The following is a 57,482-nucleotide window of genomic DNA, read 5'->3' as shown; positions in this document are numbered from 1 at the left end:
CCGGGGGCGGTGCGGTCGCCGTTGACCTTGTTCTTCGGGATGCCTGGGCCGGTGCCGCCGACCACGAAGCTGATGACGGCCTCGCTGACGGCCAGGGCGTGGCCGGCGGCGGAGCTCGCCCCGGCCTTGCGGGCGATGCCGCCCATGTCCCGGCCGTCGGGGAACAGCGCCTTCGCCGCGTCGCGGCCAGCGGTGGTCATCCCCCAGATGTCCCGGCCGTCCTCGCCGGTGCCGGGAGGGACGCCGGAGCTCCCGAGACGACACCGGGTTCTTGGAAACACGGCTCGGGATCGGAGTGGGCTCGTGCCCACAAGGGCTCGGGTTTGCGCCAGGGACGGTGGAGGCGTCCTGGTCTCTCACGAGCCGCTGCGCTGCCGGTCGAGAGTCCCGCCGGTGCGGGCTTGTCGGGCCGGCCATGCGAAAGGGCCGGTGGTGCAGTCCACCGGCCCTCTGTGATGCCAGGTCAGTCCGTTGTCACCCGGCCTGCGCCAGTCCGCGCACGTCATGCCAGTCACGTTCGATTGCCGCCACCTGTTGATCCCTCCACGTGGACGGGGGCAACGCACGGTGGTTGCGGAGTTCTCGTACGAGCAGCATGGCCCGGTTCAAAGTGAAGGCGGCGCGGACGGACGGGGGTCCGGCCGCCACAAGTTCCTCAATCTGTGGACGGGCTTCCGGGGTGGCTGCCAGGACGATCCAGAGCACCGCCAGGTCGTGTCCTGGGAGGTAGTGTCCCGCGTGCTCCCAGTCGATCACTGTGACCCGTCCGTCGGGCCTGACTACAAAGTTGGTCGGCAGGGGGTCTCCGTGGCCTGGTACGAGGACGGTGCCGGCCCGGTGGGACAGGTCGGTCAGGGCCTGGTGTTCCTGCGGGGTGGTCAGGCCCTGGCGGTGGTCTCGGTCCAGGCGTGCGAGGTAGTCGAGGGTGCGGGTGAACGCCCCTGTGGGGGGAATCCATCGGCCGAGGTCGGTCATGGCCGTCAGCATGGCGGTGACGTGTGCGGGGTCCAGTGCTTGCGGTGGGAACCGGTCGCGACCCGGGGCGGGCGAATGGCCTCGGACGTGCTCGATGACCAGCACGTGGTGCCGGTCGTCCACGGCGATGAGGTCGGGGACTGGCACTGGCGGGGGTGTCTCGGCGAAGGTCTGGTAGGCCTCGATCTCCGCGCTGAACTTCTCGGCCCAAAGTGGTTCTCGGGTGGTCAGCAGCTTCGCGACGGCCGGTCCGTCCTCGCAGTCCCCCGCGATGAGCAGGGACTTGTCGGTTCGGGAAAGGAATGCCGTGGGGCGGAAGTCCGGTCGTAGCCGGATGATCGGTGCGGCGGCGCCGGTGAGTTCGTCGGGCACGGAGCTCCTTGCTGTTCCAGGCGCGGAGCCGCCGGGTGTGCTGGGCTGGTTCCACGCGCAGCGGGGCGGTTTCCCCGGTGCGCTCTGAGAACGCCCGGGCCGTGCCGCCTGGTGCCCGTGCCTGCTGCTGGATCGGGCAGTGCGCCGGTGCTCTGAAGAGGGAGCGCTTCCGACGCTTCCCTGCTGCGAGGACGTCGGCGCGCGGCGCGGTGGTGGAGCCGTTGGGGTTGGCGGCCCCGCGTCGGTACGCGGTCCGACCCGGCCGGGACGGCTGTCCGTCGCCCTGGTCGTTCCGGTCGTCCGAGGTACTTGCCCTCAAGGAAAGAACCGCCTTCTTTCCTTGAGGGCAAGAAGGCGGGCTCCTTGCGGGACCCGCTTGAGATACCGGCGGTGCGCATGCACACCGGTGCATGTCGCCCGGCCGAAGGCGCTCAGACACCCCGCGCGGGATGACGGCGCGGTGCGGGGCCGAGGCCGGCGGCCCGCAGGACGCGGCGCACGGAAGCTGCGCTGACCGTGTGTCCGAGGCGGCGTAGCTCGCCGTGGACGCGCCGGAATCCCCACCGAGGGTTCTCGATGCCGAAACCGAGACGGGTCGGGCGAAGCTCACCGGCAAGCAGGTCGACCGGCCCGCCACGCTCGGGCGCCGTCCTTTGCCACGCCGACAAGGGTCACCAGCGTGTCGTGGGGGAAGGCATACTGCGGTTCTCAGCCGGCGTCGAGCGTGGCGTCGGGGGTCTGTCCGGCGGCGGTCTGTTCGATGCGGGTAGCGAGCATCGTCGCCATCTTCTGGAGTTTCGGCACATCCGAGGGGCCTTCGGCCAGGACTCCGGCGACGGTAGTGCCCACCCGCATGAGGATGAGATTCCCCGGGCTGTCACCGAAGGTGCCACTGTAGGCGGAGGTCTGGTTGCCGATGGCCGGCACCGGGAGTGGGGAAGCGTTCTTCCCGGCCTTCTTCTCGGTCGTCGCCAGGTACGAGCCGGCCTCGGCGGGGGTGGCGAAGGTGGTGATCTTGAAGGAGGCCTTGGCGGTGCCGGCCTCGAAGTCGGCGGTGCTGTCGAGCTTGCAGCCGGGGCACTCCTCGTCGCCACTGTCCTCGGTGGTGACCTCGGTCTTGCGGGCCCTCCAACCGGGCATGGCCGCCGGGTTCGGAAGAGCCCGCTTCACCGCAGCCTTGTCGGCGAGCACGGTCTGGAAGTCCGCCCACTTGTGCGGTATGCCTCCGGCGACCGCGTCCGTGACCGCGCTGGAGCCGCAAGCCGTCAGTACGACCCCCATCAGGACCGACCCGGCACCGATCCCCAGCCGCCTGACGGCGCCGGTGTACGCGGTCATGTGAAACTCCCCGTTCGAAACGATCGCTTGCCGACTGCGCCTCCTCAGGGGTGACAGCCAGGCAGACCTCCAAGATCATCCGATGATACGTCAGGCAGGGTGGCCGCCACTCCCAGGCCAGGAGCGGCGGCCAGGCCGGAACCGACGCAGCGGGCGCGGAAACCGACGGGCCGGACGGACAGCGCCGCCCGGGTCGAGGGTTTCGTCAGGCCGCAGCCCCTGCCCCGCCGTCCCGCCGAACCCGGCCGCTCACGAATGACCTGGTGGAGCCTCAGCTGGTCTCGGTGTCGGCGGCCGGCAACCGGTCCAAGAATGACAAGAGCCCGGACCTGCGGCGGCCCCCGCTCCGGTCGTACTGGTGCACCTACTCCCGGGCGTGGGTCGAGGCGAAGAGCCACTACCGGCTCGACACCACCGCACCGGAGAAGCAGTCCCTGTCCGACATGCTCGACACCTGCGACCAGTGACCCAGCCCCGGCTGCTGAACGCCCCCAGGCGCACGTGACCGCCGGGCCCGGCGGGGTGATGACCGAGGAGGTCGGCTGCGTCACCGGCGAGCCGGCCGTCGTCACCACCGCCTTCCCCGGCGGGCAGGCCTGGCTCGCGGTCCAGTACCGCGGCGCCGACGAGTGGTACGCGCTCACCGGCACCCCCGCTCCCCTGCCCGGCGGCCAGAGCCTCGCCGAGTACCACCAGCGTGTCCTGGACGTCGTGCGCTCCGGCGGCGAGGCCACCGCACCCGACCGACCCCGGGTGCCCGGCCCCAAGGCCGGGCAGGCGGCGGGCGCTCTGGGTGGGGAAGAGCGAAAGGGAGGTCAGCGGCCCGCTGTTCGACGAAGGGGTGGACTACAGCACAGCACGACAGTCATTGCGAGGAACTCCCTCCCGACGGGAACTCAGGTCCGCTTGCTGAGCCGACCTCGACGCCCACGCAGTGCACCGCCGCCGAGAGAAGAGCCACATGGCTGTCAGCAAGCGTCGCCGGTTTGAAATCCTCCGCCGAGACAGCCACACGTGCCGGAACTGCGGCGCCACAGCCCCTGACGTGAAGTTGACCGTCGACCACGTCACGCCCACTGCTCTCGGCGGAAGCGACGGGCCGGACAACCTCATCACCGCCTGTGATCCCTGCAACAGCGGCAAGTCCTCCGTCCCCGCCGACGCGGCCGTTGTTGCCGATGTGGCGCAGGACGCCCTGCGCCGGGCGGCAGCGCTCAAGCAGGCTGCCAGCGAACGAAGCGCAGGAGGCGCCCAGGCTTGCCTACAGAAATGCGTTCCAGCAGGCGTGGAATACCTGGACGTATGAGAGCGGCGGCCGGCGGACAGCGACTCCGCTGGACGAGAACTGGCGCACCATTATCGAGCGGTTTCGGATTGCCGGCCTTCCCATATCCGTGTGGCCCGACGTCGTCGAGAAAGCGATGACGAACCAAACGGTCAACTCGAAAACGTCTTCAAGTACATGTGCGGCATTGCGTGGCGCATGGTCGACGGCGGATAGCGGGCGCTGATGCTCCGCTGGACGGGCAGCAGCCGACCGACGCGGCCCGGGCCATGCAGCACCGGTGAGACCGGTTGAGCGCAGTGTGCGTTCGGTGCGCAGCGAGACGGCGCTGACGCGGAGCGCCTCGTCGTGGCGGCCCGCTCGTCCTCCACCGACGCTCGGTGGGCACATTCGGTTTCGCGAAGGGTGGAGTTGCGCCGGATGATCTGCTGCTTCGCGGCGGTGTCCTCCTCGATCGCGGCCGGTGCCCCCGTTGACCGGCTCGCCACATGCCGACGGTCGGGCTCATCATCTGAGGTGCCCAGCCGTCACGGTCGCGCGCGAACGAAGCCTCCGCCGCGCCCGGCTCCCACACGTACGCGAGCCATGCCGGGTGGCAGGAGCACCACCAGCACCGGCACCAGAGCGAATCCGATAGTCGGCACCGCCACCAGGCCGAGCCGCACGCCGCGCAGCTCTCCGCTCCGGCCTCGGCCGAAGCCTCGCACGCCTCACCGTCGCCGTCTGCCCCGGCCTCCCACGCTCCGGAATCCGCGACCGCGCGTTCCGGCAGCGAGTCCCAGGGCTCCCACTCGGCGCGGCCCTCCGCTTCGGCTCCGCCCCCGGCGTCCCACACGTCCGCGCCGTCGTCCCCGTCCGCACAGGCCACGCACGCCCCCGCCCCCGCGGCCACACCCATCACCCCGGCTGCGCAGACCGGTTCGAGCTCGGACGCCGTGCAGCAGGTCCTCAGTCTGATCAAGCGGTCAGTCTGACCCAGGACATGCTGAACGAGACGCCGCCGGACGACGGCCACCGCAAGAACATCCTCAGCAGCGAGTTCACCCACATCGGCATCGCCGTCCACCGGGATGCCAGTGGAGCCGTCTGGCTCACCCAGGACTTCTCCAACTGACCCGTCCGTCAAGGACGTAGGACGAGGCCCCTGAACCCCATCCCGGGCGGGTCGGCCGCTCCGTCCCGCGGGACGGAGCGGCCGGAGGATCAGGAACAGAGGTCGAGCGCGCCCATCGGGTGGCCGACCCGGATCGCCCGGGCGGCCTCGTGCGGGCAGGCGGCGCGGCCCCGTGCGCGCGGGCCGGTGTCTGTACCGCGCCGGGTGCGCCCGCGGCGACGACGCGGGCGCCGAGTCGTCAGGCGGGCTGGACGGTGACTGTGCAGAGGCGCTTGGTGGCCCGGGTCAGGGCTACGTACAAGTCCCTTTCCCCACCGGGGCGGGCCGTGACGATTTCCTCGGGGTTCATGACGACGACCCCGTCGAATTCCAGGCCGCGTGCTTCGGACGCCGGCACGATGCGTGCGTGGTGGGCGATGCCCTGGGCCGTCAGCTCGCTCACCCTGGTGTCCGCGCAGATCACTCCCAGAAGCTCGCCCGGGTGCGCGGTGCTCTGGGCACGGAGTTCCTGAGCGACGGCGGTGACCAACCCGTCCGGAGGTGTGGTCACGGTGCGAGGGCTCTCACCGCTTCGCAGTGACCGTGTGGGCTTCTGGTCCGGAGCGATCCGCGTGAGCAGGTCCCGGACGCTCTCCAGGATCTCCTGCGTGGTGCGGTAGCTGACGGTCAGGTTGTGCAGTTTGAACCGCGGTCCGACGTGGGGGCTCAGTGCTTCCTTCCAGTCGCGAGCTGTCGCGACCGGGCCTGCCTGGGCGAAGTCACCCACCAGCGTCATCGCCCTTGACGGACAGCGGCGGACGATCATCCGCCACTGCATGGCGGTCAGTTCCTGCGCCTCGTCAACGACGACGTGCCCGTACGTCCGCTCGGGGGGGCCGTCGACCAGGCTCGCCGCCTCGTCCAGCAACGGCGCATCGGCATCGGTCCACGGGTCGTCCGGACCGCGCAGCAGAAGGGACCGCTCCTGCGCGGTCAGGCGGGGCAGGCGCTCGGCGAGAGCGCCGGCGTCCGTCAGGAGCGCCTTCACGAGGTCACCGGGTACCAGCCGCGGCCACAACACCTCGACCGCCCGGTCGACGCCGGCGTCGTCGAGGAGATCGGCTCGGATGGCGTCCAGGTCCAGCTCGTGGGCCGGACCCGAGTCGGCCGCACCTTCGGCACGGCGCTGGGCGGCTCCCGTGAACCGGTCGAGGTCGATGCCCGTCATCCTTTCGGCATCGGCGTCGATCTGCTCCAGGAGGTCGCCCATGTCTCGTTGCATCGCGTCGGTGACGGCGTCGACCAAGAGCTCTTTGAACACCTGGCGCGCGGGGTTGTGCCCCGGTGCGGCTGTCACGGCGGCGTCGCGTGCCGTGGCGACTTCCTCGCCGGACAGGTGAACCAGTTCCTGTCCGACCCGCACGGTGAAGTCACCGGCGGGGGCTTGGTGGACGCGCAGCAGGCCGGCCAGAGCGTCGGCGAGGTCGGAGCTGCCCTTGAGACGCGCCGTATCGAACGGGTCCACCGTGTCCGTGGACACTGCGGCCAGTTCCCGGCACGTCGCCAGAACGACGTCGTTCTCTCCGAGCGAGGGAAGGACCTGGGAGATGTAGTCGAGGAACCGGGCGTTCGGGCCCACCACCAGGACACCCTCCTCCGCGGCGCGCGGGAACGCGTACAGGACATAGGCCGCCCGGTGCAGGGCGACCACCGTCTTGCCGGTGCCGGGCCCGCCCTGCACCACGGTCACCCCGCGGTGGGCGGAGCGGACGATCTCGTCCTGCTCGGCCTGCAGCGTCGCGACGGCCGCGTGCATCCTGCCCGTACGCCGTGCCGACAGAGCCTCGGTCAACGGGCCGTCCCCCACGACGTCCTCGTCGGTCGGGGCGCTCCCGTCCAGCAGTTCGTCGCTCACCGAGACGACCGTGCGCTCCTTGAGGCGCAGGTGCCGGCGCCGCCGCAGGTCCATCGGGTGGACCGGTGTCGCCTCGTAGAAGGGCCGCGCCGCGTTCGCGCGCCAGTCCACGAGCAGAGGCAGGTCATCCTCCTCCGCATGCAGTCCGATCCGCCCGATGCGCAGGGCCGTGCCGTCCGTCCAGTCGATGCGCCCGAAGACCAGCCCCTTTTCGGCGCCCTCCAGCCGGCCGATTTCCTTGGCCAGACGCTCGGCGGCGATTTCTCTCTCGTATGCCTCATCGGCGCTGTCCGCCGGAGCCTTCAGCACACTCGCTCGGTGTACTCGCGCCTCGGAAAGCCGCTCGGTGAGCAACTCATACAAGGAGGACACATAATCCCGCTCCGATTCAACCGCACGCACGGCGGGATCATTCATTTTCGACAACAGGGGCTCCTTCGATTCGAGCCACACCATACGGTCAAAGTTCCCTAAAGATAAGTCTTGACTTACTTGGTGAAGCCATGCCCCTGCGGCTGAATCCATGACGGCCGACCGTATGGCGTTTCATGCATTCCGTCGTTCCGCATATTGCTAATTGCGCTCCCGATGCCCGCCCGCCTGCCTTAATGGGCGATGTTTTGCCGCGCTCGGGGAAAGGGGGAAGATCCGGCGAGGCGACCGGCGCCATCGAGCTCACTGCCAGGGGACATCTGGTCGCTTCGTCCGGCGACCCGACCGAGGAGACGAGCACGGAACGGGTCAAGCCCTCGACCGGTCCACCACTGCCCGACCCGTGCCGACGGCCCCGTCTCAGGACCGCTGCACCACGCCGCCGTCGGCCGCGGCCGACCCGGAGAACGCATCGGTGAACTCTCACCCCGTTCGCCGCCGCGACGCTCCCAGGAAGTCCAGGACGTGGTCGATCGTGGCCGTGTCCAGGCACCAGCGCAGGGAATCGGCTGTAGCCTCGGGAGCGCTCAGCCGGACGATCGCGTCGCCGAGCGCGGTGTGCACCACGGGCGCCTCGAACGGGCGCCGGGCAAGGTCCCGGAGCAGGCCGAGCGCGGGGCGGTGGCCGAACATCCCCAGTGCCGTGACCGCCCGGACGATGTCGATGACGCTCGGCGACGGAACGACGACGCCCGCCCCGGCCCGGCAGGCGGGCGCAGCAGCGGCACGGCGGCCGGGGAGGTCGCGGCCGGCATCGAGGCCGCAGGCGGCCGGGCCATGGCCGTGCAGGCCGACGTGCGCGAGGCAGTGGCGGTCGAGGGGCGGGTTGCACCCGTACGGGCCGGGCACCGCTCGCCGGGACGGTCACGTTCGTCGAGGGTTGGCACTACACGAGGCACATGTCGGACACCGGTCATCGAAGGAAGGCGCATGCCATGAAGTTCGCAATCATCGGCGGAACCGGGCTGATCGGGTCACGGGTCGTGGAGAACCTGAACGCTGCCGGGCACCAGGCCGTACCGCACTCCCTGTCCACAGGCGTGGACATCATTACGGGCCACGGGCTGGAGACGGCCGTGGCGGGCGTCGACGTCGTCGTCAACCTGACGAATTCCCCGACCTTCGACGACGCCTCGCTCGCCTTCTTCCGGACCTCGATGGACAACCTTCTCGCCGCGAGCCAGAAGGGCGGGGTCGGGCACTTCGTCATCCTCTCGATCGTCGGCGTCGACCAGGTGCCCGATCTGGACTACTACCGGGCGAAGGTGCTTCAGGAGGAGATCCTCAAGGCCGGACCGATCCCGTATTCCATCGTCCGCGCCACGCAGTTCATGGAGTTCATGGACGCGACCCTGTCCATGACCGCCGACGGCGACACCATCCGCCTGCCGCGCACGCCGATCCAGCCGATCGCCGCCGCGGATGTCTCCGGCGTGGTCGCCGAAGTCGCCGCAGGCAGCCCTCTGAACGGCATCGTCAACATCGCGGGTCCCGATGTCTACCCCCTCGACGAACTCGGCCGGCTCACCCTGACCGCCAAGGGCGACGGGCGCCGTGTCGTCACCGATGACACCGCCGGCATGTTCGCCGCCGCCCACGGCGACGTCCTCACCGCCCCGAACGGTGCCCGCATCGCCCCCACCCACTACACCGACTGGCTCTCCTGAGCCAGCCCCCTCCAGCGCAGCCGCCAAGCCGGGGGCGGACCGGTCGGATCGCCCCCCGGGCGGGGCCCGGGAGATGGCCGGGGGCGGGTCCTGGGAGGACCGGGCGGGCCGGTACCGTCGCCCCGGTGATCGAGGCGGCACTGCGCGCCCGGATTCCGTACGTGGACGTGGCGGCGGAGATCGAGGCCAACCTGGACACCTTCGACCGGTTCGCCGACCGCGCACGGGGCCGCGGGCACCGTGGTGGTCCCCGCGATGGCCTTCTACGGCGGCCTCGGCGACCTGCTGGCCACCGCCGCGATGGGCGACTGGACGGCGGCCGACGAGGTGCACATCGCCTACGGGCCGAGCAGCTGGCACCCCACCCCGGGCACCCGGCTGTCGGGCACCGTTTCGCGGGAGCGGCGCGGTGACCGCCGACTGCGCCACACCGGCGGCCGGCTGACGTACCACCAGGACGAGCTGCCCGCCCTGCAGTGGGCCTTCCCCGAGCCGCTGGGCATCCGCCCGGTCATCGGCGAGTTCGCCATGGCGGACATCGTGACCGTGCCGAGCCACCTGGCCGTCACCGACCTGCACAGCTACCAGGCGCTCTCCGGCCACCTGGTCGTGGACCTGGCTGACTGAGGCCGAGCGCGGACGCTGCTCCGTCGAGTGCTCCGGCCGGGAGCGCCCCACCGCCGAGGGGCAGCAGGATGGTCGACGCGGCCCCGGAGGTGCTCGCCCGTTTCCTCGGTATCGGCCCGGGCCTGCCGGCGGACGACTCCGGTAGACCGCGTCACCTCGTGTCCCGGCCGACGGCGAGGCGTCACCGGGCTTGGGATCACACGTACGATTCCTGTCCTGGGCAAGCAGAAGACCTTCGGACACCCGGACCATCCGATCGCGGCGCAGCGGGCGTAGGTGGCGGTGCAGGCCGAGCGGTATGCGTATCTGGCCGCCCTCGCTGTCGGCCTCGACGCCGTCAGGACGCGAGGAGCCGCTTCTGCCGGTTTCAGCGACGACGGGCTACGAGGCGCGGCGGGGCGGTCCGTGGGCGTTGCCGAGCGGCCAGATCGTCTGCTGGGTCAGCGGTCGGGGCCAGTCCGGCCACGGCGCGGGCGGTTTCTGGGCGGCTGGGGCGGGCGCGGTTTGCAGGCTTCGGCGAGCTCGGTCGGGTCGGGCAGGCCGGTGTTGGGGAAGGGGGCGTCGAACGGCGGGGTGTCGCCGCCCGTGGCGATCGCGTGCTGGTAGGCGGCGGCGAGGAGGAGGGGGCGTGCCCGTGGACCACGGTCCACGGGCCGCTGCCGTCAGGCCCGCTACTCGCCCCCTCCTGCCCCATTGGCGGGCGCGGCGTTGGTGGCGGCCACCGCACGGTGCAGGGACCGCGCGATCTTCACGGCGTCGCCGACGGCCCAGACGTGGATGAAGAACATGCGGGGCGAGTCGACCAAGCCGTGATTGTGCAGTTCGACGATCCCGATCCCGTCGCGTTGGAGTACGCCCAGCACGTGCTGCGCCTCCCCGGCCAGCACGGCGACATCCCCGCTGAGCGCGGCGCGGCCTCCCCCCACCGGCTGGAAGCTGAAGGCCGTGGTCGCCCCGGAGCCGGGCGGCAGGACATAGCTGCCGTCGGTGATCGTCTCGCGGCGCAGGAAGGCGGACTTGTAGACACTGCCGTAGACGGTGCCTGTGGTGCCCAGGGCGGCGTCGATGCCCGCCGTGTCCAGCTCCAGCTTCTTCGGGTGAGTCGTCGAGGACTCGGCGGGCGGCGTGCCCGTGTGGGCGAGCGCGGCGCGCAGGCCGCGGGCCAGGGCCAGGGCGTTCGGACCGTGTCCGTGCGTATGGATCCACACGAGACGGGGAGTGTGAGCGGGCAGGTGGTTGTGAATGGCCACCTGCTCGATGCCGTGTGACTGCAGCGCGCCGATCACCGGGGGCAGTTCCGCCTCGGTGACGGCCAGTTCTCCCATGGTCAGGGTGGTGTTGTCGGCATAGCGGATGAAGGACACGTGCGAGCCGACGGCGAGTTCCGGCGACACGATGACGCCGTGGGAGACGACATGCAGGTCGGTGCGCGGGAAGGCCGTCCGGTAGATCAGCCTGCCCAGCATGCTGCCCTTGCGGCCCAGCTCCGCCGCGACGTGAGTCCAGTCCCCCGCAGTGCTCTCGGCCGGACGCACCAGCGCGCCGGCCTCCCTGCCGTCAGCGCCCGCCTCACCTCCGTGGGCGTGATCCGCGCCGTCGTACGCCCTTTCGTGTAAGGCGTCCTGCCCGGCACCGACGGCCCGTCCCGGCAGTGCCGCGAATGCCGATCCCAGCACGGCCGTGGTCAGGACGCGGCGTCGTGACGCCCCTGCGCCTGTTCCGGTCGGTCCCGGCCCCGCTTCAGTAGCCACGTGTTCGCCTCCCAACGTGCCGCGTCGTGGAATCAAAGCACCGTTCGTCGTGCGGACAACGATTCGACACACGCGGACCGACCGATCCGCCCCGGATGGGGTGTGTCCAGGCCGTCGTTGTCACGTTGCCCCGAGGGCAGACAGCAGCGCGGCCACCAGCTCCCGCCGGTCGGCTCGGGCAGCGCCAGCGGACCCAAGTCCCGTGCGGCGCGGGCCTCCACGCACCCACGCCCACACACAGCCCAGGACCGGCGGGCGGGGCCACGTCTCGCGGACCCTACATGGCGCCCTCCTGAACGAGATCCCCGGATTCCAGGTGATCTGGATCACCGGCCGGGGCGGCGGCACGCAACGCCGCCTCGACCCGGCGGTTGCTGGTCATGGTCGACGTGACGGCGGTCATGGTGAGGAGGAGGCCGGCAGCGGTGTAGAGCGGGGTGCGTACGTCGTAGGTGGTGGCCAGCCAGCCGCCGAGGAAGGCGCCGAACGGGGCGGCGCACATGGCGAGCATGCGGGAGGTGGAGGCGACCCGGCCCATCAGGTGGGCGGGGACGATCGCCTGCCGGAGGGAGGGGCCGAGCACCATCGTGGCGCCCATGCCCGCTCCGCAGACGGCGAGCGCGAGGCCGGCGACGTACGGGTTCGGGGCGGCGGCAAGGCCCAGGATGGCGAGTCCCTCGACTGCGGCCGTGCAGGTCAGTGCGGTGCCGGTGCCGAGTCGTCGGCCGAGGAAGGAGGCGATGCCCGCGCCGAGCAGACCGCCGGTGGCCTCCGCCGTGAGGAGCAGGCCGAAGCCGAAGGTGTCGATGGCGAGACGATCGTGCGTGAAGAGGGCGAGGACGGTCTCCACGGCGAGGAAGGCGATGTTCCCGACCGCCGGGCGCAGCGCGAGCCCGAGCAGCAACTGATCCTGGAATACGTACGAGGCGCCGGTCCGCGCCTGCCGCAGCAGCGACTCACGGACCTCCGGTACGGGCCGGGGCATGGCGGGCAGCGACCGTACGAGCAGTGCGGAAAGCGCGAACGACACCGCGTCGGCGAGCAGCGGAAACGCCCGCCCGAGCGCGAGCAGGGCACTGCCCGCGGGCGGCCCCGCGAAGCCGGACGCGGCGGTCTGGGTGCCGCGCAGGCGGGAGTTGGCGCGCTCCAGGAGCGCGGGGTCGCGGCCGAGCAGATCCGGCAGATAGGCCGTGGCGGCCGTGTCGAAGAAGAGTCCGCCGAGGCCGAGCAGGAAGGCGACGGCCGCGAGCAGTGGAATGCTCAGCACGTCGAGCGCGGCCGCTGCCGCCGGTATCGCGAGCAGCACCGCACGCGCCGTGTCCGTGACCCACATCGTGCGCCGACGGTCCCAGCGGTCCACCAGCGCGCCGCCGAGCACCCCGAAGAGCAGCCACGGCAGCGTTCCGGCGGCCGTGACGACGGCGAGCGCCATCGGATCCCGCGTCAACGTCAACGCGAGCAGCGGCAGCGCGGCATGCGACACCCCGTCACCGAGCGAGGACACCGTCTGAGCGGTCCACAGCCGTCCGAACCCGGTCGGCGACTTCCGAACGTCCGACGTCACTTGGCGCCCCCTTCGGCCTGCTCGCGCGCTGCCGGGTGGAACAGTGCGAAGACGAGCGACGCGTCCGGCAGCGACGGATCGGACAGCTCCCGGTACTCGTCCGCCAGTGCCTGCAGCCGCGCCCCCAGCTCCGCGAACTGCTCCTCGGTGAGCCGCAGATGCGCCATGCGTACGTGCCGCTCGCCATCCACCGGCGACGCCTCCAGGTCCGCCACCGCGTGCCGCATCAGCACATCCGGCCCGCCCTCGCCCGGATCCGGCAGCACGATCGCCCGCGCGGCCATCGCGTAGTACCGCTCGTTGACCCCCCGGACCTTCCGCGTTCGTACCACCTTCACCAGGCCGGCCCGTTCGAGCAGCCGTACATGGTAGCTGGAACTCCCCTTCGCAAGGCCCACCCGCTCGGCGATCTGCGTGATCGTCGCGGGCTCGAAGCGGAGCACGGCCATGATCCGGTGACGCGTGAGATTGGAGACGGCGCGTAGCTGCTCGTCAGTGGTGACGTGGAACGTCTCGGGAAGATCATCGGTAGGCATGCCCCTAATGGTCAACACTTCTTGACTATTAGGCAAGGGGTTTTCGTTCGGGCTTGCGGAATCGGCCGTCCAACACGTGAGGCCTTCGCTCCTGCGCCCCCTTCTCGACCTCGTTCAACCCACACCCGGGCGGCTTCGCTCCGGCCGTCGCGGAAGCTGCAGCGAATTGGAGCTCCAGGGGGAGGCTGTGCTCGCCCTGCCCGCCCGCCGCCCGCTCGGGCCGCGCAGCGCGAAGGCCACGCTAGGGGCGCGCTCCAGCCGGCTCATGACCTGGTGCAATGCAACGGGGTCGCCGCGCTCGGGCTCGACTGGCGCTGATCCGGCCAAGCCCGGCACCCGGCAAGGGGAATGAGGGTGAGCGGCCTGCGCGGGCCGGATCGGGCGGCCGCGGCGCACGGGCCGACGGGTGGTCACCAGGGGATCGGGCGGCCGTGGCGGAAGAAGCCACTGGTAGGGCCGGAGTTCGATCTCATCCGGTCACGGCGTCTGCTTCGCCACGCCCGATCGCCGGGCCTTCGGTCTCGCCGAACCTTGTCGGTGCGGTGAACGTCGGGTCGTTGCCGGTCAAGGCGCAGCTGGCCGCCCAGAGACGTGCCGCGGTCGTGGTGTCGGTCAGGTGGTTCCAGAGGGGTTCGATTCTGGGCGTACCGCGCAGTCCGAACACCCGCGGACTCAGCATCCGGCCGCCGCGCACGCTCGGGTCGAGCGCGGCTCGGACGGCGGGCCATGCGGCAGCGTCCTTGCCCTGGACGACCAGGCCGAGCGGTAGGCGGCTCAGCCGCTCGCCGGTGGTCCGGACGTGGACCGGCGGGCGCCAAGGGGTGAGGGAGTCGAGCGCGCCACCGGGATGGACGAGCACGCTCAGCGTCGTGCTGCCGGCGGCGCGAAGGCGGCGGTCGAGTTCGAGGGCGAAGAGCATCTGGGCCAGCTTGGAGCGCGCATAGGCGCGCTTGGGCCGGTAGTCGTGCGCGCTCTGGAGGTCGTCGAGGTCCAGGCGTTCGGACTTGGCCGCGAAGCTGCCGGTGGTGACGATCCGGCTCCCCGGGGTCGCCGTGAGCAGAGGGGCCAGGTGGTGGGTTAGCGCGAAGTGCCCCAGGTGGTTGGTCGCGAACATCAGCTCGTGGCCGTCCCTGGTCTCACGGCGCGGCGGATGGTCGAGTGCCACCCCGGCGTTGTGGACGACCGCGTCGAGGCGGCCCAGCCCGAGCGCGTCCACGGACGCCTCGAGCGAAGCGAGATCGGCCAGGTCCAGGGGCACGTGCTTCACCTTGGCACCGGGCACGCGCGAGCCGATGGAGCCGATCGCGGCCTCGGCCTTCGCCCTGTCTCGGCTACCGAGAACGACCGTGGCCCCGGTGCCGGCCAGCTGCTCGGCGACGAAGTACCCGATGCCCGCGTTGCCGCCGGTGACCAGGAAGCTCTTTCCCCGAGCATGAGGCAGTCGGTGAACGTCCCATTGCGGGGCCTGGGGTACGGAGGGCATGGCGGGCTCCCGGAAACTCGGAGTGGTCTGAAGGAGAGCGGGCCCGCACGTTCACGGCCGGCCACACCCAGTCCTTACGGTCCCGGGGGCCACTCACATCCCACCGACAGGTCGCTGTCCCCACTGACAGCCGACCGACATCGCGCGGGCCCAGCGCGGCAACAGCCGTAGCCTCTCCCGCCGATCAAGAACAAGTGACAGAAACCCACTGGCCGTCGAGATCATTTGTCAAGCGGTCAAGATCGCTGTCACGGGACAGCAACAGGGGGGCAGAGCCCGATGTGGGGGCCTGAACTGTCCCCCACGGTTACACCCCTGAAGAGCCAAACTGCAAAACCGCAGGTCAGGGCACTTGTGGATACGCACTCGCAGCACCATTGATACGCACAGTCAGCCGCACAACTGTTACTTACAGTAACAGTCGACGCGCTGATGACGGTTGTTCCTGGGAGTAACATTGGCCTGCGAAGATCTGCGCATCACTGTTACTCAGCTGGGTGTGGCTCTCGCGCCGTGAGATCGTTGGTCAGGCGCTGACGTAGTAGTTGCGCGCCCTATCTGCGCATCATCCGAGCCCGTACAAACAGGCTGATGCATGTGATGCCCGCAATCAGGCACACCAGGATTCCGACGACGAGCAGAAATATCTGGGTGCCGCTGAGGCCGGGGACGTCGTGTACGAGAGCGATGTCGTGGGGGTCGGTGATCTCCTTGTCCGGGTGGCCCACGATGAAGAGGATCATGGCGATGACCGCGGCCAGGAATGCCGCGCCTGCGGCCAGCAGCCGGCCGCCCGCCTTCTGCCACCACTCATCTCCGGTGAGCCGGGGCGCGTGCGGGCACCGGCTGAGCACCGCGAGGCCCAACGCGCCGTGCCGTTCGGCCAGTCCGTCCACCCGGACCCGTCTGCCGTCGGCCAAGCGAAGCACGCACCGGTACCCGATGCCCAGTTGCCGGCCGAGCCCGCTGTCCCGCTCGGCGGTCCGAATGGTGATCGCGGTGACCTGGTCCCAGGCGAAGGCCGTCGGCCTCCGCCGGGAGCCGTGGACCAGGCCGCGCTCGCGCACCTCGAAGTACTCCGCCGATCCACCACGCACTGCCCGGAGAGCCTGGGTCACCGCGAGGTAGACCCCGGCCAAGCCAAGGCCGATGAGCACGCCTACCGCCTTGTTGGCACCGGCCGACGCGTGATCGCCGTTGGCGGTCGCTCCCCAGAGGCCCAACCAGCCGACCGGGAGGCCGATACCCAGCGCCCAGAAGGCATTCACCCATCGCTTGCCGTTGGCCACCGGATGCCTGCTGACAACGGGGCCGAGTTCGTCGAACGCGCGCGCCTTGTCGATCACCGGGCAAGTCTAGGCCCGTCTTGCGCCCACCTCAAGGTCCGCTGACCAAAGCCGAATTGATGGCATGTCAATCACCTTCTCGTGTTCGTGGCACGCGGTGCGGCTCTTCTTGAGTGACCGTGATCATGCGGCGAGCGTGAGGGCGTCGCGGTAGCGGAGGCAGTGGACGCGTAGGTGTTCGCGTTGCAGGTGGTAGCGCCAGTAGCCGTCGAAGTGGCCGTTGCTGACGAGGGCTCGGAGTTTGAGGACGGCCTCGGCGCCGGCCAGGCTCCAGCGGGCGCCGGAGATGTCCATGCGGTCCTTGACCAGGTGCCGGCAGGCTCCCTCGATCACGCCAGTCGCGATCGGCCAGCCGGCGGCGAGGGCGAGGCCGTAGGCCAGGTAGGGCTCCTTCGCGGTGAGGTAGTCCGCGGCCCGGTCGACGCCTTTGCGGTGCTGGTCGTCCAGTTGCTCGGGGTCGGCGCGGTCCCGCAGGTCGGCGGCGACCTTCAACGTCTGTCCCTCCAGGATGCGGTGCGCGAGGTCGCCGACCCTGGCCTCGGCGGCGGGGTCGACCTGCGGGAAGAAGCACCAGGCCGCGCGCCGGAGGTATTCCAGGACGTGGACGAAGTCGCAGACGATGCGCACGTTGTCGGCTCCGCGCCGGTCGGCTTCCTCGTGGATCAGGTCGAATTGGGCGCGGGCGCCGTCGACCAGCACGATCCACTCCCGGCGGCGGTCGGGGTCCCGGCGATGGGCCTCGACGAAGACCTGGGCGATGACCTGGGCGATGACCTGGGCGCTGGTGTCGGCGACGGAGGCGGTCGGCCTCGTGACCGTTCTGATCAGCCAGCGACGCGGTTACCGTCTCCCGCGTGATGACCAGGCGCGACAGCGCGTCCTTCGCTGCCGCCAGCCGATCCGTGAGCGCCGCGAGCTCCGCCCGCGTGAGCTGCTCAGTACCGGCGCAGCAGCGGCCAGAGCGCAGCCCACGCCCGGTCCGGTCCGGTGCAGAGCACCACGGCCGCGTGCTGCTCCTGGTTTGCCGTGCTGTGCCCGTTGTCGACCCGCGCGACCGCGTGGCAGTCCGTGAAGTGTTCCTCCAACTCGGCGTGACCCGCTGGGTGGACGAGCAGCACCGGCCCCGTGGCGGTGGCCGGTGGCGGGCCCCAGGCGTACAGGCCCATGTGGCCGGAGTACGGGGCGGGCAGGCCAAGGGCGAGCCCGTACTGCGCGAGGGCCCCGGCTTCGCCGTAGTTCGAGGTCAGCAGGACGGCGGTGGCCCGCTGCTCGGCAGGGACGACTGCCCAGCCGGTGGCGGTGGCGCGCGCGAGCTCGGGCCAGCCGACTTCTTCGCCGAGGTCGGGGTCGACGGTCATCGGCACGGCCAGCGCCGATGCGGGCAGCACCGGCAGGGCGGCCAGCGCGCTGGTGAGCAAGGCTGCAAGCAGTCCGGCGGCCAGCTTGGCGCGGTGCTCGTGGGCCCAGCGGGCGCACGGCTCGCAGCCGGCCGCGGTGATCGCGTACAGCAGCGGGATCGGGTAGTACGCCTTGCCGTCGCCCGCCAGCACCAGCAGGCAGAGCACCACCCAGGCCACCGCGACCGGTCGGGCCCAGCGCAGCTCCGGCCGGCGCAGGAGCCGGCTCAGCCCGGTCAGCCAGAGGGGCGCCAGCAGCGGGGAGAGCTGGAGCAACTGCATCGGGAGGACGAGCAGCCGCCCGCCCGCTCCGCCGGCGGCGCTGATCCCCTGGGCGACCGTCAGCTCCGGCCAGCCGTGTGCGGCCTGCCACCACAGGACGGGCAGCGCGAACGGGAATGCGGCGAGCAGCGCGGTCAGCGGTCCGAGAAGTGCGCGCGGCCGGGGCACGAGAAGGCCGCGCGGCCCTGCCGTCAGAGCGCCCGCCACCAGCGCCGCGAGCAGCCCGAGCACCAGCAGCTTGTTCAGCAGCGCGATCCCGATCGCCAAGCCGAGCAGTGGCCACCAGTGGGCCTCGCCGGTGCGCGACAGGCGGAGCGTCAGGAAAATGACCATCAGCCAGGCAGCCAGGTCGAAGGTGGAGGTGGAGAGCAGGTGGCCGTTGCCCAGCAGATAGCCCGAGCAGGCCGCCGCCCCTGCCGCGAGTACCTGCCCGCCCCGCCCGGCGCCCAGCTCACGGGCGATCAGCGCTGTCAGGGCGATCGAGGCCGCGGCGAGCAGCGCGGGCAGAATCCGCACCCCGGTCGGGGTGGCACCGAACAGCTCCGCGCCGAGCCGTGCCAGCAACGGGGTGAGCGGCGGCTGGTCCGGATAGCCCCAGGCCAGGTGGCGACCCGCGAGCAGGAAGTACAGCTCGTCGCGATGGAAGCCGTAGCGGCCTGACAACGCGATCAGCAGCGCCGCGGCAGCGGCCGCGATCCCCCCGACCGGCCCGGCCGCGAACGGCCCCAGGCACGGCTGTGCATCCCCCCGAGTTTGCATGCCCGCATTCTGACCGTCCGGGACGGGCCCGGGAAGGGCTTGGAAGACAGTGATCGGACCGCAGCCCGCCCGACGCGCTACCTTGCGCGGTCAATCATCAGTGGCACGGACCGCGCACTGGTCAAAGTTCGGTGGCAACCGGTCAAGGTTTCGTGGCACGGGACACCACGATAGAGCTATTCGAACGTCTGGTTGAACGCATGTAATCGAACGCCATGGCGTTTCACCTGCACAGATGAATCGAACACTCTCTGTGGGGTGCCGCCGGACGCGGCCGTCAGGGGATGGGGTGCACCCGCGCCCGGGGCGTCCGGGCACGAAGAACCTCTGCACGGCAGTGGGAACGATGGACGGTGCGCCGCGGCGCTGGCGGCCGGGCTTCGAGCCCGACCTCGCCCAGGTCCTCGGCCCGCTCCTGCGGGACGGCGGCAACCCGCTCTCTGGTCCTCGGCCCGTCGTTGATCACCGGGTTTCCGGCTGTGTCGGCTCTGCTGGGGTGATCGGGCTTGCGTCGAGGCTGTCACGGGGAGGGAAGAAGGTGGGCGGGCCGGGTGAGGCGAGTCGCGTGCCCGAGACGGTGGCAGGTGTTGCTATTCGCTCCTCTCCGTCGTCCTCATTCGCTCGACAACCTCCCTCAGGCCCGCGGTCAGCAGGCTCAGGTCCTTGACGGGACGATGGGCGTCAAGGCCGTCTCCCCCGTGGTCCCGCACGCGCTGACAGCCGCCCAAGGATCCCCGCCCCGGCCCTGGTTGCCACCGCGGACGCACCGAAGGCCGGGTCGGAGGCGGACTCCACCCGGCCCTCGGTGCGTCGCTTAGGGGAGCTGACCGGCTCCGGCGTCGGCGGTCGACAGCGGGCTGACAGCCTGGGGCTGCTGCGCTCCCCCGCCGCTGCCGAACAGACCACGCAGCGCACCCATCAGCCCGGCCCTGGCCAGCCCGGTCTCCACGGAGCCTGTCGACCTGCCAAGGAACAGGGCGGTCACCGCCACGATCAGCCCGAACTGTACGGCGGCCACCCGCTCATGACCCTGCTCGGCCAAGATCGCGCCGGTGAGCACCAGCATCACCAGCGCGAGGAACGCCGTCAGGGCCTCGACGTACCGTGTCCTGCGGTCCGCGGTGACCAGCCACCGCTCGTGCCGCCGGCCCTGCTCGGCGTCCCACGCCTCCAGGATCGCGGCACGGGTCACGTCATCCAGTTCCGGCCTGCGCAGCAGGAGCTCAAGCAGCTCCCACACGCCCGCGTCCTCTCGACGCCCCTTCATCGGTTGTACTTGTCTCGCGAGGTGGGAGGCAGCGCCCCGCCCAGGACGCGACATACCCCGGGAGGCGCCGAGCCGAGGATCGGGCGCCGGCGCCACTGGCGGCGGTCACGTTTCTTGTGGCCAGCAACCCTCACTCCGGACGCCAGAGGTTGTTCTTGAATGGTTGCTCATGTATGTTTGCCTCATGCCCCGACCTCGAGAGTTCGAGCCTGACACCGTCCTGGACGCAGCCATGCTGCGGTTCTGGGAGCGCGGGTACCGGGCGACGTCCATCGAGGATCTGGTGAAGGCGACCGGGGTGAAGCCCGGCAGCCTCTACAGCGCCTTCCCCGGCGGCAAGCGCACGCTGTTCCTGAAGTCGTTGGAGCGTTACTCCAAGCTGGTCGTCCCCGAGAAACTGGGCGAGTTGGAGGCTTCGGGCGCGTCGGTGGCCGAGATCCGCGGCTACTTCGACGGGCTGGTGCGCGACCTGCTCAGCCCCGAGGGCCGGCAGGGCTGTCTGCTCGTCAACACGGCGATCGAGAAGGCGGCCGAGGACGACGAGGCGGCGGCCGTCGTGCGCGGCCACCTGGCCCGGCTCGAACGGTGCATGACCCACGCGCTGGAGAACGCGGCCCGCACAGGCCAGGTCCGCGCCTCGCTGGACTGCACTGGCAGCGCCAAGCTGCTGGTCGCGACCTGCCAGGGGCTGATGGTCGTCGGGAAGGCGAATCCCGACGAGACGCTCCTGCGGACGATCGTCGACAACGCCTTCACCGCTCTCACCTGACGGCCGGACACGCGGACCACCGTACGCGGTGGTTCTTTTTTCGCACCAATAGTTGAATACATGCTCAAGAATGGAGTTGCGACATGAAGGCCATCGTCATTTCCGCCTACGGCGGGCCGGAGGTGCTCACCCTCACCGAGCTGCCCGACCCGGTGCCCACCGACGGCGAAGTGCTGATCCGGGTCAAGGCGTTCGGTCTCAACCACGCCGAGGCGTACATGCGCGGCGGAGCCTGGGGAGAGGTGGCGGCCGTCCCCGGGATCGAGTGCGCCGGGGTGATCGAGGCGGCCCCGTCCGGCGAACTCCCCGTCGGGGCCCGGGTGGTGGCGATCCTCGGGGGCATGGGCCGGACCCGCAACGGCAGCTACGCGGAACTGGTGACCGTGCCGACGACCAACGTCGCGCAGGTGCACTCGTCGCTGGACTGGGCAGACCTGGCGGCGGTTCCCGAGGTGTACGCGACGGCGTGGAGCGGCCTGTTCGGCAATCTGGACCTGCGGCCGGGCGAGACGATCGTGGTGCGGGGAGCGACCTCCTCACTCGGCCAGGCCGCCGTCAACCTCGCGGTCGACCATGGCGCGACCGTGCTCGCCACGACCCGGAACCCGGGCCACGTACCGCTGTTGAAGGAGCTCGGGGCCGCCGACGTGCTCATTGACGACGGCGCGCTCGCCGCCCAGGTCAGGGAGCGGGAGGTCAGCGTCGACGCGGTGTTCGACGTCGTCGGCAACAGCGTCCTACGCGACTCGCTGGCCCTGGTCCGACCCCGTGGCCGGGTGTGTCAGCTCGGCTTCCTGGGCGGCTTCGACCCGGTGCGGGACTTCGACCCGATCACCGATCTCCCGAGCGGGGTCCAGCTCAGCTTCTTCGGCAGCGCCTTCGTCCTGGGCACCCCCGCATTCCCACTCACCGACGTGCCGTTGGACGAGATCTACACCAAAGTCACAGCCGGCACCCTCCGGGCCCGTCCCACCCGGGTCTTCCGGTTCGACGAGATCGTCGAAGCCCACCGGGCCATGGAAGCCGGAGAAGCCCTCGGCAAGATGGTCGTCACCCTCGGTGTGGGTGCCCAATCCGAAGGGGTGGGGCCGGCTGCCGGACGAGGGCGTGCTGGGGGTCCGGGACCTGCCGGCGGCGGTGGCGGGGATCGGGTTGAAGCCGGGTGATCCGGTGTTCGTCCCGCCGGCGTTCGCCTCCCTTGCGAAGCCCCTCAGAAGGGTCGGCATCGCCATGGTGTTCCCTAATAAGACCTACCGAGGCTCCATCCGGCAGACTCGGTGCCCGGTAGCCGCCGGCAGGTGAGCACTCTTTCTTCCCTGGACTTCGAGTCCTGTTGACAGATCGTGCCCCTGCCGGTCGGCCAGGAGCGAAATCGCTGATGGGATGTCGTGCCCGCCCAGTCGTGGCGTGAGCACAGCCTTATTAGGTCGCTGATGGTTCTCCTGCGGGCTACTGCCGATCGAGGTCGATGACGGAGGACGAGTTGCTGTTCGTAGGGGACGACTGGGCCCAGGACCACCACGACGTCGAGCTGATGGACTCGGCGGGCCGCCGGCTGTCCAAGGCTCGGCTGCCGGAAGGTGTGGCGGGCATCGAGCGGTTGCACGCGATGACCGGTGCCGAGCTCGGCGAGGACAGCAAGGCCGACGTGGTGATCGGGATCGAGACCGATCGGGGACCGTGGGTGCAGGCGCTGATCGCCGCCGGCTACACGGTGTACGCAGTCAACCCGCTGCAGGCCTCCCGATACCGGGAACGTCTGGCGGTCTCGGGCGCCAAGAGCGACGCGGCCGACGCGCACATGCTCGCCGACATGGTGCGCACCGACTCCCACCAGCTGCGCCCGATCTCCGGGGACACCGCCGACGCCGAAGCAGTCAAGGTGGTGACGCGCATCCACAAAACCTGATCTGGGAGCGAACCCGCACCACGCAGCGGCTGCGGCACGCCCTGCTCGACTACTTCCCCGCCGCACTGGAGGCGTTCGAAGACCTGGACGCCCCCGACGGCCTGGAGCTGCTGGCCAAGGCGCCTGATCCGGCGGCCGCAGCGAAGCTGACGACCACGCAGATCAGTGCAGCCCTCAAGCGCCCCCGCCGACGCAACATCGCCAGCAACGCCACCAAGATCCAAGCCATACTGCGCGCCAAGCACCTGGGTCAGCCCGCCGCTGTGACCGCGGCCTACGCCGACTCGGTACGCGCCCTTGTCGCGCTGCTGGTCACCTTGAACGAGCAGGTCAACTTCCTGCACGGGCAGGTCGAGGACTACTTCGGCCGGCACCCCGACGCTGAGATCATCCGCTCCCGGCCCGGACTGGGCCCGATGCTCAGCGCCCGGGTCCCCGCAGAATTCGGCGACGACCCGCACCGCTACGCCAGCGCCAAGGCCCGCAAGAACTACGCCGGCACCAGCCCCATCACCCGCGCCTCCGGCAGAAAGAAGGTCGTGACCGCCCGGTACGTCCGTAACGACCGGCTCATCGACGCCCTGATCGCCCAAGCATTCTCCGCGCTGAGGGTCTCCCCTGGTGCCAGGGCCTACTACGAGAAGCAACGGGCCCGCGGCATCGAATTCAACGCCGCCCTGCGCCGGCTCGCCAACCGGCTCGTCGGCATCCTGCACGGCTGCCTGAAGACCGGCACACCGTACAACGAGGCGACCGCCTGGTCCCACCGGGCCCACGCACTCGCCGCTTGACCCCCACCTCATGGAAGGCCTTCAGCCGGTGTGTTGAAAGAGCCCGGCATCGGGTCGGTGCCGTTACCCTCGCGCGTCGTCCTCGATGAGAACAGTCGCTTTCCGATCGTGGTGATCCGGCCACCACGGAGGCGTGGAGTGTCTATCGTCGAACCGCGCTGCTGATCGAGTTGCCAGAGGCCGGGGGCGGAGGGTGGTGGCGTCGGGCGTGGAGCAGGCGGGGGGCGTGGGCGAGCCGCGGCACGTGGTGCTGTCGTTGGGGATCGCGTTGACGCGTACCGAGGACGGTGACTCGCCGCGCTTCGGCCTGGACGTCCTGGAGGACGCTCCCGTTCATGCCGGGAGGGTCGCTGAGATCCTGGAGGAGTTCCGGTACACGCGGCGCCCGACCACGGCACCGGAGGGACAGGCCGACTACGGGAAGCTGGTCGAGGCCGCGGTCGAGGCCGAGGACGCCGACGTGCTGATCGTGCACATCGTCGGGCACGGTGAGCTGGCCGACGGCAGCAGCGAGAAGCTGTACATCCTGGGCAGCGACGGGGATCGCCTGGGCCGGCCTGTGGGCGGGTGGATCGACCTGATCGAAGACCACCCCCAGCGGCACCGGCCGATGACACTGTTCGTCCTGGACGTCTGCTACGCCGGGCAGGCCGCGGTGACCGCCTGGCACTCGCGGATGGACGTGGCCAAGCGCCGGGCCTGGGTGCTGGCCGCGACCGGACCGGACAAGCAGGCGTTCGGCTACCGGCTAAGCCAGGCCCTGGTACGGGTCCTGGAGAAGTACCGCGACCTGGAAGTCCGCTTCGACCCCTCTTTGCGGTACATCCCGCCCGGTACGGTCTGGCGGGACATCGACCGTGCCGTCAACGAGCTGGCCGAACGGGCCAACGGGCTACCGCAGTCGATCCTGACCAGCCTCGTCCCCGGCCACGCCGACCTGTCCCGGCTGCCGTTCTTCCCCAACCCCTCCTACACTCCCAAAAACACCACACCGGCGCTGGTCCCGGGCCTGCCCCCGGAGATCGCCCACCTGGCCGACTGGGCCGCAGACCCCCTGCACTTCATGCGCCGTGCCGGCGGCGCCGAACCGGTGGACCGTGACTGGGCCGAGGGCTACTTCAGCGGCCGCACCGCACAACTCGACACCCTCACCGCATGGCTCGACGACGACACAGCCGCCCCGGCGCTGCGCGTGGTCACCGGCAAAGCAGGCGCCGGCAAGTCCGCGCTCCTCGGCATTCTCCTGTGTGCCGCCACCCGGCACTGCGCCGCCACACCCGCGTCCTGTGGGCCGGACTCGACGACCACGTACCCGGCGAGAACGACCGGATCGCGGCCGTCCACGCACGACGCCTCGGCCTCGACGACATCACCGCCTCCCTGACCCGCCAACTACGCCACATCACCACCCCCGGCACCCCGACCCAACCGGACACAGAAACCCAGGACACGACCGGGAACCCGGCACAACGCCTGCTGAGCCTGCTGCCCCCCGGCAGCCGCCCGGTCACCATCGTCATCGACGCCCTCGACGAGGCCCTCCACCCCCGGGACATCACCACCGCCCTGCTGCTCCCGCTCGCCCAACACGCGCAGATGCCCGGCGGCCGACTGCGGCTGCTGGTCGCCACCCGCGAGGACGTACGGTTCGACCATCTCCTCGGCCTGGCGCGGGACGCCGGAGCGTGCACGGACCTGAGCACCATCGCGCCGCACGAGGTCCGCCGGGATGTGGCCGCCTACGCCAAACGGCTCCTGAGCGCCGACGGCCCGTACACGCGCGGTGCCCTGCGGGCCGTCCGGGACGCCCTGGCAGAAGCGATCGCCGAAACCCTCACCGCACAGGCCCCGGGCCCACAGGGCCGCGAGACCGAAGCCCTGCAGTGGGGCGAGTTCCTCACCGCGGGACTCTACGTCCACCATCTCCTGGCCATCCCACCCGCAGCCACACCCGAGGAGGCCGCACGGCTCGGCCGGGCCGTGCCCCGCAGCCTGCCCGACCTCCTCGAACTCGACCTGCACCGCCACGCCGGCCAGATTCACCTGCGTCCCGTGCTCACGGCCCTCGCCTTCGCCCAGGGCCGGGGCATGCCCGAAAGCGTCCTGGTCCACGCCGCCGCGGCCTTCACCGCCGACGGTGACCGCCCGCCGTCCCTGCGGGACCTGTACGCCCTCCTGGACGGGGAAGCACGCTTCTACCTGCGCCGCGACATCGACACCGACGGCACCACCCTCTACCGGCTCTTCCACGAAGGCCTTGCCGACTGGCTCCGCCAGCCCACCAGCCCGCCGTCGGGCGAGGGCCCCACGATGACGACGAACTCCCCGGCCGGTCGGGCAGATCGCCTGTTCGAGCGGCTCCTGGACTGCGTCCCCCGGGGTCCGGCAGGCGGCCTGCTGTGGCAGCACGCTGCCGGCTATCTGCTGAGGCACACCGCCCAGCACGCAGTCGATGCCGGGCGCATGGACGAACTCCTCGACGACGCAGGCTACCTCCCCAGCACGCCGACCCCCACACCCTCGCCAACGCCCTGCCCTACGCCCGATCCGACCAGGCCAGGCTCAACGCCACGGTCTACCGAGCTTCCTGGGGCGTCCACCACACGCTGCCACCCGCGGCACGCCGCCAGCTCCTGGCGCTGGACGCCGCACGCTTCCGCGACACACCGCTCCAAGAGGAACTGCCCGGCGACACCGACTGGAATGTGCAATGGGCAACGGGCAGCCAGGTCTCACCCGCCCTGGCCCGTACCCTGATCGGCCACACCGGCGGGGTGGGCGCGGTGGCGGTGCTGGAGGGCCGCCCGCACGCCGTCACCGGCGGCTACGACGGGTTGGTGCGGGTGTGGGACCTGACCACCGGCACCCAGACCCGCGAACTGACCGGCCACACCAGCTCGGTGCGCGCGGTGGCGGTGGCGGTGCTGGAGGGCCGCCCGCACGCCGTCACCGGCGGCTACGACCGGTCGGTGCGGGTGTGGGACCTGACCACCGGCACCTGCCTCACCGCGTTTCGCTTCCCGGATGCGGTGAGAGCCGTGACCGTCACCGCGGACGGCACAGTGGTGGTCGGCTTCGGCCATGAAGTGGCCACCCTCACCTTGAACCCCTCATCAGGAGGCTTCGTTGATCAGTAACACGACTTCGCCGCTACGGATCGTCGCTGTACACGGCATCCACAACAGCTTCGGCACCGGAATCTCCGACGCACGCAAGGAGGAACTCCGTGCGCTGAAGGCCGCCGCCTGGGCACGGGATCTGGGAAGCGGCCTCGGTGTCTCCCCGGACCGGCTCGACGTCGACTTCGCCTACTACGCGGACAGGCTCCGCCCCGGGCCGGCAGCCCAGGGCGGGCAGGACGGCGACTTCCTGGACGACCCGCTGGCCCAGGAGATGCTCGACGCGTGGGCGCGAGAGCTGGGGTTGCCGGACGAGGTGGCGCAGGGGCACGCCGCGGTGCCGCTGCGCGCGCTGTCGTCGTGGATGGCGCGGGCCGGGCAACAACCGGGCGGTTGCCCCCGCTCATCACCGGTCCCCCTCCGGTGGCGGGGTGACCTGCACCGATGCCATCCCGTGCAGCACCCTGCCCGCCGCGATCTCCTGTTCGAGCCGCGAAGTGAACATGGTGAGACGTGCTGCGGGCTCCAGCTCGATCAGGCCCGGCGGCCAGGTGCCGGGCGGCACGATGATCACCACGGCGACGCCCCGGCCCTGCGCCGCTGCCAGCCAGCCGGGCGACACCTCGACCCGTGAGTCCGGCTCCCACACATCGCGGCCCCCGACCAGCTTCAACTGCTCCACGCGGCCGCCGCCGACTCCGACGGCTGCGCTCGTGTCCGGCGGCTCGCCCGCAGCGAGCACGAAACCGCTGTCGACAGCGGCCTCCATCAGCGCACCGTGGAGGTCCGCGCCGACCTCCACGATCATCTCCGCGAACGGCGGCCCCTGCGCCGCCTCATGCACTGCCAGCGCCCACACCACCGGCGCCCGGCCCCGGTTCCTGTCCGTCTCATCAGCCACAACCGCTCAACGACCCACCGGCCCCAACAGGAACTCGGTGCTCCGCGCCCGGCTCGGCGCGCAGCACGATCCGGTCGCGGCCCTGTCTAGCAGCCGGTTCCGCCCTGGCACCGGGAATCCCACGCCTTGGACAGCCACAGCCCACCACCGCTGTCGGCCACCGCGGCCTCGGCGGCGAAACGACGACGCCGCCCGCCCCGGCCTGGCAGGCGGCGGAGCGGGCGGCGCCGATCACGCGGCGATCGTCAGAGGCGACGACCGTCAGATGTGGTGGCTGGTGTCGCGCTCGGCCTTCTCCAGCTGGTCGATCCGGCGCTGCAGCGCATCGGCCTGGGCACGGACCCGGCGCGCCGCGTCCCGCTCGCCCTCGTGGTCCAGCCGGTTGGCCTTCTGGCGCAGCTCGTAGACCTGCTGGCGCATCTGCTTGAGGTCAACGGTGATCGAGGCGGCGGCCGCGGGCTGGGCGGTGGCGACCTGGGCAACCGTCGCCAGAGCGCCGCCGGCCAGGGCTGCGGTCAGGACGAGGGCGGACATGCGTCGACGCATGGGTGACTCCTTACGGTGGTGCGCGGTTCTCTGACTGGACATCAACCGATTACCAGTCAGTAACCATCATGGCACGATCTTGCGTCGCCCCTTGTGCCCGCCCCCGACGTCGACCAGGCGGGCCGCCCCCTGCCGCAGGGGCGAGCGGCTGGTCGGCGGACAGCCGATCGGCTCATGCCCGCTCTCCGGCCAAGCCCGCCCGGGGTGCCGCGCCGCTGACCGCACGGATGACATCGGGACCGAAGAGCCGGACAAGGCGCACCGCCGGCCGCCCGGGGTGGACGACGCGACCATCGAGGCGCTGGGGATGCTGACGAAGGCGCTGGAGTACACCGAGCGGGCCCGCGGGCGCCTGTACGCGGTGCACCACATGACCGGCGGCGCCGACCGGATGCTCGCCGAGGCGGTGCGGATGCTGCGCCAGGCCGGGCACGGCGAACATGCCATCCGGCGGCGCGGTCTCAGCTGCTGGCCCGCCAGATGTCGAGGACGGCTTCGTACAGGCGGTCGGACCCTTCCCACCGGGCCGGGTCGCTCTCGTCGGCCATCACGTGCTCCAGGGCCTGGGCGACGGTGGCGGGGTCGGCGTCGGCGGAAACGTCGAGCAGTACGGCGAGCCGGAGCCGTCGGTCGGCCCGGCCCCGCCGGCGTTGCCCATCGTGATCGTGTAGACGCCTTTCCCACCTCGGGTGAAGTCCCCGAAGTGGGTTTTGCTGATCGTCAGCGACGGCGGGGTGAGCGGCACATCCTATCCGGCGGCCCCGACACCGCCGGCCCGCGCCGTGCCCCGGGGCTTCGGCCGCCGGGCCCCGGGAGGCCGGTGAAGTCGGCCTCCCGGGGCGGTTCTCAGCCCGCGTGCGTGCAGAGGTAGAGCTGCTGGCCGATGACGCCTCCGTCATCGGCCCGGCCGCCGCCGGCCGGCGCCGTGCCGAGCACGTCGGTGGTCGGCACCTGGGTGCAGGCGCTCCGCACCCAGGACTGGATCTGCGCCGTCGTCACTCCCGCCGACTCGCCGCCACTGCCACCGCCACCGCCACCGCCACGCCGGTCGGCGCCGAGCAGGACGTAGCGCAACTCGCCCTTTCCGACGAGCTGTTGGAACTCCGCCAGGGTCGGCGAGGGCGCCGATCCGCTGAAGCCACCCATCGGCAGGACCTCCTCCCCCGTCGCCAGGATGAACGGCGAAGCGGCGCTCCAGCTGGAGGCGGCGAACAGGTAGCGGGCGCCGCCCCGGTGGGCCTGCAGGTAGTCGAACAGGGCCTGCTCGGGCGCCGTCAGGTGCTCCGAGGAGCCGCCGAACCCGCCGCCGCCCCCGCCGTACTGCGCGCGCAGCGCGGCCATGGCGGCAGTGGACCCCTTCGGCGACGCGTGCCGCCCGCCCCCGCCGTGCCCGCCCCCGGAGGGGCCGACGGTGCCCATGCCCGAGTTGCCGTAGGACGAGCTCAGCACCGACGACGCCCAGGCGCCCGGCGCGACCAGCATCGCCGCGACGCCCGCCAGCAGCCCCGCCAGCGCGAACCCCCGCCCGGTGACGCGCTTGAGCGCGACCGCCGCGAGCAGCGCCAGCGCCACGACGCCCAGGCCGATCACGGTCGGCGCCAGCCACGGCAGGAAGGTCGGGAACTCCCCGGCCAGGTAGGCCGACCAGGCGACCGTCCCGGCGATCGCGGCGGGAAGCGCCCACGCCCGGGCGCCGCCCTCGCGGAAGCCCCGCCACAGCAGGACCGTCCCCGCGCCGCCCAGGACCGCCAGGGGAGCGGCGATCACACCCATGTAGTAGCTGTGGCCGCCGACGCTGCCCGCGCTGAAGACCAGGAAGAACACGCCCAGCCAGGCGCCCCACAGGACGTAGCCGGCCCGCAGCACGTCGGTGCGCGGCTCGCGCCGCCGCCAGGCCAGCCCGCACACCAGCGCGACGGCGGCGAGCGGGTAGAGCCAGCCGGTCTGCGGAGCGAACTGCGAGCCGAACATCTTCGTCCAGCCGCCGTCGTTCGCGCCGCCGCCCTGACCACCCCAGCCGCCGGGGCCCTGGTTCTGGGACGAGGCCTGCGCCGGCGAACCCTGCGAACCCTGCGTGCCCTGACCGCCGTGCGAGCCCTGACCGCCGTGCGAGCCCTGACCGGCACCCGCACCGCCATCCGCACTGGCCCCGCCGGCGTGGCCCCCGCCCCCGCCCCCGCCCCGGACCGCCTGCACGCTGCCCGTCTGCGCCGCGCTCATCCCCAGCGAGGAGAACCGGTTCAGGAAGTTGTAGCCGACCACCATGCTGAACGCCGAGTTGTCCGTCGTGCCGTCCACGTACGGACGGTCCTGCGCCGGGGTCACCGTGACCGCCAGCATCCACGAGGCCGACACCACCACCGTCACCAGCCCGGCCAGCGCGACGTGCCCGACCCGCCGCCGAAGACTGGTCGGCGCCGCGAGCAGGTACACCGCCGCGAGCGCGGGCAGCACCGCCCACGCCTCCAGCATCTTGGTCTGGAACGCCAGCCCCACCCACACCCCGGCCAGCAGCAGCGGACGCAGCCGCGCCGTGTGGGCGGCCCGCTGCGCCGCGTCCGCCGCGAGCAGGAGCAGCAGCGTGAAGGCGGCGTCCTCGACCGCGGTGCGGAACAGCCCCGCGGCCACCGGCGTCAGCGTGAAGGCCGCAGCCGCGAGCAGCCCCGCGTTGGCCCCCGCCCACCGCCGCACCACCCGGTACAGCACCAGGACGGACAGCACGCCCTCGACCACCTGTGGCAGGGTCAGCGCCCACGGATGGAACCCGAAGACGCGCGCCGACAGCGCCTGCGGCCACAGGAACCCGGGCAGCTTGTCCAGCGTGATCGTGCCCGCCGGATCGAACGACCCGAACACGAACGCCTTCCAGCTCTCCGTCATGCTGCGCACGGCGTCGGCGTAGAAGCTGTGGTACTGGCTGTGGTTGATGTTCCACGCGTACAGCACGGCGGCGACGGCCGCGATCCCGAGCAGCACGGGCCGTGCGTAGCCCGGCTGGCCGTCGGGTGACGTCCACGGGGCTCGGCGGCCACGCGGCGGGGGAGACGGGGTCTCCCTGGGGGTGGTGAGGACATTGATAGCCATGGTCGGCACCTTCGGATGCGTCCATGAGAGATCCCTTGGAGAGCGTCCCGGTTTGGTCATTTTTATACCTACGGCACGCCGATCGGCCCACCCCGCCCCCGCTGTCCGCCCGACCCGACGCCCTCGGCGCGGTGGCCGAGGAACGCGTAGCTGTCCCTGTCGAAGATCCATTCCATCCGGGCGCCGTCGGCGACCCGCGCCACCGCGATGCCGTGCCGCCCGGTGACGTCCACCACGTCGTTCTCCAGGGTGACGCCCGGGATCTTCGACGCCGCCTGGTAGAGCGCGGCGGTGACGGCCGGCGGCGCGGTCTGCTCCTTCAGCTCGTCGATGGCCTTGAACGCCCGCTCCTCCTTCGGGCTGCGTGGACGTCATCTGGTCAGCCGTCCGGACTTCTCCCATACAGGTGCTTTGCACACGGTTGATCTGCGGTGGCCCTACCTGGTCGTGGAGGCCTCCGCGTGACTGCAGTCCGGTCCACTGCGGACCCCGACGGTCGTCGTGACCCACGACCACGGGCTCGAAGTGCAGGTGCGACCCGGTTCCGTGGACCCGGTAGCCTGCGGCCCACGTGGTGTGGCGGTCCAGCTGCACCCCGGACCCTGCCCTGCCGGTAGGACTGGCGCAGCGCCCGGCCCACCGCCTGGACGATGTCGATGACGCTCGACTTGGGGTCCGCGAAGACGATCGCGTCGACGGCGGCGACGTCGATACCCTCCGACAGGAGGCGGGAGTTGGCGAGGATGCCGCGCTCCTCGCCCCCCGGGCCGCTCCCCGGTGTGGGCCTTGAACTCGGCGAACGCGGCCCGGCGCTCGCGCAGGTCCTCGTCTGCGACAACCGGCACCAGAACGCGGTAGTCGGCAAGGTAGCCGTACTCGATCCCCTGTCCGAGCGTCCGGGTGAAACAGACCTTGCCGTAGATGTGCTCGTCGTCCATCGAGCAGATGACGGTGCCTTCGGCGACGTCGAGCACCTCGTGCGGCACGCGAGCCTCGTCGACGACCATCAGGTCCCGGGCCGGGAGGCGGTGCAACTGGTGAGCCCGGATTTCGCATTCGTGCGTGCAAAATGCGTCACGATCTCATCAACTTCTTAAGGAAATATTCAGAATCTGGACCGATTTGCCCCGAATTATCGTGATCACCATTCCTGGTGATCTTGCTTATGCTCCGGATCGCTTCGACCAAGAGTGAGTCAAGGAGCCCCCATGCACGTTCCAAAGCGGACCCTTGCCGGTTCGCTGTCCCTCGCGGTGGCACTGTCGCTGTCGCTGGCCGGCGGAGCGCCGATCGCGTTCGCGGCCAAACCGCAGCCCAAGCCCTCGCCCGGCAAGCCGCCGACGGCGGCCGCCATCGACCCGACCGGCAGCATCGCCGCCGCCCGGGTCGCCGCGCGCACCACCGGCCAACGCGTCGAGGCGGTGTCCGAGCGCAGCGAGGTGTCCACCACCTGGGCCAACCCGGACGGCACGCTCACCACCGAGCTTGCCGCCGGACCGGTGCGCTTCCTGCGCGACGGCACATGGACCGACGTCGACCTGACTCTCAAGCGGGCGCCCGATGGCTCGGTGGCCCCCGCCGCACACCCGCACGCGATGAAGCTGGCCGGCCCCGGCGGCAAGCGGCCCCGCACCCTCGCCGAGTCACAGGCCATCACCGCGCCCGCCGCCGCGGAGCCCGCCCGCACCCTGGTGTCGCTCGGCTCCGGCGACGACGAGCTGGCGCTGGAGTGGAAGGGCGGCCTGCCCGCACCCGAGCTGGACGGCCCGCGTGCCGTCTACCGGGACGCCATCGGCGACGGCGACGGCGACCTCGTCGTCGAGGCCAACCGCAACGGCTTCGAGCAGTTCGTCACGCTCAAGAAGCGCCCGGCGAACGGGAGTTACTCGTACACCATGCCGTTCAGGGCCAAGGGCCTGAAGGCCGTGGCCCAGCCGGACGGCGGCGTGCTGTTCACCGACCGGAAGAACGGGCAGAAGCGCGCCGTGCTGCCCGCGCCGGTGATGTGGGACGCCACCACCGTGACCGGGTCGAGCGAGCACCCCCGGCAGGCGAAGGTCGACCTCAAGGTCGTCCAGCACGGTGACGACGTCGACCTGGTCTTCACCCCCGACGCCGCCTTCCTGGCCGACCCGGCCACCGCCTACCCGGTGACCGTCGACCCGTCCACCACCGGGCTCGGCAACGCCCTCGACACCCGGGTCCAGAAGGGCGAGACGGTCGACTGGTCGGCCGACGTCGAGCTGTACTGGGGCAACCCCGGCACCAAGAACGCCGACGGCAGTTCGCGCGAGGCCCGTTCGCTGATCAACTGGAACACCTCCTCGATCGCGGACGCGCTGGTCCAGAACGCCACGCTGTCGCTGTACGACATCCACTCCGGCAACACCGACTGCCTGCCCTACACCTGGGAGGTGTGGGACACGGGGCTCGCCTCCACCGCCTCGCGCTGGACCAACCAGCCGGCCTGGAACGCCAAGAAGGCCAGTTCCACCGAGACCAAGGGCCGCGACAACTGCGGCGGCGACGGCTGGATCACCGCCAACGTCACCGACCTCGTCCAGGCCTGGGCCTCGGCGAGGAACCAGGTCTCCGGGATGGGCCTGCGGGCGCCCGACGAGGTCAACACCAAGTACTGGAAGGAGGTGAACTCCGCCAACGCCGCCACCAACGTGCCCAAGCTGACCGTCAACTACAACTACCGTCCGCGCACAGGCACCAAGCAAGAGGCCGGTCCGCCGTTCCTCCAGGACGGCACCGGCACCTGGCGGGTCGACACCACCACCCCGGTGCTCCGGGACACCTTCGTCGACCCCGACGGCGACAAGGTGACCGGCACCTTCCAGCTGGTCGACGCCATCTCCGGCGCCCAGGTCGGCAACGTCAACGTCTCCGGCTACGTGCCCAGCGGCACCCCCGCCGAGGTCACCGTGCCGGCGGGCCTGCTCCAGTACGGCCACACCTACCGGTTCCGCACGTCGCCCTACGACGGCCTGCACTACAACCTGGGCTGGTCCGCCTGGGCCACCTTCAGTGTCAGCCCGCTGCCGGACGTGCCGAGCCAGCTGCAGAACGGCGCCCAGCAGACCCTCACTCCGGTGCTCTCCGCCCTGGTCACCAACCCCAACCAGGGCCGGATCCGGACCGAGTTCGTCCTCAAGGGCCGCAACGGCCAGCCGCTGCCGACCTCGATCGCCCCGGTGTGGGCGGAGAGCGGCACCCGGGCCTCCGTCCAGCTGCCGGACGGCGCGGTGACCGACGGCGGCGACTACACCTGGGCTGCGCGCGCCTGCGCCGCCGTCGGCTGCTCCGCGTGGACCCCCGACCAGCCGCTGGCCGTCCGCGTCCAGGCCCCGCCGGTCCCGCCCGCGCCGACCACCGTGGTCCTCACCGGCCCCGCCCTCGCGGACGCCTCGGCGGCCACCGCCGGCGGCGGCTGCGACACCGGCACGTGCCCGGCCGCCGACCCGGCCGAGCTGCGGATCGGCACCACGCCCGACGGCAGCAGCTGGACCAGCTGGCTCAAGCCCGACCTGTCGGCCGTCCCGGCCGGCTCCCGGGTGATCGGCGGCAAACTCGCACTGACCCGCTCGGACTGCGCGGCCGGTACCGCCGGCTGCGACGAGACCGCCGTGGACGTCTTCCAGCTCGGCAGCGCCTGGGCTCCCGGCCAGGGCGGTGCGGCGCTGGCCACGGCCGCCGGCGCCGAGAGCTACGCCTCCGCCGCCAAGCTGTCGGAGACCGACCTGTCCGCGCTGGTCGGCTCGTGGATCGAGAAGGGCGAGGCCTACGGCCTGGCGCTGCGTCCGCCGGCAGGCTGGACCGGCGCGGCCCGCTACTTCTCGGCCACCGCCGCCGACCCGGCGCGGCGGCCCAAGCTGACCCTCGACTACCTGGCGCCGACCGCGCCGGGCGCGGCCGAACAGGTCACCGCCGTCGGTGGCGACGCCGCTCTGGTCGTCACCTGGAACGCCCCGGCCAACCGTGGTTCGGTCGGCGACGTCGGCTACACCGTCCGGGTCGAGACCTCGGCCGGCGTCCCGGTCCAGGAGGTCACCACCGGCGACCTGCGGGCCACGTTCACCGGCCTGGACAACGCCCGTTCGTACCGCGCGGTGGTCACCGCCAGGAACAGCTACGGAGCCGCCGCCCCGGTCGCCTCGACGGTGGTCCAGGGCACCCCGACGGCCGGCGGCCCGAACCAGTACCGCGGCTACGTGCAGGAGTACCTGGACGCCCGCAACAAAATCAAGATGAAGGCCGGGTTCACCGCGCCGGACGCCGCCGCCGAGGCCGCGCACGGCACCGTCTTCGTCGACTTGCTGGCCACCCAGGAGGCCTCGCTGGTCGCCAACCGCGAGGCGCTGGCGACCCAGAACCAGCTGTACACGGCTGCGGCGGTCACCCTGACCGACGTGGTGGTCGACCAGCAGACGGCCGGCACGGTCGTCGTACGGGCCACCGTCAAGGACTCGGTGATGATCCGGTCGGGCGGCGTGGACTCGCCGAGCGAGAGCGTGGGCGCGAAGCGGTTCGAGTTCACCGTCAACACCGCCGCGGTCCTGGTCTCCGAGGCCGACGACCTCGCGGCCCAGCAGCAGCTGTCCTCCTCCGCGGCCGCGCAGGCCCAGGTCGAGGTGGCCGACGCCGCGCAGCCCGACCCGGCGGACGCCCAGAAGGCCGTGCCCCTGGACGCCAACGGCTTCCCGGTCCAGCCGGCGCAGCCGGCCGCCGGCGCCGTCCAGGCCGGGTACAACTACAACGGCACCGCCGACTGGGCCCGCCGCAACGTCAACATCGGCTGGGACTTCCCCCAGGACTGCACCAACTTCGTCTCCAAGGCCCTGTACTACGGTGGCGGCATGCGCACCCGGTACGGCTTCAAGACCTGGGACGGTGCCTGGTGGACCAACGACTACTGGTTGTTCGGCTGGCACAAGAACCGCAGCTACACGTGGGCCGGCGCGGCCAACCTGCACCGGCACCTGCTGAACTACCGCTACTCGACCTGGCTGCGCTGGACCTCCGAGGCCCGCCCGGGTGACGTGGTGTTCTTCAAGTGGCGCGACGAGCCGCGGATCAACCACGCCGCGGTCGTGGTCAGCTGGGGCGCCCAGATGGAGCTGCGCCAGCACGGCCGGAAGGGCGTCACCACCCTGAACGAGGTGCTGTCCTACTACCGGCAGAAGGGCGAGCCGATCGAGTGGTTCGTCGTCGTCCGTCCGCTCGGGACCAACTGATGGCGGCGGGGCGGCCGGTGACGGCCGTACTGGCGGCCGCGCTCTCGGCCGCCCTCCTGGCCGGCTGTTCGAGCGGCGCCGAGGAGGCCCGGCTGGAGCACTCGGCCGACTATTCCGCCCATCCGCACCTGAAGGTCACCGGCTACCCCGTGCCGGAGACGCTGGGCCTGGCACAGCAGGTGGTGTGGCGGCTGGCCGACGGCTCCGCGGACCGGCTGGTGAAGCTGGCCGCCGCGGAGGGCACGGCCGACGCGCGCCGGGCGGCGGCCGAGGAGTGGGTCCGCGTCTACGGGCCGGGAGCCGCCGGGGAGGTCACCGCCGACTTCGGCGACGACCCGGCGAACCGGCAGACCGTACGGCTCACCTTCCACGGGACCGGCCAGGTGAAGGAGCTGACGCTCCGCATGGACGGTCGTGACGGCGGGGGCGGCTGGCGGGTTCTGCTGACCTGATCCCGCCGGGGCGGCCGGTCGTGACCCGGACGCGGAAACGAACGGTCGGGCACTCCTCCACGGAGTGCCCGACCGTTCGGCGTTTCCCGGCCGGGACGAAGCCGGCCAGGAGTCTGATGAAGATCTCGAAAACGCGCCCGGATTGTTCCATTTCGATCCGATTGACCTTTAACGGCAATCCAGGGCCGGGGTCCTCGGGCGCGAGCGGGGCGGCCTTCCGCGCGGCCTCCATCGCGGCGTTCAGCTGGACCACGAACCGGGCCATCCGGCCGGCCGAGACGCTGTGCGCGAAGTCGCTGCCGCGGATCGCCCCAGGTGTCGTCCTCGCCTGCGAGCTGTTGCGGGAGTTCCAGCCGGGACCGGCGTTCGTCCCCTGGCCGGTGGCTTCGACGAAGGCGGCCGCTGATCGCCAGTCGCCTTCCCCCGCTTCATGCGGGAAGGCCTGGACTTCCTTGGTGCGGTGAGCGGGCGGGGGTGACCCTGCCCGGTGCGCGAGATTCGCGCTGCTGCCACGCACCGAGCCCACACCGCTGTCGGCATGACGGCCTGACAGTCACAGGGGCGTCCAGTACGGCTCCATCCCCGAGTACCTGGCCGCCTACGGCCGCAACGCCGCCGGACCGCACCGGCTGATCGAGAAGTACCTGTACCTGTGGTGGCTCGAGTACCTGTGGCCGCTACTGCAGGATGCCGACCGCCCTCGCCACCACCAGCACCACCGTGATCAGCGACACCGCCGACTGCGTCATCATCAGCAGCTTCGCCCAGACCGACAGCGGCATGGTGTCCGTTGGGCTGAAGGCGCAGGCATTGGTGAACGCCACATACAGGTAGTCCGGGTAGGAGGGCTCCCAGCCCGGCTCCGCGATGCCCTCCTGCTGCATCTGAGGGAAGAGGAAGTCCGGGTACGACTTCACCCCTTGGGCGCGGGCCGCCGGGCCGCCTCGGTCCCACTCCCAGTACCAGAGCGAAAAGGCGATGATGTTGGTCGCCCAGACCGCGCCGCCGGTACCGAGCAGCGCCAGCGCGCCCGGTGAGGCAGACGTGTGGATCAGGTCGCGCACCAGCTTCACCGCCGACCAGCCGTTGGCCAGGCTGATCACCGCCACCAGGGCCAGGCTCAGCGAGCGCAGCAACCGCGACGTCTGGTCGATGCGCTTGTGCGGGTTGAGGACCACCAGGGCCACCAGCAGCGCCAGCTCCAGGGTGGGCAGCACCCAGTGCGGGTGGATGGTCAGACGGGTCGGCAGGGCCAGCTGCAGGCCCACGGCGACCAGGATGGCCGCCGAGACCGCCCAGCGCTGCTCACCGAGAGTGACCGAGCGCCATGCCGGACGCTCCGGCTTCTCGGGCTCCAGGAGTCGCTCGATCCGCTCCAACCTGCGGTGCAGTGCCTCGGAAAGCTGCGCCGAGGCATGATGTTCGTGCTCAGTCATGGCGCACAGTGTGTCAGGCGTCCACTTTCACGGTCGCTGTGGTGTCGGGTGGCGCCGACCCGCCCGGTGACGGGCGGGCTTCGAACGCGTCGGTGGGGAGCTGAGACCCGCGGTCACGCGGGCCCGAGGTCCGGCAGCTGTGGCAGCTGCCGGACCTCGCCCGTGCCCAGCTCGACCGTGAACCGGGCCCGCATCGGGCCGTCGCCCCGGCGGGAGAGGAGGGTGAGTTCGGTGACCCGTACCGTGGTGGTGCCCAGGCGGGCGGCCAGTTCGGGCGCGAGCCGCCGCGGGTCCCGGGTCCGCCCCAAGGACAGGTGGGGTGTGAAGTCGTCCGCCCGACCCCGGCAGCGGGGGAACCGCTCCACCAGCGAGCCGTGGAGCGCCTGCCACGGGCCGGGGCCGCCGCCCGCCGGGTCGAGCCAGACCGTGGCGTCGTGGCGGTGGGGGAAGTGGCGCACCCCGTGCAGACGCGCGGTGAACGGGGCGTGCTCGGCCGCGGCGGCGCCCAGCAGCGGGAGCGCGGGCCCGAAGTCCGACTCCGAGACGAAGCCGAACAGCACGTTGACGTGCGGCGGCCAGCGGCGGATCTGCGGATCGTGCTCCTCCCGGATCCGCTGGACGGCCTGCCACAGTTCCGCCGGCGGCAACCAGGCAAGCGCCGTCCGGGGTGTCGGTCCGACGTCCAGGACCCCCGGAACCTCGATCGGGTGTCTGTCCACCCCTCCATGGTGACCGCTCCTGCGGACCCGTGCCCCAGTCACGGCAGGCCGGGTCCGCCTGGCCGGACAGCTCACCTTCTCCGGCGACCGCCTGCTGCCCATCGACCTGGCCATCCGCGAATGGGCCCGCCGCGACCACACCGTCGCCGAACGCCTGCGCCGCGTCGACAACGGACGCATCCAGCTCAAACGCGACGCCCTTGGCCCCTTCTGTGTCGACCCCGACGAGGTCGAGGCTCGCGCCCTGCTCGCCTTCTGCCTGGCCATCGGCCACCACTTCCTCGCCGCCGACCACCCCGGCCGCACCCGCGCCGACGTCCGCGCCCGCGCCGCCGACCTCATCCTCGACCTCCCCCCATGACAATCCCGGCGAATGCCCCCCAGCCCCCTGAGCACTTCGATACACAACTCCGTGTGACGCCGTGTTGATGAGGGGGAGGTCGCCGAACGGGCCGGCATCTCCGATCGCCGCTGTACTGGTTCGTCCGGGCCCGTTCAGCCGGCGGTGTGACTCGTACGGTGTGAGAAGTGATCCGCAAACCCGGGGTCTGTCCAGCGAACTCTTTTTACAGACCCGCGCTCGCGGGCAGACTGGCGCTGGTCGTAGGCGGCGCGTTGTCATGTGCTCCTGCTCGCGACCGGTGCTGGCCGAGAGCGACCGCGGAGGCGGGGATGAGGACGATCTTGCCCACCGCACGGCGGTTTTCCAGGTCGGCGTGTGCGTCACCGGCACGGTTGAGGGGATACCGGGTGACCAGTGGTTGGAGTACGCCATCAGCGGCTGCCCGGATCGCACGGGCTTGCAGTTCATGGATGGTGCCGGCACGTCGCAGCATCTGGGGGCCGATCGCCCAGGTGACGGTGCTGGCGTGCTCGATGATGTCGTCGGTGGTGATTCGGGTGGGGCCCCCAATGACCAGCCGTGCAGGAGGAATCTCCCGCCGGGGCCGAGCAGGTCGAATGCCTGGCGGCCCGTGGTCCCTCCGACGCCGTCGAAGACCATGCTGAGTTCTGCGCCGCCGAGGGCGTTGCGGACCGCGTCCGGCGAGTGTTGGTCGCGGTAGTCGACGGCGATGTCGGCGCCCAGCGAGGTGGCGTGCTGAACTTTTTCCGGTCCGCCAGCCACGCCGATGACGATGACGCCCTGGTGGTGCAGGGCCTGTACGAGCAGGGCGCCGATGCCACCGGCTGCGGAGGTGACCAGCGCGACATCCCCGGGCTTGGCGTCTGCGCTGTCGAGGAGCCCGAGCGCAGTCGAGCCCGTGGTGATCATCGCTACCGCGGTTGCTGCGGCCATCCTGTGCGGGTCGAGGTCGGGGTTGTCGATGCCGAAGTTGACGATCTGCCGCGGTGGCGCCGTGGCGGCAGCAGCAGTGCCGGTACTACCGCGAGGGCCAGCAGCGCCACCGCCCACCAGTACGTGTGCTGGAACGCGCCCGCCCGCTGCGCCGTGCCGGCTGAATCGGCCGAGTTCGACGCCAGCACCACCGACATCAGCGCTGTCCCGATCGACGCCCCAACCTGAGAGACGATGTTCACCATGGTGCTGCCGGACGGGACGTCGTCGGGGGCCAGCCCGCGGGTCGCCGTCGTATTGACCGGCATCATCACCATGCCGACACCGGTGCCCATCACCAGCAATGCCGTGCACAGCGGCCAATAGGACGTGTCCGGTCCGAGCTGTGCGGTGAACAGCGACAGGCCGAGTGCGGCCACCACGATGCCGGAGACGACCATCAGCCGCGGGGACACCTTGTCGATCCGCCGCGTGGCGATCTGCATGGAGATGCCGACGGCGAACGCCAGCGGGGCGCCCAGCAGGCCCGAATCGGTGGCGCTCAGCCCCCGCACCGTCTGGTAGTACATCGGCGTCAGCAGCATCGAGCCGAAGTAGCCACAGGGGAACAGCACCATCGTGGCGAGCCCCGCGGCAAAGGTGCGGTCGCGGAACAGGCTCAGCTTCAGTAGTGGGTAACGGGCAGTCAGGCCACGGCCGATGAATCCGGCGGTCAGCAGCAGTCCGGCAACGGCGGGCAGAAGTGCCGCGGGTGCGGTGAAGTCGCCGCCCTCGCCGCCGGTGGACAGCCCGTAGATCAGCAGGGCCAAGCCCGGCGACAGCATCAGCAGTCCCGGCACGTCCAGCCGGCGCGGCTTCTGTGGCTCGTCGCGCCGCAGCAGCCGCGCCGCCAGCACCAGCGCCGCGGCGCCGATCGGCAGGTTGATCAGAAAGATCCAGTGCCAGGACGCGGCGTCGATCAGCCAGCCGCCCAGAATCGGTCCGCTCACAGGCCCGAGCAGGACCGGAATGCCGAGCAGGGCCATCGCCGCGCCCATCCGCTCCCGGTCTGCGGCGCGGATGACCATGGCCATGCCCACCGGCATCAACAGACCGCCGCCGAGCCCTTGCACCACCCGGAACAGCACCAGTGTCTCGATGTTCCAGGCCAGCGAGGCCAGCCCGGAGCCGATGACGAACAGGGCTATCGCGGTGAGGTAGGTGCGCTTGGCGCCGAAGCGGCCCATGGCCCAGGCCGCCACCGGGATGACGGTGGCGAGAGCGAGTGTGTAGCCGGTGGCGACCCACTGGACGGTGGCGACCGGTGCGTCGAATGCCACCGCCAGCGGGTTCAGGGCGACGTTGACGATGGTCACATCCAGTACGGACATGATCGAGCCGAGGATGACGACGGTGAGAATGCCGCCCAGCCCGGGGGTGGTTCCAGCGGTCCGGGCGCTGCCGGTGGGGGTGGTGGTCGCGGCGCTCATCGTCCCGTCACTTCCCGTACGGGTGCTCGGCGCGGGCGGTGCGCAGCGCGCGGCCCCACCACACCAGCTGATCGACCATGCCCTTGGCGGCGCCCTCGCACACCGCCGTGTCGAGCGGCATGCCGTCCTCGCCCAGCCCGGACCAGGGGCCGTGCAGGCTGACGGAGTCGCGCACGGTCACGGCGTGCAACTCGGCGAAGACCTGCCGCAGCTGTTCGACGGCTCGAAGCCCGCCGCCCAGCCCGCCATAAGAGACAAAGCCGACCGGCTTGGCCTGCCACTGGGTGTAGTGCCAGTCGATGAGGTTCTTCAGCGAGGCCGGAAAGCTGTGGTTGTACTCGGGGGTGACGACGACAAAGGCATCGGCGGCGTCCAGCCGCGGACTGACGTCGGCGAGCGCGGCGCTGGTCTGCGGGGCGGGGGCGGGGCTGCCGTCCCATCCGGGCATGGACACCGGCAGGGCCAGGTCGGCGACGTCGACGACGTCCAACTCGATGTCGGTGCGGTGACCGACGTGGCCGGTGAACCAGTCGGTGACGGAAGGGCCGAGGCGGCCGCCGCGGGCGCTTCCGACGATGACGGCGACGCGGAGAGCGGAGTCGTGGGTGGGCGTGGTGTCGGACATGGTGGATCCCCCTGGTTCCCTCGTTGCGGGTCGCGGGCTGCGGCCACGACGGATAAACTACAACGTACGTTGTTAGAAGTGCAACGTTCGTTGTAGTTATCTTGGTGAACATGCGAGAGGAGCGTCGGTGTCCAGGACGAACGCCAATGAGAAGACGGCGAAAGCGGCCCCACCGCGGCGGGGCCGGGCGAGCAAGGCGGTAGCGATCGCGCAGGCCGCGTGCGAGGTCTTCGGGCGGGACGGCTACTCCCGCGCCAGCATCGACGCGATCGCCGCCGAGGCCGACGCTTCCACCCGCACCCTCTACAACCACTTCCCGGGCGGGAAGGAGGAGTTGTTCCGCACCGTGGTGCAGTGGAGTTCGAGTCAGGTACGGGACGAGCAGCTCACGCTGCTGCACAAGTACCTGGACCCGCAGCGCCTGCCGCGCCCCGAGGACCTGGAGCGCGACCTGCTCGCCCTCGCCCGCGCCTGGATCGGCCTGATGACGGACTTCCGCAACCACTTCTCACTGGTCCGGCACATCTTCGCGGAGGCCGGGCACGTCCCGGCCGAGGTCCTGGACGCCTGGCAGGAGGCCGGGCCGCGCGCGGTGGGGCGCGAATTCAGCTCCGTCATGGCTGTGCTGGATGGCCATGGCCTGATCGATGCGCACGGCGACCCGGCCCAGGCTGCCGCGCACTTCATGACGCTCACCTCGACTGACATCGTGCATCGGTCCTACTGGGGCGTGAACCCGCTCCCGCGGGAGGAAACCGACCGGCTCACGACAGCCGGGGTTCGAGCCTTCCTACGGGCATACGGCTCCGCAGGCTGAGTGAGAGCCGGTCCTCGGCCAGGACTGCACCCTGCGTCCTGTGCGCTGATCCGGCGGGCAACCGCTGCGCGAGCCGAGTCGGCAACCAGCCGACCTGCGCCGACCCGGGTCCCGCCCTTGCCGATCACGTGACGTGAGGTGAGCGCCGTCACAGCAGGAGAAGCGATGGGGAGGGGCAGGGCGGGTGGCGGTCCTGACCGACGAACAGCGCCGCGGCTACGGCACGTTCACGCAGGTGCCGGGCGGCTACGGCGTCCAGCTCGGCACCGTGCGGTTTGTGGGCACCTTCCTGGACGAAGCCGAGCACGCGCCCGACCAGGTCGTGGAGTACGTCGCCGACCAGCCCAGAAGAGCAGCCCCTGACCGTTCTCACTGGCCGGGCCGGGTGCCCGCGATGGTCGGGGTGCGGGGCGTGAGCGTCACTCTCCCCAGCCCGCGGAGATCCGCTCGTCCCAGGTCTTCATCAGCACGGACGGTGCTTTCTCCCGGACCAGATCACCGACGGCCGAGCCCGTGACGATCTTGTGATGGTTGCCTTCGGCCTGACCGACGATGGCATTGGCCAGGGCGGCGCCGAGTCCGAGCCGGGGCAGCTCCCGGTGGGCCTCGTCGGCGAGCCCGGCCGGCAGTTTCTCCCCGTCCCGGGCGAACACGTCGGCCACGATGCCGGCCTGCGCCAGGGCGATCTCCGGCCGTTTGCGGCTGGCGATTCCGCCGCTGGTGTGCAGGGCGATAGCGTCCCAGACGATCTCGATCCGCTCCCTGCTCATGCCCCGCCTGCCGAGGAACGCGGCCGCGAGGTCCGCACCGTCGACCTCGAACCGCTGCTGTCCGTTGCCCTGTTCGGTCAGCCCCATGTCGTGGAGTACGCAGGCGATGAAGAGCAGTTCGTCGTCGTAGTCGATTCCCTCGTGGAGCCCGCGGTGCTCGCCGAGGGCCCGGGCGAAGAGGTAGCTGCGCACACTGTGGTTGAAGAGGAAGGCCGGCTGGTGGCACAGGGCGAGGTCGAGTGCGGCGCGTGCCGACTCGCTGGCGGGGAGGTACCACGTCTCGAAAAGGTCGGACATGGTCCGACGTTAGGCGCCTTCGGTTGTCCGCGGTGTGCGACGCGGCCGGGCCTTCGGCCGTGGGACCCGGATCACTTACGACTGCCCCTCAGCGGCCATCTGCGCCCGACCGCCCCGGCCGGGACGACCCGGCCCGTCGTGGCGGATCGGGCCCGCGAGGAGCGTCAGCCGCCGAGGCTGGTGTTGTTCTCACCATCGGTGCACACAATGCGGATGGTGAGGTTCGCGGGCCTGGGCTCGCCCCTCATGCCCTCCGGCGGGCAGTCGTCCTTGCGTACGGCGATGATCCAGCCGGTGGCGTCGTCGTTGGGACGGCTCTCCAGCACGTCGGTCGGAAGCCGGTCAAGTCTCCGGTTATCGCCTGGAGTTACGCTGAACCCGCCACCGTAGACGCTCTCGTCGGGCGGGCAGAGCAGCTCGTGCGGCTTGCCGTCGGCGCCGCCCTGGATGGTGGGACCGGTCACCGCCTGCGGCGCGAGGGGGCTCGGGGTCGCCGCCGCGCTGCCGCTCGTCGCGGAGAGAACGACAACTCCCGCGGCGACAGCCATGGCGATCCTGGTCTTGCTGGGCACGTGTCACTCCTGGAGTCCGGGGCGGGGTTTGTGCCCATTCCAGCACGGTGGTGACGACCCGTCAGGGAGACACGCACAGTGACGGTGTGTCGACGCTCGATCGCGAGATTGCCCGGGTGTCTGTGCACGAACAACTACCAAGCGTGCTCTACGCTGCGAATCGCTGTCACCCGCGGGGCTGCCCGCGGCTCTGATCAACATACCGTGAGGGATTCCATGCCACGCAGAACGTCACGCAGAAGACCGAGGGCGGTGCTGGCGATCAGTGCCGTCACCGTCGCCCTGTCGACTACCACGGTCCTGACCTCCCCCGCTCCGACCGCCTCCGCGGTGACCGACCTCTTCGCCGGGAGCCACGGGCTGCGCATCACCGACGAGCAGGTGCGGGCCGAGGTCCGTGCCGCCGAAGTGGCCGCGTTCGGGCGCCCGGCCGCCGAGGCGATGGCCCGGGACCGGATCGGCCTGCGGGCCGTCCAGACCGGCTACCCGCAGACCACACGCACCAACCGGTTCAACATGCTGACCGCCACACAGGCGCAGACCAACGCGGACTTCGACCCCGCGCAGTTCGGGCAGTTCAAGCAGTACATCCCCTCGCCCGAGTTCGGGGACCACATCGCACTGCTGCCCACCGGCAAGGTACTGATCTTCTCCTTCGAATCCGTCGAGGACAACCCTCAGAAGGAGACCGCACCCACCGACGTCATCGGCAGGCAGAACGCCGGCCGTGCCTACCTCTGGACACCGCCCACGAACGACACGGACCCGGGCGATTTCAAGGCCGTCCCGCCGCCGGTCGTCAACATGCCGGACGGCCTGGACGAGCCGCGCCCCGCGCCGTTCTTCTGCGCCGGCCACTCCTACCTGCCCAACGGCATGGTCGGCGTCTTCGGCGGCAACCTCGGCGGCAACGGCGGCACCGGCGCCAAGCTCGCCCTGGTCTTCGACCCGTGGACCGAGACCTGGCACCAGCAGCAGGACATGTCGGTCGGCCGCTGGTACCCGAGCGTGGTCACCGGAGCCGACGGCCGGCAGACCATCATGTCCGGCCAGTCCGAGCTCGGCTTCGGCACCCCGACCCCGGTCATCGAACGCTTCCCGGCCAAGGGCACCGACGTCTCCTACGACAAGTCCAAGGCACCCGACAACGTCGCGCTGGACCGGTGGAAGGCGGACGCCCCGTACCGGATGGACTACCCGCACCTGTTCTCGCTCAGGGACGGCAAGATCTACGGGTTCGGCCGCAGTTCCGACCAGCAGTTCGTCTTCGACCCGGCGAACGAGACCCGCGACTCACTGCCCAGCCGGCCCGACGGCTTCCCCCGCCTGTACGGCTCGGCCGTCGCCCTGCCCAACGGCACCAACGGCCCGGACTCGGTGCTCGTCCTCGGCGGCAACCACAAGGACCCCAACACCTTCAAGTTCTCGGGCGGCCAGTGGACCAAGGAGAAGCCGAGGAACCTCGGCCGCGCCCAGGACGACACGCTCATCTTCCCCAACGGCAACCTGTTCACCGTCAACGGGGCCGTCGGCATCCGCGACTACGGCCTCGGCGACTACAACCCGAACGTTCCCGACGACAAGTTCCGCCAGGTCGAACTGCGGGACGCCGACGGCAACTGGACCCTCGGCCCGAAGCAGCGACTGCCGCGCGGCTACCACTCCAACGCGGTCATCCTGCCCGACGGCCGGATCATGGTGACCGGAGACGAGCTCCAGCAGATCGCCAACAACCCGGACATCAAGTCCGGTAACAACGGCACCATCGAGATCTACGAGCCGCCGTATCTGCACCAGCCCGGAGGCCGCCCCGACATCCGGACCGCGCCGACCGGCCCGGTGGGCTACAACACCACGTTCCGGATCAACACCAACTCGCCGACCCAGGCCGCCCGCGCCGTCCTGCTCGCGCCCATCACCTCCACGCACTCGGTGGACACCAGCCAGCGCCGCCTGGAGCTCAATCTCGTCAGCCGCGCAGGCAGCCAGCTCGTGTTCCAGAGCCCGGCCTCGGCCCAGGACGCCCCTCCCGGCTGGTACATGCTCTTCCTGCTCAACGACGCCGGGGTGCCCAGTGTGGCCAAGTGGATCCAGCTGAGCCCGAACGGCTGACCCACCCCCCTCGACACCCCGGGTGGCCGCACCGTGGCGTCGGCCGACGGGCACGTGGCCACCCGGAGTCCCGTTCCCCCACCCGACGGAGCCAACGAACGGATCAACCCATGGCTGACCTGAGCCTGCGCCAAGATACCGATATCCAAGGCGACATCATCGCCGGATTCAAAAAAGACCACATGACACTGCTGCTCCTCCAGTTCAGTGACGCTTTGGCGGCCCGGGGCTGGCTGGAGAAGATCACTCCCAAGATCGCCACCACCAAGAAGGTCGCCGAGTTCAACGAGGATTACAGCCAGTCCCGCAAGGCCTCCGGCGGCGATGACCCGGCGACGCTGAAGGCCACCTGGCTGGGCCTCAGTTTCACCTACCAGGGCCTGCAGTTCCTCACCGGGCAGCCGGACCTGCTGAAGGCCGAGGCCAAGACCGGTGACACGCTGGAGGCCTTCGTTCAGGGCCCGGCCGACCCGTCGCGGTCGATCGCGCTCGGCGACACCGACGACAACGACCCGAAGCACTGGGTGTTCGGCTGCGCCACCAAACCCGTCGTCCACGCGGTGCTCACCATCGCCTCCGACACCGAGAACGGCCTCGACGGGGCCGTGGAGGAGCAGAAGGCGGCGGTCAGTCAGGCCGGTGCGGTCGTCGTCTACGAGCAGAAGGGCACCGCCCTGCCGGGCGAGAAGAAGGGCAAGGAGCACTTCGGCTTCAAGGACGGGGTCAGCGAGCCGGAGGTCGAGGGCTTCGACGAACCGCACCCGTCCAGGACCGAGGTCCTGGACGACATCGCCAAGGGTCCGAAGGGCCGCACGGTCCACTTCTCCGCGAAGCACCCGGGAACCCGCCTCCTCCCAGCCGGCGAGTTCGTCATCGGGAGGCCGCTCACCCCGGAGCACGATCCAGCGACCGCCGCGAGGGACACCGTGCCCGCCTGGATGTACAACGGCTCGTTCCAGGTCGTACGCCGTCTGGAGCAGGACGTCGCGGGCTGGTGGGCGCAGGTCGACGCCCAGCTGCGGCGGCTGAAGGACCTCAAGGCCGTTCCGGAGGACACCAAGCGGGACTGGTTCGCCGCCCGGCTGGTGGGTCGCTGGCGCGACGGCTCCCCGGTGTGCAAGCACCCCGACCAGCCCGGTGGCACGGCCGCCGGATCGGACAACGACTTCAGGTACAAGGGCGACCCGGACGACCCCGACGGCCTGATCACCCCGCTCTTCTCCCACCTGCGCAAGACCAACCCCCGGGCCGGGCTCATCGCCGAAGGCGAGGTCGAGGAGCGGTTCATCGACGCCCGCCGGATCATCCGCCGCGGAGCCCCCTACGGACAGCCCTTCGACCCCACGAGCGGCGACGACCTGAACGGCCCCGACGCCGAGCGTGGCCTGCTCTTCGTCTGCTACCAGGCCGACCTGGTCGGCCAGTTCGAGTTCATCCAGGCCAACTGGATCAACGACCCCGACTTCCCGCCCGGCCGCAAGGCCGAGCCCGGCCCCGACCCGCTGGTCAGCGGCCAGCTCGCCACCGTGAACGACGGACGGGTCAGCTGGGAGGGCAACTCCCCGGCCGGCGAGCGGCAGACCACCCGCCTGGACTTCCGGCCGTTCGTTCAGACCCGTGGTGCGCTGTACTGCTTCACCCCCTCCATCACCACGCTACGCCGGCTCGCCCAGGGCCGACTCACCGGCGAACCCCCCGAGGAGACCAAGCAGCCGGTCGTGGCGCAGAACCTGGCAGTGGACTGCGTCCTGCCGCTGCCCGACGTGGAGGGCCGCTACTGGACGTTCCAGCAGGGCGCGATCCGCCTGATCGGCACCGGCGGCGTCGAGATCCGCCAGCTCACCACCGGAACGGTCGACGACCGCACCGGCGTCGTCATCAAGAACGTGGGGCCGTACTCAAGCTGGCCCGCCCTGAAGGGTGTCACCCAGATCGACACCGTCCTGCCCGTCTTCGACGAGCAGCGCAGCGACGGGAAGAGCGCGTACTGGGTCTTCCACACCGTGGGCGGCACCCAGGTCTACCGCTACATCACGATCGACGCCTCCGAGCCGTACGCCAGCCGGCTGGTGCGCGACGACCAGCCGCTGAGCGGGTGGGGGTCGTTCGGTGGGACCACTCCCGTCACCCACGTGGACGCCTTCCTGCCCGTCCCCGACATGCGGCCCGCCGGCGACGGCACGCACTGGTACTGGATGTTCCACAACACCCCGGTGGGGCAGCGCTACCGGCTGATCTCGATCGGCCGCTCCGGCCAGGCGCACCCTGACCGGCTCCAGCGGGACGACCGGCAGCTCAGCCAGTGGCGCTCACTCGAAGGCGTCACCAGGGTGGACGCCTTCCTGCCCGTCCTCGGCAAGGACGACCCGGGCGGCGGCCAGCACTGGTACTGGGTGTTCCACCAGGACAAGTACCGGGTCATCATGGTCAACCACGGCGGCAGCCACCAGGACGACCTGCTGCGGGAAGACCGTCCGACCGCGGTCTGGTGCCGCCAACCGTAACCGTCCGCCCTGCTCACCCGTCCGGCCTCCGCCCGTGCGCGGGGGCCGGAGACACTTTGCGCCACGTCAGGCCTCTGTCGCTCAATTCCGGTGCGTCGACCAGGCCGTGAGTTGGCAGGTGCGCCGGGACGGGCGACTCGCGCGAGTCTTCTCGGCTGGCCGGAGCGCTGGCTGGCCCAGTAGGCGTCGAGTCGGACGATGTTGACGTGCAGCCCGCAACGGTCCGCCGACAAGGGGCCTCACCGCGGCCGGACACCCCGGACCGGGGCCCGCCCCCGACCACTCGCCCAACCCGACGACACCGCGGGGCGAGCTCGCGGACGGCACCGGGACGGCCGTCGCCGGCCTCGACGACGTCCATTGTTCGCGGCGACCGCCGCCTCCCGCCCGCCCCGCGCAGTTCCTCGCCCGGTGGCCGGACCAGGCCGCCGGACAGCTGCGCCCGGTCGGCGCCGCCGTCCAGAACCGGTTCGCGCCAGGTCGTCCTGACGACCATCCCACCGGGCGTCAGGTGCTCGCCAGGCCGGGTCCGGCAGCACCCGCCGCTGCCCGGCCGGGCCGGAGCCGGTGGCCTCACGGCGTGAACCGGGGCAGCGGGCGCGGGGACGGCGGCAGCGACACGCCGGTTCCCGCTCAGCGGTGGTGGACCTCCAGGAAGGTGCGGACCGCCGACTCGAGGGCGCCCTCGATCCAGGCCGGCTTGAGGCTGGTGTGCTCGCCGGCGAAGTGGACGCGGCCCTCCGGGGTCTGGGCGGCCGGGTGGAGCTCGTGCAGCTGACCGGGGGTGACGATGGCGGCCTCACCGAGGGCGTACCGGGCGCGTGCCCAGGACTGGGTGGCGCCGACCCCGGTGAACTCCCGCCGCACACGCGGCCCCAAGAGCCGCTCCAGGTCGTCGAGGGCGAAGGCGTATCGCTCGCCCGGGGTGAGCGAGTCCCAGCGCGCCGCGTCGTCCGACCAGGTGTACGAGGCGAGCACCACGCCGCCCTCGGAGCCCTCCGGGGCATGCGAGGGGAAGTAGGTGAAGCGGCTGGGGCTGTCGCTGACGCAGCCGCCGCCGGTGAAGCCGTCCAGGCCTTCCTCCCAGAACCGGCGGTGGAACTCCAGCAGGACCTTGGTGGCCGAGTCGTAGTGCAGCTCCGCGACGGCCCGGCGCTTGGGGTAGGACATCAGGGGCTCGATCCGGCAGAACCGCAGCGCGCTGAACGGGAGAGTGACGATCGCGTAGTCGCCCTCGAAGGTCTGGGCGGGAGCGACGGGAGCGCCGTCGCAAGACTCCTCGTCGCCGCTCTCCGCGACCGTCTCGATGGTGACCTTGCCGGCGTCCTGCACCAGGCGGGTCATCCGGCGACCGAGGCGCAGGTCGTCCCGGAGCGGGGCGGCGAGCGCGTCGGTGAGCATGGCGGTGCCGCCCTCCAGTTCCCAGTAGCGGTTGGTCGGACTGATCACCGCGTGGTCGATCAGAGTGGGGACCAACGAGTAGTGCAGCCGGGAGGTGAGGTTCTCCAGCGTGCCGGCGGCCTGGACGGACGCCGGGTCCCAGCCGGCTTCCTCGCGCAGGAAGCGGCGGGTGGAGTGGTAGCCATAGGTGGAGAGGATGTGGGTCCAGGCGTCCAGCCGCTGGCGGATGTCACCGTCCCGGACCGAGACCCGTTCGAACGCCTTGTCGAGGGCACTGGCGGTGGTGGAGTCGAACCGGGCGCCGAAGGAGCGGTTGACCGCGGTCGGCGACTGGGCGTACGCGGCGCGGGTGGTCCGGGTGCCGTTGACGCAGATCAGACTGCGGAAGCAGGCCGCGGGCGGCGTGAACGTCCGATCCGGGCCGTTGCTCCAGGTCTCCCCGGTGAACGAGCGGTACGTCACCGGCGGAACGGCGCCGGTCGGGCCGGTGCCCGGCGCGACGTCGGCGTTGTAGAACAGCCGCCGCTTCAGGCCGAGCTTGTCGGCGAGCGCCAGGACGAGCGGGTGGAAGTCGGGCAGGCGCATGGCGCCGGCCTCCGCGTGCAGCCGGGGGTCGGCGAAGATACCGCGGAAGGTCTTGATCCGCCCGCCGACCCGGTTGGCGTTGGCCTCGATGACGGTCACCTCGTGACCGGCCTGCTTGAGCAGCGTCGCAATGGTCAGCCCGGCGACGCCTGCACCCACCACCAGCACCCGCTTCCGGTCAGTGCGGGGCGGCAGTTGGCCGTCGATCAGGATGCGCAGGTATTCGAGGGTCAGGTCGGTCTGCTCGTCCGCACCGACCATGAGCATCTCGCGGGCCAGCGCGCGGCTGACCGCCTCGTCGGCCACCGGGCCCGCGCTCGGCGCGTACGCGGGCACCGTGGCCGCCGCGGCCCGGGTGCCGAGGCCGACCGCGCCGGCCGCGGCCGCGGCCGCCGACCCGAGGAGGGCGCGCCTCCCCAGTCGGGGCTGCCCAAGGACGGCACTCGACTCGCCGGACCGGCTCACAACGGGCTGACTCACGTTCTCTCCTGACGAAGGAAGTTGGGACACCGCCCAAGCAACGCCCGACCACCGCACACCGCAACGCCGGCCTACCGAAGATCACCCGCACCGGTCACACCCCACACCGCCGCGTTCGACGGCGGGTGAGGGGTACGACCACGCACATCGGCCTGAACCCGGATCCACCGATCTGATTCCCGAGTGATCGCTTCGGTCGCTGTGCCGGGCCGCCGGCTGGAGGGCGCGGGCGTCCGCTCGTCTGCCGGCCCTTCCGCATCCGCTCCGGTCGAGGCCCTCGCGGGCGGGGCGGTCAGGTCGTTGACCAGGCTGGCGGCGCAGCGTGCGGCGATGGGGACGGCGGCCTCGGCGACTTCGGCGGCCTGCGGAGCCCGGAGCCGGACGCCTCGTCGGCGGATCGGCGGGAACCGACCGCGGGACGTCCGGCCCGCGCGGGGTTCAGGCCGCCTGGAGCGTGAGCACTCCGCGCTGTACCAGCTGAGCGCAGAGCGCCAAGCACTGTTCCTGGAGCGTTTCCGGCGGCAGGAGCGGCTGGAACTCCCGGGCCACCTGCTCGATCACCTCGGTCAGGGTGCGATCCGGGGAGCAGGCCCTGAGGAAGGCCGCGACAGCCGGGTTCACCTCGTCCTGGTGAACGCTGCCGTCGGGTGTGGCCTGCAGCAGCAGAAGCATCGGGCGCTGCTGCGCTCGGGGTGGCGTCTCGCCGCGCTCGAAGCAGTCGCCGATCTCCTCCAGGTCGTGGTCCAGGGCCAGCAGACAGGTGGCGGGGGTGCGCCGGGGCCGTATCCGACGGAGCTCCTCCCGCGAGAGCGCCGGCGCTGCCGGCAGGGCGCCGGCGGGCGGGCCGTCGGGGAAGAAGCGGATCCGAAGGACCGCCACCTCGTAGCGCAGCACGTCGGCCAGCCACGCCGGTCCGTTGAGGTCGGATCCCAGCTTCGTGCGGAGGAAGTCGGCGAATGCCAAGGCCTCGTCCTGCTTCTTCGGCCGGCGGGGCGGGCAGCACGTGTTGTACTCCGGCGCCAGATCCCACAGGCGCTGCCCGAGGGCCCAGCTGACCAGCGGGAGCGCATCGGTGACCTTCGTCATGCGGTTGACCAGGAGCAGGTGGGAGTACATCGAGGTGCGCGGCCGGTCCAGTTCGCTCAGCCGATCCCTCAGTTCGCGGCCGGCCCACGGGAGCGGATCCGGTTGCTCGGCCAGCACGGCCTGTCGGGCCCGGGGGTCGGTCAGGAAACGCGCCAGTGCCTGCTGACGCTGGAGTTCACTCACGTGCTCGCTCACCTGCCGCCTCCGCGTGGCGGGGCCGGCGGCCAGACGGGCGCCAGGGCCTGTCGAATGCCGTTGAGTTCGGCCAGCAGCTCCGCGGGCGGTGGGAAGTTCTGGTCGCGTTCGATCATCACGGCCTTGAGGGCGGGCATGCGCGGGACGAAGTCGAGCAGCAGTTCGATGACCTGTGCCGGGACGGGGTGGCTGTGGGTGTCCAGGAGCACGCCGTCCTGCCAGTGGCCGCCGGCGAGGTGGATCTGCAGCACGCGTTCCAAGGGGATCCGGTCAAGGAAGTCGGCGGCGTCGAACCCCAGGTTGGTCGCGTTGTTGAGCACGTTGGTCAGGTCGAGCAGCAGGTGGCAGTCGGCTCGGGTGACCACTTCGGTGATGAACTCTGCCTCGCTCATGGTGGACCACGGCACACGGAAGTAGTACGAGATGTTCTCCACCGCGAAGGGCTGGTCGAGCTCCCGGGCGACCAGACGTATGTTCCGGGCGGCGATCTCGGTGGTCTCCGGGGTGAACGCGAGCGGGGTCAGCTGTCCGAGGTTGAGACCGGGGACCTGGGTGAAGCACAGGTGGTCGCTGACCCACTGGGGGTCGGTCCGCTCGGCCAGCCGTTGGATCTTCTTGACGTACTCGGCATCGGGGGGCTGGTCCGTGCCCAGTGACAGGTCGACGCCGTGCAGCAGGATCGGGAACCTGTCGGCCAGTTCCCGGGCCTCCACCGCCTTGTGCGGTGGCATGTCGATGTACTGGTCGGTGATCAGCTCAAGGAAGTCGATCGAGTCGGCCGCGTCGAGGATCGCCTCCCGCAGCTCCTGTCGGTAGCCGAGCCCGACTCCGAGAACGGACGGTTCGCGCATGGTCGCATCACTCCTGCCTGTCGGTTCGGGGTCGTCAAGTGACGTGGTGGCAGCCCCGGGGCCGCCCTGTCGGGCCGGCGAAGGTGCCCGCGTGGCCCTCGAAGCGCCCGGTTGGGGCGCGTTCTCGGCCCGGGACCCCGCCGCCGCAAGACAGCGGATCACCTTCGCCGCCCTTGTCGCCGGTGTTCCCTCACGCGCCGACCAGGTCGTCGCGATCGGGACGGCTCACGCCGCTGCGGGCGAACCGGCCGCGCACACGATGCAGATCAGGCACACGATGCAGTTGGCCACCGCCGCGTTGGATCCGCGGTTCGGCTTCATCGCGCGCAGCTCGAACATCGTGTTCTCGCCGCCGAGCGCCTTGGCCGCGTGGTACTTCGCGGCGTCGACGCTGCCTCGCACCTCGATCTTCTGGCTCTTGTTCTGGTCGCTCATGTCATTCCCCTTTCGTGGTTTCGTCGTTCGCGATCGCCGGTGCACGGACCGGCTCTGCCGCGCTCTCCGGCACGCGCCGCGGGCCCGGCCGGTGTGCGGCACTGTGTCAGTCGAAGGTGACCACCCCCTCCCAGCAGAGGCCTTCGAGGACGTCAAGGCACTGTGCCGCCGACGTCCGGTCGGAGTGCGGACCGGTCGCGTCGTACCGTTCGCGCGCCAGGTGGGCGATCTGCTCGACGGTCAGGTCTGCGGCGCGGAGCAGCTCGACGACCCACGCGGTGGGCTCGTTCACCCGCAGGGGTGCCGCTGCCTCGTGGAACAGGACCTTCAGCGGTCCCTCGCCGGCCGGCGCCTGCCGCCCGTCGGCCAGCGCCTCGAGCACCGGTTCCACATCGCAGCTGAACTCGACGATCTCCGCCTGGCCCACGAGTCGCGGCCGAGCCTGGTCGGGCCGTGCGCGCCAGCCGAGTTCCGCTCCCGACGGGGCGGTCGGCTTGTCCTTGGTCGCGTCGCGCGTCCACTCATGGACCTTGTACTCGTACCGGCACACCTCGCGGGCCACCGCGGCGTGCGGCGGCAGGACACCGAGGAGCAGTTGGCCGGCCCTCAGCGCGAGGGCGCGCCGGTCGGCCGCGTCGCGATGGCTGCCGTCGGCCTGTGCCGCCCGGTGCAACCGCCGCTCGTCGTCGGCCGTCAGCAAGGCCTGGGTGCGCGGGTAGAGGACCGGCACGGCTTGCGCCACCCCGGCCGGGTCGGTGTCGGCGGTGTCAGGGCGTCGGCTCGGGGAGGACGAGCCGGTCGGCTCCGCGGCGACGCCGATGAGCAGTTGCTCGAGTTCCCCGACGTAGGACTCGTAGGTCGGCTCGTAGCCCAGTTCCACGTGTCCCCGGCGGCCGATGTCCTGGGCCCGCGCGCCGTCCTCGAGCGCGTAACGCAGGGCTGCCGCGAGTTCGTCGTGGCGGAGCGGATCGGTGACCACGACGTTGCGGCGGTCCCGGATCGCGGCCCGGAAGAGCTGTTTTCGCGCGACCTCGGTGGACACGACCAGGCATCCGCCGCAGGCGATGATCTCCGACGGGATGGTCGGAGTGTGCGCCGCGATCGGGAAGTCTCGTTCGAGGAAGGCGACGGCGGTGCAGCTGCGGATGAACTCGGGGATGGACCAGTGCGGCATGAACGGGATGAGGTGGACGTGGTCGGCGAGTCCGAGCCGGCCCGCCAGCCGGGTAAAGGCGTCCTGTTGCCATCCCTGTACGGCAGCCGCCAGGTTGAATCTGAAGCCGTCCGAGAACAGCCGCCGCATGGCGTGCAGCAGGTCGAACGACCCTTTGAACTCGCCGAGTTTGCCGTAGATCCCGAGGACGGGCAGGCCGCTGTCGACCGGCCGGGCCGGCTCCGAGCCGGTGGCGATCCACTGCGACAGCGGACGGGACGAGCCGACCGGGGTGAACAGGTCGGCGGGCAACCCGAAGGCGGCACACGAAGTGATCGCACTCTCGTCCACCCCCGCCTCCAGCAGCCGGGTGCGCGAGGGCCCCCGGGAGATCAGGCGGTTCGCGCCGCGCAGGACTTCGGTGTAGGTGGTCCGCAGTTCCGGCAGCCGCATGAGCCGGTGCAGGTCGCTGCCCGCGTGCTTGAAGACGTACGGCACCCCTGTGAACCGGCTTGCCAGGTGGGCCGCGACTCCGTACGGCTCCAGGTAGTACGAGAAGATCACTTCACAGTCGTGCGCGCGGATCAGCTCGGTTGCCAGGCCTGCCAGCCGGCTGACGGTCGGGTTGCCGAGCGGGACGTAGTAGAGCTCGCGCCGATCGGGAGGCTGCGTGCTGGTGACGATCACGCGCCCGCCGCTTTCGGGGAAGTCCGGCGCGTAGGCGCCGCTCCTGACCCGGTCGGTCTCGGGTATCCGGATCCGGAAGGTCTCCTCCACCTCGTCGGCGTTCGTGACCACGAAGACGCGGTGTCCCCGCTCGGCCAGGCCACGGGCGGCCCAGTAGCAGTGCATGCTGACCCCGCCCTGAATCGGCGGGTACTTCGTGAGAAAACAGATATTCATGCCGCCACCCCAAGCAATGCCGAGATCCGTCGGGTAGGTTGAGGGCGCCTCACCGGTCGCGGGTCTTGGAATGGGCGCCGTTGGTGCGGCGGAAGCCGTCTCTCACAGTGGACCGGTGATCCGGGCGAACGTAAATGGCGCACAAGAAGCAAAGACGATAATGTAGTTGCACTACGAGAGCCCTGGCGGTTGGTCCGCATACGCCGGAGCGTGTACGCACTTCACGCCCCCGGGCGGCGAGAATGCGCGGAGCGGACGCCGAGAAATCACAACCGCGCCGACGCCGGCTGACAGTGCTGCAACGCCGGTACCGCTCGCCGTGACGGACGGGCTCCAGCCGTACATCGACGCCCGCCTTCGACAGGAAGCCGCCCGCGCACGCTCGGCGGCCCTGGCGGGTTCCGAACAATCATCCGTGCTGGTCGTGCGGCATGTTGGCGCTCGTGAAGTGGACCGGGCCGGTCCCGCATGGAAGGGCATCGGGCGGGTACGGCTCCGGCAGGTCTGCTTCGGCCCTGCGCGTCAGCGTCCGCCTGGACGACCCACTCGACAGGCGCGACGGCCGCCCCCGGCGACCCGATCCGGCCGTCGCCCCCGCGGCACGGCGCCCCGGGCGGCCCGACTTCGACGGCGGGCCGATGACCTGCTAATATCCTCCTCGTCGCGAGGGAGATGATTCCTCGCCAGGCGTCAGCGGTGCTACCAGAGCACGTCCTACTTTCAGTAGGGAGAGTCCGTGCAACCCGGGCCTGGCGCTCCACTGTCGGGGGGGGGGGGGGGGGGGCCGCGGGGGGGGGGGGGGGCCGCGGGGGGGGGGGGGGGGGGGGGGGGGGGGGGGGGGGGGGGGGGGGGGCGGCGCCCCGGGGGGCAAACAG

Annotated in this window: 48 protein-coding genes and 5 pseudogenes (1 of these 53 running past the window's edge); 20 read left to right on the top strand and 33 right to left on the bottom strand. The window is 71.0% G+C overall.

Features of this window, described 5'->3' with window-relative positions:
* The 4 genes from ACZ3UD_RS30965 to ACZ3UD_RS30950 form a co-directional block, all read right to left on the bottom strand.
* Window positions 1-200: the beginning of a hypothetical protein gene (locus ACZ3UD_RS30965; protein WP_465595035.1), read on the bottom strand. The gene continues 937 nt to the left of window position 1, outside the view; 200 of the gene's 1,137 nt are visible here — the first part of the coding sequence; it begins with the start codon at window positions 198-200; the stop codon falls past the left edge of the window.
* A gap of 274 nt (window positions 201-474) precedes the next feature.
* Window positions 475-1,347 carry a phosphotransferase gene (locus tag ACZ3UD_RS30960; RefSeq protein WP_465595032.1) on the bottom strand — a complete coding sequence of 291 codons (873 nt, stop codon included), beginning with the start codon at window positions 1,345-1,347 and terminating at the stop codon, window positions 475-477.
* Between the two features lie 431 nt (window positions 1,348-1,778).
* Window positions 1,779-2,015 (bottom strand): IS3 family transposase, encoded by a 237-nt coding sequence (locus tag ACZ3UD_RS30955; RefSeq protein WP_465595029.1) that lies wholly within the window; start codon window positions 2,013-2,015, stop codon window positions 1,779-1,781.
* A 40-nt stretch (window positions 2,016-2,055) separates the two neighbouring features.
* The gene (locus ACZ3UD_RS30950; protein ID WP_465595026.1) at window positions 2,056-2,685 is read right to left on the bottom strand and encodes a hypothetical protein; all 630 of its coding nucleotides are present in this window, start codon (window positions 2,683-2,685) and stop codon (window positions 2,056-2,058) included.
* Window positions 2,686-2,948: 263 nt separating this feature from the next.
* Here ACZ3UD_RS30950 and ACZ3UD_RS30945 point away from each other — a divergent pair, with 263 nt between their 5' ends.
* The 3 genes from ACZ3UD_RS30945 (at window position 2,949) to ACZ3UD_RS30935 (ending at window position 5,084) form a co-directional block, all read left to right on the top strand.
* On the top strand, window positions 2,949-3,152 hold the full coding sequence (locus tag ACZ3UD_RS30945; protein WP_465595023.1) for a hypothetical protein: 204 nt from the start codon (window positions 2,949-2,951) through the stop codon (window positions 3,150-3,152).
* Window positions 3,153-3,646: 494 nt separating this feature from the next.
* Window positions 3,647-3,991, top strand: a complete 345-nt coding sequence (locus tag ACZ3UD_RS30940) for an HNH endonuclease (protein ID WP_465595020.1) — start codon at window positions 3,647-3,649, stop codon at window positions 3,989-3,991.
* Window positions 3,992-4,718: 727 nt separating this feature from the next.
* Window positions 4,719-5,084, top strand: coding sequence for a CAP domain-containing protein (locus ACZ3UD_RS30935; protein ID WP_465595110.1), 366 nt, complete (start codon window positions 4,719-4,721; stop codon window positions 5,082-5,084).
* A 238-nt stretch (window positions 5,085-5,322) separates the two neighbouring features.
* Here ACZ3UD_RS30935 and ACZ3UD_RS30930 read toward each other — a convergent pair whose 3' ends face one another.
* Both ACZ3UD_RS30930 and ACZ3UD_RS30925 read right to left on the bottom strand, forming a co-directional pair.
* Complete coding sequence (locus ACZ3UD_RS30930) at window positions 5,323-7,395, bottom strand: HelD family protein (RefSeq protein WP_465595107.1); 2,073 nt, start codon at window positions 7,393-7,395, stop codon at window positions 5,323-5,325.
* 438 nt (window positions 7,396-7,833) lie between these two features.
* Window positions 7,834-8,259, bottom strand: coding sequence for a hypothetical protein (locus ACZ3UD_RS30925; RefSeq protein WP_465595017.1), 426 nt, complete (start codon window positions 8,257-8,259; stop codon window positions 7,834-7,836).
* An 86-nt stretch (window positions 8,260-8,345) separates the two neighbouring features.
* Here ACZ3UD_RS30925 and ACZ3UD_RS30920 point away from each other — a divergent pair, with 86 nt between their 5' ends.
* Together ACZ3UD_RS30920 and ACZ3UD_RS30915 are read left to right on the top strand one after the other, a co-directional pair.
* Entirely contained in the window at window positions 8,346-9,077 is a 732-nt protein-coding gene (locus ACZ3UD_RS30920) for an SDR family oxidoreductase (RefSeq protein WP_465595014.1), read from the top strand.
* A gap of 107 nt (window positions 9,078-9,184) precedes the next feature.
* Window positions 9,185-9,668 (top strand): annotated as a pseudogene (locus tag ACZ3UD_RS30915) (saccharopine dehydrogenase family protein); the annotation flags it as partial.
* Between the two features lie 476 nt (window positions 9,669-10,144).
* Here the strand turns inward: ACZ3UD_RS30915 and ACZ3UD_RS30910 are convergent.
* From ACZ3UD_RS30910 to ACZ3UD_RS30870, 9 genes are all read right to left on the bottom strand, one after another.
* Window positions 10,145-10,354: a hypothetical protein gene (locus tag ACZ3UD_RS30910; RefSeq protein WP_465595011.1), complete on the bottom strand. Its 210-nt coding sequence runs from the start codon at window positions 10,352-10,354 to the stop codon at window positions 10,145-10,147.
* A gap of 21 nt (window positions 10,355-10,375) precedes the next feature.
* Complete coding sequence (locus ACZ3UD_RS30905; RefSeq protein WP_465595008.1) at window positions 10,376-11,239, bottom strand: DUF1259 domain-containing protein; 864 nt, start codon at window positions 11,237-11,239, stop codon at window positions 10,376-10,378.
* A gap of 493 nt (window positions 11,240-11,732) precedes the next feature.
* Window positions 11,733-13,019, bottom strand: a complete 1,287-nt coding sequence (locus ACZ3UD_RS30900) for an MFS transporter (RefSeq protein WP_465595005.1) — start codon at window positions 13,017-13,019, stop codon at window positions 11,733-11,735.
* Entirely contained in the window at window positions 13,016-13,555 is a 540-nt protein-coding gene (locus ACZ3UD_RS30895) for an ArsR/SmtB family transcription factor (protein WP_465595002.1), read from the bottom strand. The genes ACZ3UD_RS30900 and ACZ3UD_RS30895 overlap by 4 nt, the downstream gene beginning before the upstream one ends.
* Window positions 13,556-14,024: 469 nt before the next feature.
* Window positions 14,025-15,038, bottom strand: coding sequence for an SDR family NAD(P)-dependent oxidoreductase (locus ACZ3UD_RS30890; RefSeq protein ID WP_465594999.1), 1,014 nt, complete (start codon window positions 15,036-15,038; stop codon window positions 14,025-14,027).
* A gap of 554 nt (window positions 15,039-15,592) precedes the next feature.
* Window positions 15,593-16,384 carry a hypothetical protein gene (locus ACZ3UD_RS30885; RefSeq protein ID WP_465594996.1) on the bottom strand — a complete coding sequence of 264 codons (792 nt, stop codon included), beginning with the start codon at window positions 16,382-16,384 and terminating at the stop codon, window positions 15,593-15,595.
* A 123-nt stretch (window positions 16,385-16,507) separates the two neighbouring features.
* The gene (locus ACZ3UD_RS30880; RefSeq protein ID WP_465594993.1) at window positions 16,508-17,083 is read right to left on the bottom strand and encodes a hypothetical protein; all 576 of its coding nucleotides are present in this window, start codon (window positions 17,081-17,083) and stop codon (window positions 16,508-16,510) included.
* A gap of 236 nt (window positions 17,084-17,319) precedes the next feature.
* On the bottom strand, window positions 17,320-18,822 hold the full coding sequence (locus tag ACZ3UD_RS30875; protein WP_465594990.1) for an ArnT family glycosyltransferase: 1,503 nt from the start codon (window positions 18,820-18,822) through the stop codon (window positions 17,320-17,322).
* An 814-nt stretch (window positions 18,823-19,636) separates the two neighbouring features.
* Window positions 19,637-20,062, bottom strand: a complete 426-nt coding sequence (locus ACZ3UD_RS30870) for a hypothetical protein (protein WP_465594987.1) — start codon at window positions 20,060-20,062, stop codon at window positions 19,637-19,639.
* A 211-nt stretch (window positions 20,063-20,273) separates the two neighbouring features.
* Here ACZ3UD_RS30870 and ACZ3UD_RS30865 point away from each other — a divergent pair, with 211 nt between their 5' ends.
* The 5 genes and pseudogenes from ACZ3UD_RS30865 (at window position 20,274) to ACZ3UD_RS30845 (ending at window position 26,695) form a co-directional block, all read left to right on the top strand.
* Window positions 20,274-20,858 (top strand): TetR/AcrR family transcriptional regulator, encoded by a 585-nt coding sequence (locus ACZ3UD_RS30865; protein WP_465594984.1) that lies wholly within the window; start codon window positions 20,274-20,276, stop codon window positions 20,856-20,858.
* A gap of 83 nt (window positions 20,859-20,941) precedes the next feature.
* Window positions 20,942-22,024 (top strand): zinc-binding dehydrogenase, encoded by a 1,083-nt coding sequence (locus tag ACZ3UD_RS30860; protein WP_465594981.1) that lies wholly within the window; start codon window positions 20,942-20,944, stop codon window positions 22,022-22,024.
* A gap of 317 nt (window positions 22,025-22,341) precedes the next feature.
* Window positions 22,342-23,558, top strand: a pseudogene (locus tag ACZ3UD_RS30855) (IS110 family RNA-guided transposase).
* A 1,245-nt stretch (window positions 23,559-24,803) separates the two neighbouring features.
* A complete protein-coding gene (locus tag ACZ3UD_RS30850) occupies window positions 24,804-26,315 on the top strand; it encodes a hypothetical protein (protein ID WP_465594978.1) in 1,512 nt (503 codons plus the stop codon).
* Window positions 26,264-26,695, top strand: a complete 432-nt coding sequence (locus ACZ3UD_RS30845; RefSeq protein ID WP_465594975.1) for a WD40 repeat domain-containing protein — start codon at window positions 26,264-26,266, stop codon at window positions 26,693-26,695. The genes ACZ3UD_RS30850 and ACZ3UD_RS30845 overlap by 52 nt, the downstream gene beginning before the upstream one ends.
* Before the next feature lie 388 nt (window positions 26,696-27,083).
* Here the strand turns inward: ACZ3UD_RS30845 and ACZ3UD_RS30840 are convergent, their stop codons facing one another.
* Together ACZ3UD_RS30840 and ACZ3UD_RS30835 are read right to left on the bottom strand one after the other, a co-directional pair.
* Window positions 27,084-27,539, bottom strand: coding sequence for a hypothetical protein (locus tag ACZ3UD_RS30840; RefSeq protein WP_465594972.1), 456 nt, complete (start codon window positions 27,537-27,539; stop codon window positions 27,084-27,086).
* Window positions 27,540-27,839: 300 nt separating this feature from the next.
* A complete protein-coding gene (locus tag ACZ3UD_RS30835; protein ID WP_449821876.1) occupies window positions 27,840-28,124 on the bottom strand; it encodes a hypothetical protein in 285 nt (94 codons plus the stop codon).
* 232 nt (window positions 28,125-28,356) lie between these two features.
* On the opposite strand from ACZ3UD_RS30835, the pseudogene ACZ3UD_RS30830 reads away from it, so the two are divergent.
* Window positions 28,357-28,575: pseudogene (locus tag ACZ3UD_RS30830) on the top strand (hypothetical protein); the annotation flags it as partial.
* Between the two features lie 395 nt (window positions 28,576-28,970).
* On the opposite strand, the gene ACZ3UD_RS30825 reads toward ACZ3UD_RS30830, so the two are convergent.
* The 3 genes from ACZ3UD_RS30825 to ACZ3UD_RS30815 all read right to left on the bottom strand — a co-directional run bounded on the left by ACZ3UD_RS30825 (window position 28,971) and on the right by ACZ3UD_RS30815 (window position 31,920).
* Window positions 28,971-31,208, bottom strand: a complete 2,238-nt coding sequence (locus tag ACZ3UD_RS30825; protein WP_465594968.1) for an ArnT family glycosyltransferase — start codon at window positions 31,206-31,208, stop codon at window positions 28,971-28,973.
* A gap of 68 nt (window positions 31,209-31,276) precedes the next feature.
* A complete protein-coding gene (locus ACZ3UD_RS30820) occupies window positions 31,277-31,444 on the bottom strand; it encodes a hypothetical protein (protein ID WP_465594965.1) in 168 nt (55 codons plus the stop codon).
* Between the two features lie 143 nt (window positions 31,445-31,587).
* The gene (locus ACZ3UD_RS30815) at window positions 31,588-31,920 is read right to left on the bottom strand and encodes a hypothetical protein (protein WP_465595104.1); all 333 of its coding nucleotides are present in this window, start codon (window positions 31,918-31,920) and stop codon (window positions 31,588-31,590) included.
* On the opposite strand from ACZ3UD_RS30815, the gene ACZ3UD_RS30810 reads away from it, so the two are divergent.
* The 4 genes from ACZ3UD_RS30810 to ACZ3UD_RS30795 all read left to right on the top strand — a co-directional run bounded on the left by ACZ3UD_RS30810 (window position 31,859) and on the right by ACZ3UD_RS30795 (window position 37,364).
* A complete protein-coding gene (locus ACZ3UD_RS30810; RefSeq protein ID WP_465595116.1) occupies window positions 31,859-32,305 on the top strand; it encodes a hypothetical protein in 447 nt (148 codons plus the stop codon). The genes ACZ3UD_RS30815 and ACZ3UD_RS30810 overlap by 62 nt on opposite strands.
* A gap of 111 nt (window positions 32,306-32,416) precedes the next feature.
* Window positions 32,417-36,448: a DNRLRE domain-containing protein gene (locus tag ACZ3UD_RS30805; protein WP_465594962.1), complete on the top strand. Its 4,032-nt coding sequence runs from the start codon at window positions 32,417-32,419 to the stop codon at window positions 36,446-36,448.
* A gap of 17 nt (window positions 36,449-36,465) precedes the next feature.
* Entirely contained in the window at window positions 36,466-36,900 is a 435-nt protein-coding gene (locus tag ACZ3UD_RS30800; protein ID WP_465594959.1) for a hypothetical protein, read from the top strand.
* A 116-nt stretch (window positions 36,901-37,016) separates the two neighbouring features.
* The gene (locus tag ACZ3UD_RS30795) at window positions 37,017-37,364 is read left to right on the top strand and encodes a hypothetical protein (protein ID WP_465594956.1); all 348 of its coding nucleotides are present in this window, start codon (window positions 37,017-37,019) and stop codon (window positions 37,362-37,364) included.
* A 213-nt stretch (window positions 37,365-37,577) separates the two neighbouring features.
* On the opposite strand, the gene ACZ3UD_RS30790 is transcribed toward ACZ3UD_RS30795, so the two are convergent.
* Together ACZ3UD_RS30790 and ACZ3UD_RS30785 are read right to left on the bottom strand one after the other, a co-directional pair.
* Entirely contained in the window at window positions 37,578-38,336 is a 759-nt protein-coding gene (locus ACZ3UD_RS30790; protein WP_465594953.1) for a hypothetical protein, read from the bottom strand.
* Window positions 38,337-38,449: 113 nt separating this feature from the next.
* Window positions 38,450-39,055, bottom strand: a complete 606-nt coding sequence (locus ACZ3UD_RS30785) for a 2'-5' RNA ligase family protein (protein ID WP_465594950.1) — start codon at window positions 39,053-39,055, stop codon at window positions 38,450-38,452.
* A 61-nt stretch (window positions 39,056-39,116) separates the two neighbouring features.
* Here ACZ3UD_RS30785 and ACZ3UD_RS30780 point away from each other — a divergent pair.
* Window positions 39,117-39,416, top strand: a pseudogene (locus ACZ3UD_RS30780) (TetR/AcrR family transcriptional regulator); the annotation flags it as partial.
* A gap of 205 nt (window positions 39,417-39,621) precedes the next feature.
* Here ACZ3UD_RS30780 and ACZ3UD_RS30775 read toward each other — a convergent pair.
* From ACZ3UD_RS30775 to ACZ3UD_RS30760, 4 genes and pseudogenes are all read right to left on the bottom strand, one after another.
* Window positions 39,622-39,891, bottom strand: coding sequence for a zinc-binding dehydrogenase (locus ACZ3UD_RS30775; RefSeq protein ID WP_465594947.1), 270 nt, complete (start codon window positions 39,889-39,891; stop codon window positions 39,622-39,624).
* A gap of 80 nt (window positions 39,892-39,971) precedes the next feature.
* Window positions 39,972-40,328: pseudogene (locus ACZ3UD_RS30770) on the bottom strand (zinc-binding dehydrogenase); the annotation flags it as partial.
* Window positions 40,329-40,330: 2 nt separating this feature from the next.
* Complete coding sequence (locus ACZ3UD_RS30765) at window positions 40,331-41,821, bottom strand: DHA2 family efflux MFS transporter permease subunit (RefSeq protein WP_465594944.1); 1,491 nt, start codon at window positions 41,819-41,821, stop codon at window positions 40,331-40,333.
* Window positions 41,822-41,828: 7 nt separating this feature from the next.
* Window positions 41,829-42,446 (bottom strand): NADPH-dependent FMN reductase, encoded by a 618-nt coding sequence (locus ACZ3UD_RS30760; RefSeq protein ID WP_465594941.1) that lies wholly within the window; start codon window positions 42,444-42,446, stop codon window positions 41,829-41,831.
* A gap of 127 nt (window positions 42,447-42,573) precedes the next feature.
* Between ACZ3UD_RS30760 and ACZ3UD_RS30755 the strand changes: the two genes are divergently transcribed.
* On the top strand, window positions 42,574-43,263 hold the full coding sequence (locus tag ACZ3UD_RS30755; protein ID WP_465594938.1) for a TetR/AcrR family transcriptional regulator: 690 nt from the start codon (window positions 42,574-42,576) through the stop codon (window positions 43,261-43,263).
* Window positions 43,264-43,447: 184 nt separating this feature from the next.
* A complete protein-coding gene (locus ACZ3UD_RS30750) occupies window positions 43,448-43,780 on the top strand; it encodes a DUF4158 domain-containing protein (protein ID WP_465594935.1) in 333 nt (110 codons plus the stop codon).
* Here ACZ3UD_RS30750 and ACZ3UD_RS30745 read toward each other — a convergent pair.
* Both ACZ3UD_RS30745 and ACZ3UD_RS30740 read right to left on the bottom strand, forming a co-directional pair.
* Window positions 43,683-44,330, bottom strand: coding sequence for an HD domain-containing protein (locus ACZ3UD_RS30745; RefSeq protein WP_465594932.1), 648 nt, complete (start codon window positions 44,328-44,330; stop codon window positions 43,683-43,685). The two genes, ACZ3UD_RS30750 and ACZ3UD_RS30745, sit on opposite strands and share 98 nt — an antisense overlap.
* A 164-nt stretch (window positions 44,331-44,494) precedes the next feature.
* On the bottom strand, window positions 44,495-44,902 hold the full coding sequence (locus ACZ3UD_RS30740; protein WP_465594929.1) for a hypothetical protein: 408 nt from the start codon (window positions 44,900-44,902) through the stop codon (window positions 44,495-44,497).
* A gap of 252 nt (window positions 44,903-45,154) precedes the next feature.
* On the opposite strand from ACZ3UD_RS30740, the gene ACZ3UD_RS30735 reads away from it, so the two are divergent.
* Complete coding sequence (locus ACZ3UD_RS30735; protein ID WP_465594926.1) at window positions 45,155-47,014, top strand: galactose oxidase-like domain-containing protein; 1,860 nt, start codon at window positions 45,155-45,157, stop codon at window positions 47,012-47,014.
* A 110-nt stretch (window positions 47,015-47,124) separates the two neighbouring features.
* Window positions 47,125-49,518 (top strand): Dyp-type peroxidase, encoded by a 2,394-nt coding sequence (locus ACZ3UD_RS30730; RefSeq protein WP_465594923.1) that lies wholly within the window; start codon window positions 47,125-47,127, stop codon window positions 49,516-49,518.
* 633 nt (window positions 49,519-50,151) lie between these two features.
* On the opposite strand, the gene ACZ3UD_RS30725 is transcribed toward ACZ3UD_RS30730, so the two are convergent.
* From ACZ3UD_RS30725 to ACZ3UD_RS30705, 5 genes are all read right to left on the bottom strand, one after another.
* Entirely contained in the window at window positions 50,152-51,984 is a 1,833-nt protein-coding gene (locus ACZ3UD_RS30725) for a flavin monoamine oxidase family protein (RefSeq protein ID WP_465594920.1), read from the bottom strand.
* A gap of 438 nt (window positions 51,985-52,422) precedes the next feature.
* The gene (locus tag ACZ3UD_RS30720; RefSeq protein WP_465594917.1) at window positions 52,423-53,265 is read right to left on the bottom strand and encodes a hypothetical protein; all 843 of its coding nucleotides are present in this window, start codon (window positions 53,263-53,265) and stop codon (window positions 52,423-52,425) included.
* Window positions 53,262-54,116, bottom strand: a complete 855-nt coding sequence (locus tag ACZ3UD_RS30715) for an MbnB/TglH/ChrH family RiPP precursor modification enzyme (RefSeq protein WP_465594914.1) — start codon at window positions 54,114-54,116, stop codon at window positions 53,262-53,264. Before ACZ3UD_RS30715 ends, ACZ3UD_RS30720 begins: the two co-directional genes overlap by 4 nt.
* 225 nt (window positions 54,117-54,341) lie before the next feature.
* Window positions 54,342-54,551, bottom strand: coding sequence for a hypothetical protein (locus ACZ3UD_RS30710; protein ID WP_270149043.1), 210 nt, complete (start codon window positions 54,549-54,551; stop codon window positions 54,342-54,344).
* Between the two features lie 106 nt (window positions 54,552-54,657).
* On the bottom strand, window positions 54,658-56,607 hold the full coding sequence (locus ACZ3UD_RS30705; protein ID WP_465594911.1) for a glycosyltransferase: 1,950 nt from the start codon (window positions 56,605-56,607) through the stop codon (window positions 54,658-54,660).
* Between the last annotated feature and the right edge of the window lie 875 nt (window positions 56,608-57,482).

The sequence above is a fragment of the Kitasatospora sp. NPDC023118 genome (genome assembly GCF_055560875.1).
Note: the sequence above shows the minus strand (reverse complement) of the source record. Positions and strands in the feature narration are given on the sequence as shown.

What these genes read in the sequence shown, in the direction of transcription:
- ACZ3UD_RS30950 (WP_465595026.1), bottom strand. Translation starts at nt 2,685, where the DNA reads ATGACCGCGTACACCGGCGCCGTCAGGCGGCTGGGGATCGGTGCCGGG.
- ACZ3UD_RS30940 (WP_465595020.1), top strand. Translation starts at nt 3,647, where the DNA reads ATGGCTGTCAGCAAGCGTCGCCGGTTTGAAATCCTCCGCCGAGACAGC.
- ACZ3UD_RS30930 (WP_465595107.1), bottom strand. Translation starts at nt 7,395, where the DNA reads ATGAATGATCCCGCCGTGCGTGCGGTTGAATCGGAGCGGGATTATGTG.
- ACZ3UD_RS30920 (WP_465595014.1), top strand. Translation starts at nt 8,346, where the DNA reads ATGAAGTTCGCAATCATCGGCGGAACCGGGCTGATCGGGTCACGGGTC.
- ACZ3UD_RS30895 (WP_465595002.1), bottom strand. Translation starts at nt 13,555, where the DNA reads ATGCCTACCGATGATCTTCCCGAGACGTTCCACGTCACCACTGACGAG.
- ACZ3UD_RS30890 (WP_465594999.1), bottom strand. Translation starts at nt 15,038, where the DNA reads ATGCCCTCCGTACCCCAGGCCCCGCAATGGGACGTTCACCGACTGCCT.
- ACZ3UD_RS30875 (WP_465594990.1), bottom strand. Translation starts at nt 18,822, where the DNA reads ATGCAAACTCGGGGGGATGCACAGCCGTGCCTGGGGCCGTTCGCGGCC.
- ACZ3UD_RS30865 (WP_465594984.1), top strand. Translation starts at nt 20,274, where the DNA reads ATGCCCCGACCTCGAGAGTTCGAGCCTGACACCGTCCTGGACGCAGCC.
- ACZ3UD_RS30860 (WP_465594981.1), top strand. Translation starts at nt 20,942, where the DNA reads ATGAAGGCCATCGTCATTTCCGCCTACGGCGGGCCGGAGGTGCTCACC.
- ACZ3UD_RS30835 (WP_449821876.1), bottom strand. Translation starts at nt 28,124, where the DNA reads ATGCGTCGACGCATGTCCGCCCTCGTCCTGACCGCAGCCCTGGCCGGC.
- ACZ3UD_RS30825 (WP_465594968.1), bottom strand. Translation starts at nt 31,208, where the DNA reads ATGGCTATCAATGTCCTCACCACCCCCAGGGAGACCCCGTCTCCCCCG.
- ACZ3UD_RS30810 (WP_465595116.1), top strand. Translation starts at nt 31,859, where the DNA reads ATGTCGATGACGCTCGACTTGGGGTCCGCGAAGACGATCGCGTCGACG.
- ACZ3UD_RS30805 (WP_465594962.1), top strand. Translation starts at nt 32,417, where the DNA reads ATGCACGTTCCAAAGCGGACCCTTGCCGGTTCGCTGTCCCTCGCGGTG.
- ACZ3UD_RS30795 (WP_465594956.1), top strand. Translation starts at nt 37,017, where the DNA reads ATGAAGATCTCGAAAACGCGCCCGGATTGTTCCATTTCGATCCGATTG.
- ACZ3UD_RS30790 (WP_465594953.1), bottom strand. Translation starts at nt 38,336, where the DNA reads ATGACTGAGCACGAACATCATGCCTCGGCGCAGCTTTCCGAGGCACTG.
- ACZ3UD_RS30775 (WP_465594947.1), bottom strand. Translation starts at nt 39,891, where the DNA reads ATGCTGCGACGTGCCGGCACCATCCATGAACTGCAAGCCCGTGCGATC.
- ACZ3UD_RS30765 (WP_465594944.1), bottom strand. Translation starts at nt 41,821, where the DNA reads ATGAGCGCCGCGACCACCACCCCCACCGGCAGCGCCCGGACCGCTGGA.
- ACZ3UD_RS30760 (WP_465594941.1), bottom strand. Translation starts at nt 42,446, where the DNA reads ATGTCCGACACCACGCCCACCCACGACTCCGCTCTCCGCGTCGCCGTC.
- ACZ3UD_RS30745 (WP_465594932.1), bottom strand. Translation starts at nt 44,330, where the DNA reads ATGTCCGACCTTTTCGAGACGTGGTACCTCCCCGCCAGCGAGTCGGCA.
- ACZ3UD_RS30730 (WP_465594923.1), top strand. Translation starts at nt 47,125, where the DNA reads ATGGCTGACCTGAGCCTGCGCCAAGATACCGATATCCAAGGCGACATC.
- ACZ3UD_RS30715 (WP_465594914.1), bottom strand. Translation starts at nt 54,116, where the DNA reads ATGCGCGAACCGTCCGTTCTCGGAGTCGGGCTCGGCTACCGACAGGAG.
- ACZ3UD_RS30710 (WP_270149043.1), bottom strand. Translation starts at nt 54,551, where the DNA reads ATGAGCGACCAGAACAAGAGCCAGAAGATCGAGGTGCGAGGCAGCGTC.
- ACZ3UD_RS30705 (WP_465594911.1), bottom strand. Translation starts at nt 56,607, where the DNA reads ATGAATATCTGTTTTCTCACGAAGTACCCGCCGATTCAGGGCGGGGTC.